Origin of the sequence: Pseudomonas sp. p106 (assembly GCF_003936645.1) — a bacterium.
Classification (GTDB): domain Bacteria; phylum Pseudomonadota; class Gammaproteobacteria; order Pseudomonadales; family Pseudomonadaceae; genus Aquipseudomonas; species Aquipseudomonas putida_E.
Window position 1 is genome coordinate 114,139 of sequence record NZ_RHQR01000012.1, and the last position, 53,913, is coordinate 168,051.

General features: G+C 62.6%; 56 protein-coding genes, 1 tRNA gene and 1 pseudogene (2 of these 58 cut by a window edge). 24 read left to right on the forward strand and 34 right to left on the reverse strand.

From position 1 onward, the window contains the following. On the forward strand, positions 1-392 hold the 3' portion of the coding sequence (locus EGJ09_RS27035; protein ID WP_371928088.1) for a methyl-accepting chemotaxis protein. It extends 472 nt beyond the left edge of the window; only the last 392 of its 864 coding nucleotides appear in the window; its start codon lies off the left edge, out of view; it ends in the stop codon at positions 390-392. A 123-nt stretch (positions 393-515) separates the two neighbouring features. Here the strand turns inward: EGJ09_RS27035 and EGJ09_RS16165 are convergent, their stop codons facing one another. Continuing rightward, a complete protein-coding gene (locus EGJ09_RS16165) occupies positions 516-1,706 on the reverse strand; it encodes a benzoate/H(+) symporter BenE family transporter (protein ID WP_125924357.1) in 1,191 nt (396 codons plus the stop codon). Between the two features lie 144 nt (positions 1,707-1,850). Between EGJ09_RS16165 and EGJ09_RS16170 the strand changes: the two genes are divergently transcribed. Then, positions 1,851-2,453 carry a glutathione S-transferase family protein gene (locus EGJ09_RS16170; RefSeq protein WP_125924358.1) on the forward strand — a complete coding sequence of 201 codons (603 nt, stop codon included), beginning with the start codon at positions 1,851-1,853 and terminating at the stop codon, positions 2,451-2,453. A gap of 533 nt (positions 2,454-2,986) precedes the next feature. On the opposite strand, the gene EGJ09_RS16175 is transcribed toward EGJ09_RS16170, so the two are convergent. From EGJ09_RS16175 to EGJ09_RS16195, 5 genes are all read right to left on the reverse strand, one after another. Continuing rightward, a complete protein-coding gene (locus tag EGJ09_RS16175) occupies positions 2,987-3,358 on the reverse strand; it encodes a glutaredoxin (protein WP_115272898.1) in 372 nt (123 codons plus the stop codon). 57 nt (positions 3,359-3,415) lie between these two features. Continuing rightward, a complete protein-coding gene (folE, locus tag EGJ09_RS16180; RefSeq protein WP_012313343.1) occupies positions 3,416-3,961 on the reverse strand; it encodes a GTP cyclohydrolase I FolE in 546 nt (181 codons plus the stop codon). Between the two features lie 70 nt (positions 3,962-4,031). After that, positions 4,032-4,592, reverse strand: a complete 561-nt coding sequence (locus tag EGJ09_RS16185; RefSeq protein WP_125924359.1) for a Smr/MutS family protein — start codon at positions 4,590-4,592, stop codon at positions 4,032-4,034. 96 nt (positions 4,593-4,688) lie between these two features. Beyond that, a complete protein-coding gene (locus EGJ09_RS16190; RefSeq protein ID WP_115272897.1) occupies positions 4,689-5,009 on the reverse strand; it encodes a hypothetical protein in 321 nt (106 codons plus the stop codon). Positions 5,010-5,098: 89 nt separating this feature from the next. Continuing rightward, entirely contained in the window at positions 5,099-5,689 is a 591-nt protein-coding gene (locus EGJ09_RS16195) for a cysteine hydrolase family protein (RefSeq protein ID WP_046786620.1), read from the reverse strand. A 179-nt stretch (positions 5,690-5,868) separates the two neighbouring features. On the opposite strand from EGJ09_RS16195, the gene prmB reads away from it, so the two are divergent. Next, complete coding sequence (gene prmB, locus EGJ09_RS16200; RefSeq protein WP_046786619.1) at positions 5,869-6,777, forward strand: 50S ribosomal protein L3 N(5)-glutamine methyltransferase; 909 nt, start codon at positions 5,869-5,871, stop codon at positions 6,775-6,777. Between the two features lie 82 nt (positions 6,778-6,859). Here the strand turns inward: prmB and EGJ09_RS16205 are convergent, their stop codons facing one another. Next, positions 6,860-7,648 (reverse strand): hypothetical protein, encoded by a 789-nt coding sequence (locus EGJ09_RS16205; RefSeq protein WP_125924360.1) that lies wholly within the window; start codon positions 7,646-7,648, stop codon positions 6,860-6,862. 81 nt (positions 7,649-7,729) lie between these two features. Continuing rightward, positions 7,730-8,692 carry an alpha/beta hydrolase gene (locus tag EGJ09_RS16210; protein WP_115272895.1) on the reverse strand — a complete coding sequence of 321 codons (963 nt, stop codon included), beginning with the start codon at positions 8,690-8,692 and terminating at the stop codon, positions 7,730-7,732. A gap of 141 nt (positions 8,693-8,833) precedes the next feature. Between EGJ09_RS16210 and aroC the strand changes: the two genes are divergently transcribed. From aroC to EGJ09_RS16225, 3 genes are all read left to right on the forward strand, one after another. Further along, positions 8,834-9,925: a chorismate synthase gene (aroC, locus tag EGJ09_RS16215; protein ID WP_046786616.1), complete on the forward strand. Its 1,092-nt coding sequence runs from the start codon at positions 8,834-8,836 to the stop codon at positions 9,923-9,925. A 149-nt stretch (positions 9,926-10,074) separates the two neighbouring features. Next, a complete protein-coding gene (locus tag EGJ09_RS16220; protein WP_046786615.1) occupies positions 10,075-11,229 on the forward strand; it encodes an MFS transporter in 1,155 nt (384 codons plus the stop codon). Next, positions 11,229-11,765, forward strand: a complete 537-nt coding sequence (locus EGJ09_RS16225; RefSeq protein WP_125924361.1) for an oxidase — start codon at positions 11,229-11,231, stop codon at positions 11,763-11,765. The genes EGJ09_RS16220 and EGJ09_RS16225 overlap by 1 nt, the downstream gene beginning before the upstream one ends. A 117-nt stretch (positions 11,766-11,882) precedes the next feature. Here EGJ09_RS16225 and EGJ09_RS16230 read toward each other — a convergent pair whose 3' ends face one another. Then, positions 11,883-12,155 (reverse strand): DUF3509 domain-containing protein, encoded by a 273-nt coding sequence (locus EGJ09_RS16230; protein ID WP_012313353.1) that lies wholly within the window; start codon positions 12,153-12,155, stop codon positions 11,883-11,885. A gap of 269 nt (positions 12,156-12,424) precedes the next feature. On the opposite strand from EGJ09_RS16230, the gene EGJ09_RS16240 reads away from it, so the two are divergent. Together EGJ09_RS16240 and EGJ09_RS16245 are read left to right on the forward strand one after the other, a co-directional pair. Continuing rightward, entirely contained in the window at positions 12,425-12,949 is a 525-nt protein-coding gene (locus EGJ09_RS16240) for an ankyrin repeat domain-containing protein (RefSeq protein WP_046786613.1), read from the forward strand. A gap of 59 nt (positions 12,950-13,008) precedes the next feature. Then, complete coding sequence (locus tag EGJ09_RS16245) at positions 13,009-13,539, forward strand: hypothetical protein (protein WP_012313355.1); 531 nt, start codon at positions 13,009-13,011, stop codon at positions 13,537-13,539. A 337-nt stretch (positions 13,540-13,876) separates the two neighbouring features. On the opposite strand, the gene EGJ09_RS16250 is transcribed toward EGJ09_RS16245, so the two are convergent. After that, a complete protein-coding gene (locus EGJ09_RS16250) occupies positions 13,877-14,815 on the reverse strand; it encodes a ZIP family metal transporter (RefSeq protein WP_119688487.1) in 939 nt (312 codons plus the stop codon). Positions 14,816-14,941: 126 nt separating this feature from the next. On the opposite strand from EGJ09_RS16250, the gene EGJ09_RS16255 reads away from it, so the two are divergent. The 4 genes from EGJ09_RS16255 to EGJ09_RS16270 all read left to right on the forward strand — a co-directional run bounded on the left by EGJ09_RS16255 (position 14,942) and on the right by EGJ09_RS16270 (position 18,269). After that, positions 14,942-15,136, forward strand: a complete 195-nt coding sequence (locus EGJ09_RS16255; RefSeq protein ID WP_125924363.1) for a PLDc N-terminal domain-containing protein — start codon at positions 14,942-14,944, stop codon at positions 15,134-15,136. A gap of 148 nt (positions 15,137-15,284) precedes the next feature. Next, positions 15,285-17,357 carry an LTA synthase family protein gene (locus EGJ09_RS16260; RefSeq protein WP_125924364.1) on the forward strand — a complete coding sequence of 691 codons (2,073 nt, stop codon included), beginning with the start codon at positions 15,285-15,287 and terminating at the stop codon, positions 17,355-17,357. Between the two features lie 167 nt (positions 17,358-17,524). Continuing rightward, positions 17,525-17,761 carry a hypothetical protein gene (locus EGJ09_RS16265; RefSeq protein ID WP_115272887.1) on the forward strand — a complete coding sequence of 79 codons (237 nt, stop codon included), beginning with the start codon at positions 17,525-17,527 and terminating at the stop codon, positions 17,759-17,761. 175 nt (positions 17,762-17,936) lie between these two features. Next, positions 17,937-18,269, forward strand: a complete 333-nt coding sequence (locus EGJ09_RS16270; protein ID WP_115272886.1) for a ribonuclease E inhibitor RraB — start codon at positions 17,937-17,939, stop codon at positions 18,267-18,269. A 58-nt stretch (positions 18,270-18,327) separates the two neighbouring features. Here EGJ09_RS16270 and EGJ09_RS16275 read toward each other — a convergent pair whose 3' ends face one another. Next, positions 18,328-19,128, reverse strand: coding sequence for a cytochrome c (locus EGJ09_RS16275; protein ID WP_125924365.1), 801 nt, complete (start codon positions 19,126-19,128; stop codon positions 18,328-18,330). A gap of 526 nt (positions 19,129-19,654) precedes the next feature. Between EGJ09_RS16275 and EGJ09_RS16280 the strand changes: the two genes are divergently transcribed. Continuing rightward, complete coding sequence (locus EGJ09_RS16280; protein ID WP_125924366.1) at positions 19,655-20,389, forward strand: amidotransferase; 735 nt, start codon at positions 19,655-19,657, stop codon at positions 20,387-20,389. Between the two features lie 32 nt (positions 20,390-20,421). On the opposite strand, the gene EGJ09_RS16285 is transcribed toward EGJ09_RS16280, so the two are convergent. The 3 genes from EGJ09_RS16285 to EGJ09_RS16295 form a co-directional block, all read right to left on the reverse strand. Continuing rightward, a complete protein-coding gene (locus EGJ09_RS16285) occupies positions 20,422-21,393 on the reverse strand; it encodes a magnesium and cobalt transport protein CorA (protein ID WP_046786610.1) in 972 nt (323 codons plus the stop codon). Between the two features lie 63 nt (positions 21,394-21,456). Then, complete coding sequence (locus EGJ09_RS16290) at positions 21,457-22,176, reverse strand: 1-acyl-sn-glycerol-3-phosphate acyltransferase (RefSeq protein WP_046786609.1); 720 nt, start codon at positions 22,174-22,176, stop codon at positions 21,457-21,459. A gap of 117 nt (positions 22,177-22,293) precedes the next feature. After that, complete coding sequence (locus EGJ09_RS16295) at positions 22,294-22,983, reverse strand: crotonase/enoyl-CoA hydratase family protein (protein WP_046786608.1); 690 nt, start codon at positions 22,981-22,983, stop codon at positions 22,294-22,296. Between the two features lie 289 nt (positions 22,984-23,272). On the opposite strand from EGJ09_RS16295, the gene EGJ09_RS16300 reads away from it, so the two are divergent. Beyond that, positions 23,273-23,362: transfer RNA gene (locus tag EGJ09_RS16300), tRNA-Ser, on the forward strand. A 49-nt stretch (positions 23,363-23,411) separates the two neighbouring features. On the opposite strand, the gene EGJ09_RS16305 is transcribed toward EGJ09_RS16300, so the two are convergent. The 9 genes from EGJ09_RS16305 to EGJ09_RS16345 all read right to left on the reverse strand — a co-directional run bounded on the left by EGJ09_RS16305 (position 23,412) and on the right by EGJ09_RS16345 (position 33,823). Next, complete coding sequence (locus EGJ09_RS16305) at positions 23,412-24,317, reverse strand: DUF1932 domain-containing protein (RefSeq protein ID WP_115272884.1); 906 nt, start codon at positions 24,315-24,317, stop codon at positions 23,412-23,414. 76 nt (positions 24,318-24,393) lie between these two features. Continuing rightward, complete coding sequence (locus tag EGJ09_RS16310) at positions 24,394-25,620, reverse strand: OprD family porin (protein WP_115272883.1); 1,227 nt, start codon at positions 25,618-25,620, stop codon at positions 24,394-24,396. Positions 25,621-25,689: 69 nt separating this feature from the next. Continuing rightward, the gene (locus EGJ09_RS16315; protein WP_125924367.1) at positions 25,690-27,006 is read right to left on the reverse strand and encodes a dicarboxylate/amino acid:cation symporter; all 1,317 of its coding nucleotides are present in this window, start codon (positions 27,004-27,006) and stop codon (positions 25,690-25,692) included. 52 nt (positions 27,007-27,058) lie between these two features. Beyond that, positions 27,059-27,922, reverse strand: a complete 864-nt coding sequence (locus EGJ09_RS16320; protein ID WP_119688490.1) for an amidohydrolase — start codon at positions 27,920-27,922, stop codon at positions 27,059-27,061. An 81-nt stretch (positions 27,923-28,003) separates the two neighbouring features. Continuing rightward, on the reverse strand, positions 28,004-28,912 hold the full coding sequence (locus tag EGJ09_RS16325) for a LysR family transcriptional regulator (RefSeq protein WP_119689129.1): 909 nt from the start codon (positions 28,910-28,912) through the stop codon (positions 28,004-28,006). A gap of 149 nt (positions 28,913-29,061) precedes the next feature. Beyond that, complete coding sequence (locus tag EGJ09_RS16330) at positions 29,062-31,200, reverse strand: TonB-dependent siderophore receptor (RefSeq protein ID WP_125924368.1); 2,139 nt, start codon at positions 31,198-31,200, stop codon at positions 29,062-29,064. A 123-nt stretch (positions 31,201-31,323) separates the two neighbouring features. Next, positions 31,324-31,704, reverse strand: coding sequence for a hypothetical protein (locus EGJ09_RS16335; RefSeq protein WP_046786606.1), 381 nt, complete (start codon positions 31,702-31,704; stop codon positions 31,324-31,326). 95 nt (positions 31,705-31,799) lie between these two features. Beyond that, complete coding sequence (locus tag EGJ09_RS16340) at positions 31,800-32,993, reverse strand: MFS transporter (protein ID WP_115275580.1); 1,194 nt, start codon at positions 32,991-32,993, stop codon at positions 31,800-31,802. Between the two features lie 80 nt (positions 32,994-33,073). Further along, complete coding sequence (locus tag EGJ09_RS16345; RefSeq protein ID WP_115275581.1) at positions 33,074-33,823, reverse strand: 3-oxoacyl-ACP reductase family protein; 750 nt, start codon at positions 33,821-33,823, stop codon at positions 33,074-33,076. 117 nt (positions 33,824-33,940) lie between these two features. On the opposite strand from EGJ09_RS16345, the gene EGJ09_RS16350 reads away from it, so the two are divergent. Next, positions 33,941-34,876: a LysR family transcriptional regulator gene (locus EGJ09_RS16350; RefSeq protein ID WP_042111251.1), complete on the forward strand. Its 936-nt coding sequence runs from the start codon at positions 33,941-33,943 to the stop codon at positions 34,874-34,876. Between the two features lie 329 nt (positions 34,877-35,205). Here EGJ09_RS16350 and EGJ09_RS16355 read toward each other — a convergent pair whose 3' ends face one another. Next, entirely contained in the window at positions 35,206-35,676 is a 471-nt protein-coding gene (locus tag EGJ09_RS16355) for a GreA/GreB family elongation factor (protein WP_115275583.1), read from the reverse strand. 2 nt (positions 35,677-35,678) lie between these two features. Continuing rightward, on the reverse strand, positions 35,679-36,071 hold the full coding sequence (locus EGJ09_RS16360) for a hypothetical protein (protein WP_046786601.1): 393 nt from the start codon (positions 36,069-36,071) through the stop codon (positions 35,679-35,681). Between the two features lie 130 nt (positions 36,072-36,201). Here EGJ09_RS16360 and earP point away from each other — a divergent pair, with 130 nt between their 5' ends. Beyond that, entirely contained in the window at positions 36,202-37,335 is a 1,134-nt protein-coding gene (earP, locus tag EGJ09_RS16365; protein ID WP_125924369.1) for an elongation factor P maturation arginine rhamnosyltransferase EarP, read from the forward strand. 48 nt (positions 37,336-37,383) lie between these two features. After that, a complete protein-coding gene (gene efp, locus EGJ09_RS16370; RefSeq protein WP_012271109.1) occupies positions 37,384-37,953 on the forward strand; it encodes an elongation factor P in 570 nt (189 codons plus the stop codon). 58 nt (positions 37,954-38,011) lie between these two features. Here the strand turns inward: efp and EGJ09_RS16375 are convergent, their stop codons facing one another. From EGJ09_RS16375 to EGJ09_RS16385, 3 genes are all read right to left on the reverse strand, one after another. Further along, positions 38,012-38,440: an organic hydroperoxide resistance protein gene (locus EGJ09_RS16375; protein ID WP_039605055.1), complete on the reverse strand. Its 429-nt coding sequence runs from the start codon at positions 38,438-38,440 to the stop codon at positions 38,012-38,014. Positions 38,441-38,583: 143 nt separating this feature from the next. Next, positions 38,584-39,039: a MarR family winged helix-turn-helix transcriptional regulator gene (locus EGJ09_RS16380; RefSeq protein ID WP_046786599.1), complete on the reverse strand. Its 456-nt coding sequence runs from the start codon at positions 39,037-39,039 to the stop codon at positions 38,584-38,586. Positions 39,040-39,094: 55 nt separating this feature from the next. Continuing rightward, positions 39,095-40,051: a LysR family transcriptional regulator gene (locus EGJ09_RS16385; RefSeq protein ID WP_046786598.1), complete on the reverse strand. Its 957-nt coding sequence runs from the start codon at positions 40,049-40,051 to the stop codon at positions 39,095-39,097. Positions 40,052-40,164: 113 nt separating this feature from the next. On the opposite strand from EGJ09_RS16385, the gene EGJ09_RS16390 reads away from it, so the two are divergent. Then, positions 40,165-40,914 carry a sulfite exporter TauE/SafE family protein gene (locus EGJ09_RS16390; RefSeq protein WP_115275587.1) on the forward strand — a complete coding sequence of 250 codons (750 nt, stop codon included), beginning with the start codon at positions 40,165-40,167 and terminating at the stop codon, positions 40,912-40,914. Positions 40,915-40,936: 22 nt separating this feature from the next. On the opposite strand, the gene EGJ09_RS16395 is transcribed toward EGJ09_RS16390, so the two are convergent. Beyond that, a complete protein-coding gene (locus EGJ09_RS16395) occupies positions 40,937-41,788 on the reverse strand; it encodes a LysR substrate-binding domain-containing protein (RefSeq protein WP_125924370.1) in 852 nt (283 codons plus the stop codon). A gap of 96 nt (positions 41,789-41,884) precedes the next feature. Here EGJ09_RS16395 and EGJ09_RS16400 point away from each other — a divergent pair, with 96 nt between their 5' ends. After that, complete coding sequence (locus EGJ09_RS16400) at positions 41,885-42,103, forward strand: DUF1127 domain-containing protein (RefSeq protein ID WP_012313385.1); 219 nt, start codon at positions 41,885-41,887, stop codon at positions 42,101-42,103. A 69-nt stretch (positions 42,104-42,172) separates the two neighbouring features. On the opposite strand, the gene EGJ09_RS16405 is transcribed toward EGJ09_RS16400, so the two are convergent. Further along, the gene (locus EGJ09_RS16405) at positions 42,173-43,519 is read right to left on the reverse strand and encodes a class II 3-deoxy-7-phosphoheptulonate synthase (RefSeq protein ID WP_039603334.1); all 1,347 of its coding nucleotides are present in this window, start codon (positions 43,517-43,519) and stop codon (positions 42,173-42,175) included. 118 nt (positions 43,520-43,637) lie between these two features. On the opposite strand from EGJ09_RS16405, the gene EGJ09_RS16410 reads away from it, so the two are divergent. Beyond that, positions 43,638-44,393, forward strand: coding sequence for a spermidine synthase (locus EGJ09_RS16410; protein WP_046786595.1), 756 nt, complete (start codon positions 43,638-43,640; stop codon positions 44,391-44,393). A gap of 434 nt (positions 44,394-44,827) precedes the next feature. After that, a pseudogene (locus tag EGJ09_RS16415) lies at positions 44,828-46,541 on the forward strand (DEAD/DEAH box helicase). 113 nt (positions 46,542-46,654) lie between these two features. On the opposite strand, the gene EGJ09_RS16420 reads toward EGJ09_RS16415, so the two are convergent. Next, complete coding sequence (locus tag EGJ09_RS16420; protein WP_125924371.1) at positions 46,655-47,422, reverse strand: class III extradiol ring-cleavage dioxygenase; 768 nt, start codon at positions 47,420-47,422, stop codon at positions 46,655-46,657. 101 nt (positions 47,423-47,523) lie between these two features. On the opposite strand from EGJ09_RS16420, the gene EGJ09_RS16425 reads away from it, so the two are divergent. Then, complete coding sequence (locus tag EGJ09_RS16425) at positions 47,524-48,171, forward strand: thiopurine S-methyltransferase (protein WP_125924372.1); 648 nt, start codon at positions 47,524-47,526, stop codon at positions 48,169-48,171. A 141-nt stretch (positions 48,172-48,312) separates the two neighbouring features. On the opposite strand, the gene htpX is transcribed toward EGJ09_RS16425, so the two are convergent. Continuing rightward, a complete protein-coding gene (gene htpX / locus EGJ09_RS16430; protein ID WP_115275592.1) occupies positions 48,313-49,200 on the reverse strand; it encodes a protease HtpX in 888 nt (295 codons plus the stop codon). Between the two features lie 291 nt (positions 49,201-49,491). Beyond that, positions 49,492-50,703, reverse strand: coding sequence for a pyridoxal phosphate-dependent aminotransferase (locus tag EGJ09_RS16435; RefSeq protein ID WP_060508805.1), 1,212 nt, complete (start codon positions 50,701-50,703; stop codon positions 49,492-49,494). 168 nt (positions 50,704-50,871) lie between these two features. Between EGJ09_RS16435 and msrB the strand changes: the two genes are divergently transcribed. Then, complete coding sequence (gene msrB / locus EGJ09_RS16440) at positions 50,872-51,273, forward strand: peptide-methionine (R)-S-oxide reductase MsrB (RefSeq protein ID WP_125924373.1); 402 nt, start codon at positions 50,872-50,874, stop codon at positions 51,271-51,273. Positions 51,274-51,275: 2 nt separating this feature from the next. After that, on the forward strand, positions 51,276-51,764 hold the full coding sequence (locus EGJ09_RS16445; RefSeq protein WP_046786589.1) for a glutathione peroxidase: 489 nt from the start codon (positions 51,276-51,278) through the stop codon (positions 51,762-51,764). Here EGJ09_RS16445 and EGJ09_RS16450 read toward each other — a convergent pair. Then, a protein-coding gene (locus EGJ09_RS16450; protein ID WP_125924374.1) for a response regulator crosses the window boundary here: on the reverse strand, positions 51,754-53,913 show its 3' portion. Its footprint extends 198 nt past the window's final position; the window shows 2,160 of its 2,358 coding nt (coding positions 199-2,358); the start codon falls outside the window, past its right edge; it ends in the stop codon at positions 51,754-51,756. The genes EGJ09_RS16445 and EGJ09_RS16450 overlap by 11 nt on opposite strands.

Below are 53,913 nucleotides of genomic sequence, written 5' to 3' on the forward strand. Positions count from 1 at the left end.
AGGTGCGGGCGCTGGCCCGGCGTACCCGCCAGTCTACCGAGGAGATCGAGCGGTTGGTTGCCAGCCTGCGCGGCAATGCCCAGCAGTCGGTGGCGCAGATCCGTGGCAGTACCGACCTGGTGCGCCTGGCGGTGGCCGATGCGCTGCAAACCGAAAGTGCCCTGGGCAGTATTGCGGCAGCGGTGTCGTTGATTCAGCAGATGAACCAGCAGATTGCTGCGGCGGCAGAGCAGCAGAGTTCGGTGGCTGAAGAGATCAGCCGCAGTGTCACGCAGATTCGTGGGAGTGCCGATCAGGCGGCATTGGCAATGCAGGGTAATGCGCAGTCGAGTATAGAGCTGGCGCAGTTGGGCAGTGACCTTAAGGGGATGGTGGGGCATTTCCGTTTGTGAACGTCTGTACCGGCCCTATCGCCGGCAAGCCGGCTCCCACTGGTACCCCACAAGCCTTGAAGTCAGTGGGGTGCCTGTAGGAGCCGGCTTGCCGGCGATGGGGCCGGTACGGCACCCCTTCGGTCAGGCCCTGCGCGGGTTGAGAATCAGCAGGGTCACCACCCCCGCCACAATCCCCCAGAATGCAGACCCGATCGAAAACAGGGTCAAGCCCGACGCCGTCACCATGAAGGTAATCAGCGCTGCCTCCCGCTCGCGCGCCACGCTCATGGCCACCGTCAGGCCATTCATGATCGAGCCGAACAGCGCCAATGCCGCAATAGACAGCACCAGCTCCTTGGGCAACGCAGCGAACAACGCCGCCAGCGTGGCGCCGAACACCCCGGCAATGCCGTAGAAAATCCCGCACCACACTGCCGCTGTATAGCGCTTGCTTGGGTCTTCATGGGCATGCGGCCCGGTGCAGATCGCTGCGCTGATGGCCGCCAGGTTGACGCCGTGCGAGCCGAACGGGGCCAGCAGCAGTGAGGCAAAGCCGGTGGTTGAGATCAATGGCGAAGCCGGTACCTGATAACCGTCGGCGCGCAACACGGCAACGCCCGGCATGTTTTGCGAGGTCATGGCCACCACGAACAGTGGAATGCCGATGCTGATGGTCGCGGCCAGCGAGAAGCTGGGCGTGGTCCACACCGGTGTGGCCACTTCCAGCCTGAAGCTGCTGAAGTCCAGCAAACCCAGTGCGCCGGACAGCGCGGTGCCCACCAGTAAAGCTGCCAGCACGCAGTAGCGGGGCGACAGGCGTTTGACCAGCAGGTAACTGAAGAACATGCCCAGCACCAGCAGCGTGCGGTGCTGCGCTGCGACGAAGATTTCGCTGCCGATCTTGAACAGGATGCCAGCCAGCAATGCCGAGGCCAGTGATGCCGGGATGCGTTTGACCAGGCGTTCGAAGCTGCCGGTCAGGCCGCAGATGAGTACCAGCACGGCACAGGTGATATAGGCACCGATCGCTTCGCCGTAGCTGACCCCGCCCAGGCTGGTGATCAACAGCGCAGCCCCGGGCGTCGACCAGGCCACGGTGATCGGCGTGCGGTAGCGCAGCGACAGGCCGATGCTGCAGACCGCCATGCCGATGGACAGGGCCCAGATCCACGACGAGATCTGCGCCGTGGAAAGGCCCGCAGCCTGGCCAGCCTGGAACATCAGCACCAGCGAGCTGGTGTAGCCGGTGAGCATGGCGATGAAGCCGGCGACGACGGCCGACGTTGAGCTGTCTGCCAGGGGCCGCAGGCGTGCGGAGGTGGCATCGGTCATGGGGTAAGTCCTTGTCCATGTGTAAGCAGTTTTTTCAGACTAACGCGCGTCGGGTTGATCCTTGCCATACAGCGGGCATTGCTTTTAGCCGTACAGTCGCCAACTATTGGGCACGAATGCGCAACTGGATGGGAGGGAGGGGCGATGTACAAAGTCTATGGCGACTACCAGTCGGGCAACTGTTACAAGGTCAAGCTGATGCTCAGCCTGCTGGACCGCCCTTATGAATGGCATCCGGTGGATATCCTCAAGGGTGGGACCGAAACGCCGGAATTTCTGGCGATGAACCCCAATGGCAAGGTGCCGGTGCTAAAGCTCGAGGACGGCACTTGCCTGTGGGAGTCCAACGCCATTCTCAATTTCCTGGCCGATGGCAGCGAGTACCTGCCCAGCGAGCCGCGTTTGCGTACCCAGGTGCTGCAGTGGCAGTTCTTCGAGCAGTACAGCCATGAGCCGTACATCGCCGTGGCGCGGTTCATCCAGTTTTACCTGGGTTTGCCTGACGAGCGCGTGGACGAATACCGCAAGCTGCACAAGGGCGGTTACAAGGCATTGAGGGTGATGGAGCGGCAGTTGCAGATGACGCCGTACCTGGTGGGCGAGCAGTATTCGATTGCCGATGTGGCGTTGTATGCCTACACCCATGTGGCGCATCAGGGTGGGTTCGACCTGGCCGAGTACCCGGGTGTGCGAGCCTGGCTGGAGCGGGTGGCCGCGCATCCTCGGCATGTGCCGATGCTGGGCTGAGCAGGCCTCACAGGTTCCGTAGGAGCGGCCTTGTGTCGCGAAAGGGCTGCGTAGCAGCCCCAGGATATCGGTGGCGCCGCTGATATCCTGGGGCCGCTTTGCGGCCCTTCGCGACACAAGGCCGCTCCTACAGGCGTGAACAGCGACCTTGAGCGCTTCCAGTGCCATCACCACCCCGCTTTGTTCAGCGCGGCCACTTGCACCTTGCTGCGGGTAGGAGCGGCCTCGTGTCGCGAAAGGGCTGCGTAGCAGCCCCAGGATATCTGTGGCGCCGCTGATATCCTGGGGCCGCTTTGCGGCCCTTCGCGACACAAGGCCGCTCCTACAGGCGTGAACAGCGACCTTGAGCGCTTCCAGTGTCATCACCACCTGGCTTTGTTCAGCGCGGGCATTTGCACCTTGCTGCGGGTAGGAGCGGCCTTGTGTCGCGAAAGGGCTGCGAAGCGGCCCCAAAACTCAGCTGAGCAACACAAATTGCCGGGGCTGCTGCGCAGCCCTTTCGCGACACAAGGCCGCTCCTACAAAAAACCGCCTCAGATACTCGCGAAGCGCTTGTCCAGGTAGGCAATGATTGCCTTGGACTCATACATCCAGGTCACGTTGCCTTGCTCTTCGATGCGCAAGCACGGCACTTTCACTCGGCCGCCACCTTCGAGCAGCGCCTGGCGGTGCTCTGGGTCGTTCTTGGCATCGCGCAATGCCACTGGCACGTTAAGGCGGTGCAGGGTGCGGCGGGTTTTCACGCAGAACGGGCACGCATGGAACTGGTACAGCGCAAGGCCCTTGGCCTGCTGCTCGACATGCGCCTGGGCCGCGGCATCGCGCTTGCGCTTGGCCGGGCGGCTGATCAGGTCGCCGATCACGATGAGCTGGCCGAGGCCGACCCGCAAGGCTTTGACGATCATCTGCAACTCCTGAAAATAAAAAGCCGACCCACAGGGCCGGCTCGGGTCACGCGCCGATCATTTGATCAGGCCGAGGAACTCCATGCGCGTGGCCGGGTTGTCGCGGAATTCACCGAGCATCACCGAGGTGAGCATGGTCGAGTTCTGCTTCTCCACACCGCGCATCATCATGCACATGTGCTTGGCTTCGATAACCACCGCCACACCCGCAGCGCCGGTCACCTGTTGCACGGCCTCGGCGATCTGGCGGCTGAGGTTTTCCTGGATCTGCAGGCGGCGGGCGAACATGTCGACGATCCGCGCGACCTTGGACAGGCCCAGTACCTTGCCCTTGGGCAGGTAGGCCACGTGCGCCTTGCCGATGAACGGCAGCATGTGGTGTTCGCACATCGAATACAGCTCGATGTCCCGGACCAGCACCATTTCGCTGTTGTCGGAGGTGAACAGCGCGCCGTTGGTCACTTCTTCCAGCGTCTGCTCGTAACCGCGGCAAAGGTATTTCATGGCCTTTGCAGCCCGCTTGGGCGTGTCGAGCAGGCCCTCACGGGAGACGTCCTCGCCGATCTGGCTGAGGATCTCGGTGTAGTTCTGTTCCAGGGACATGTATCTACCTGTGGGAAAAAATCGCAAAAACGAAGGTTACGGCGGCAAAGCCTGCGCTGCAAGCGCGGCGTTACTCGTCGCGGCCTTCCATCATGGTTCGTTTGAGCATTACGTACACGGCACCGGTACCGCCGTGGCGGGCCTGGCAGGAGGCGAAACCGAGCACCTGCGGGTGCTGGCGCAGCCAGGTGTTGACGTGGCTCTTGATCATTGGCCGCTTGCCATCCAGGCGTGCGGCCTTGCCGTGGGTCACGCGCACGCAGCGTACTTCCAGCTTGGTGGCCTCGGCAATGAAGGCCCACAGGGTTTCGCGGGCCTTCTCGACAGTCATGCCGTGCAGGTCGAGGCTGCCCTCGAAGGCGATCTGGCCGAGCTTGAGCTTGCGCAGCTGGGTTTCCTGCACGCCGTCGCGGCGCCACATCAACTCGTCTTCGGCACCCACGTCGATGACGAACTGGTCGGACAGGCCGTCGATCACCAACGTCTGGTCAGTGCGCACGGTCGCCGCCTGGCGCAGGCCGGCCAGCTGCTTGCGGTCAGCCTTGGGTTTGCCGACCTCGGCACGGTCGTGCTTGATCGGCTTGACGCCGCGCACCTCGGCGCTGAACAGGGAAAAATCGTCGTCTTGCATGGTGCCTCCACGTGGGCGGCGTAGTTTACGCGATCAACCCTGTGGCGTCAGCAATGGCCCTGCCGCCGGCAGGGCCAGGGGGCTTCAGCACAGCCTTCAGTCGTGCTTTTTCATCAGGTGCGGCGCCATGTTCAGCTCCCGACCGCGGCGCAGGCGAATGCGGCTGCGCCGCCAGAAGCGCACGCCCAGGTACAGGAGCACCAGCCCGACCACGCTCAGGGTAATCGAAAGCGGGCGGTTGGCATTGAGCTCGGCAAAGGCCGGGTAATTACCGAGCAGCCCGGCGACGCCGGCCATGGCCAGCAGCACACCGAACGTGGCCAGCAGCGCCGACAGGCCTGCGGCCAGGCGGGCGCCCCAGTTGCGTGGCTCGCGCTGGCGCAGGCGTTTGGCGTCGAAACTGCCTTTGAGCTTCATTCCGATTTCCTCTGTGGGCATCAGAAATTCGACCGGCAACCGGCCCCCGGGTTCCGCCCGGCTGCCGGGCGGTGGTCAGCTCGCCAGGCTCAGATCAGGCTGGCGGTGGGGGCGACGCAGGCGAAGTTGTCGGCCATCACGGCCATTTCGCACTCGTGAATCTGCGCAGCGGGAATCACGCGGTCTTTCAAGGCCAGGTCGCGGGTCGCCGAAGCGTCTTGCACCAGGGTGCAACGATAACCATAGTCCTTGGCCCGGCGCACGGTGGTGCTGACGCTGGAATGGCTCATGAAACCGCAGACGATCAGGTCCAGGTGCCCCAGCTCCTGCAGGGTTTCGTGCAGCTTGGTGTTCTTGAACGCGTTGGGCATGCGTTTTTCGATGATTATTTCACCGTCGTGTGGCTCCAGCCCCGGGATAAATTCACCGGCAGGGCCTTGCGGGTCGAAGCGACCGCCGACGGTACCGAGGTGGCGGACGTGGATGATCGGACGGCCGGCCTTGCGGGCGGCGTCGAGCAACCTGGCGATGTTGGCCACGGCCTCGTCCATGCCCGACAGCGCGAGCGGACCACTGAGGTACTCTTTTTGCGCATCGATGACGATCAGGCTGGCTTGGCTCAGCTTGGCCGGCGGGTAATCGCGGCCAGTGAGGCGGAACATCGTGGTTGGAACGGACATCAAGGGCTCCTTGGAAGGGCTTTTGTATACCTATTCTCCCTTGCCTTGGCGCCAATGGGAATGGTTGACATCGAAACCGGCGCAGTTACTGGCCTGTGGCTACCCGCTGGGCGATCCGCAGGAACATTTGTGCGGTGCGGGCTGTTAGACTTTTGTCCAGATCTGAATAGGAGTACCCCGTGATCACATCTCGTCTGCGCACCTTGCGCGACCACATCCGCTGGGCGGTCAGCCGCTTCCACGAGCACGAGCTATTTTTCGGCCACGGTGCCGACAATGCCTGGGATGAAGCCCGCCTGCTGGTGCTGGGCGCCGTGCACCTGCCATGGGAAATCGCCGACAGCTACCTGGATTGCCAGCTCGAGGACGACGAGCGTGTACGCCTGCAGCACCTGCTCAAGCGCCGTATCGAAGACCGTGTACCCACTGCCTACCTGCTGGGTGAGGCGTGGTTCTGCGGCATGTCGTTCATCGTTGACGAGCGTGTGCTGGTACCGCGTTCGCCGATCGGCGAGCTGATCGAAAAACGCTTCGAGCCATGGCTGGCCAACGAGCCTGCGCGCATTCTCGACCTGTGCACGGGCTCCGGTTGCATCGGTATCGTAGCGGCCGAGGTGTTCCCCGAGGCCGAGGTGGTATTGGCCGACCTGTCCTTCGAAGCGCTTGAAGTGGCCAACCAGAACATCGAACGCCATGGCCTGGACGAGCGGGTATTCACGGTACAGGGTGACGGCTTCGCGGGCCTGCCGGGGCAGCGCTTCGACCTGATCCTGTCCAACCCGCCGTATGTCGATGCCGAGGACTTCGGCGACATGCCGGCCGAGTATCACCATGAGCCGGAGATGGGCCTGGCCTGCGGCAACGATGGCCTGGACCTGGTGCGGCGCATGCTGGCCGAGGCGGCCGAGCATCTGACCGAGAAGGGCCTGCTGATTGTCGAGGTGGGCAATAGCCAGGTGCATGTCGAGGCGCTGTACCCGGAGGTCGACTTCGCCTGGCTGGACTTCGAGCGCGGTGGGCATGGGGTGTTCATGCTGACGGCGGAGCAGTGCCGGCAACATCAGGAGCTGTTCAAGGCCCGCGTTTGATTGGGGCTTGATGGGGTGGGGCATGCCTTGCGTTGCACGGTCTCAAAGCCGCTGTAACACCCATGGCATGCGCCCACTTGCTCTAGCGGGTGGCAATCCAGATCAACAACCCAGCCTGGAACACCGCAAACGCCACCAGGCAGGTAATGGTAAAGCGCAGCCCGCTGTCCTCGCGCTGGTACTTGGCCACCCGCTCATCGCGCTCGCGCAGTTGCGCCTCCTTCTCCAGAAGGTTCTGCTCGGCCTGCTGCAGCATCCCGGCCGCCTCGAGCATGGCCACCCGCTGCACCTTCTCACTGTTCCAGCCGCCCTTGAGCTGGCCCACCGTGGCTTCGACCGTGCGGCCTTTGAGGTGCTGCCCGTCGGCGTACTCCACCTCGATGCCGGTCGCGCTCAGGAAGCGGTCACGGCGCAGGCGCGTGTCTTCGTTCAGGGCATCCTTGTTCGGTAGCGCCATGCCTTCGATGTGGTAGTGCGACCACTTGCGCTGCAGCCATTGCACGGCCTGGGCCAGCATGAAACGCCCCAGGCCGCGGTTCAGTGGCTCCAGCTGCAGGCCGCTGTCGCTGCCGATGCTCACCCGCCGCTCAAGGTGGTCAACCCGCACATCCAACTGGTTCTGCTCTTTGCGCACCTTCTGCCCGGGCAGGCGGATTTCCATGCGCAGCAGGCTGTGCGCCTTGTCGTGGCGCTCGGCATGGCCGAACTCGACGAAACGCAGCGGCCGCGCGCCGCTGTTGCGGTCGGTGGGCAGTGGCGCCAGGCGCAGCAACTGAAAGTGTTCTACTGCCAGGTCAGCCCAGGGCAGCGCTGGGCTGTCCGGGGCTTGCGGCTCTTCGGCCGGCTCTACGGCGGCGGGGGCGTCGGTCATCAGGGCGTTCTCACATACAAGCCAATACCGAGCTTATCGGCCGTATCGCCCAGGACCTGAGGCCATTGTGCGGCGATCTCCTCAGGCTGAGGGCAACTGATGAATGAACGTCACCACCCGCTCACCCAGCTCACGGGCCAGCGGCAATTCAGGGTTCAGGTAGCTGTCGCGCTGCTCGCTCATGGCCTTGGGGCTGATGCGCAGCATGTGGTTCATGCCGTCGATCAGTACCAGTTGGGCATCGGGTTTGGCCGCCTTCAGGCGCTGGGCATCGGCCACATCCACCTGCACGTCATTGCGGCCCTGGATGATCAGCGCAGGCATCGGCAGGCGGGCGAAGGCCTTGGCCGGGTCCTGCCGGAACAGTGAGATCAGGTAAGGCTGCACGCTGGGGCGGAATACCTGGCGCAGAGGGGCGGGGACATCCAGGCTGGTCTGCCCGGCCTGCAGGCGGTCGAGCAGGGCGCTGCTGCGGGCCAGTTGCGCGGGCGGCATGCGTTGCGCCAGTTGTTCGCGCAGCACATCGGCGATGGGCCGGCCGCTGCCGGCCAGGGTGATGACGGCGCTGGCGCCGGCCTGCTCGGCGGCCAGGCTGGCAATCAGTGCACCTTCGCTGTGGCCGACCAGTATCAGCGGGCCGAAGCGCGGGTCGGCCTTGAGCTTGCGGCTCCAGGCCACCACGTCGGCGACGTAGCGCTCGACACTGAGGTCGCGCTCATCGGGCGTGGCCGGCAGGCTGGCGGCCACGCCGCGCTTGTCGTAGCGCACACTGGCAATGCGCTCATTGGCCAGCAGCAGCGCCAGGCGTTTGAGGTTGTCGATACGCCCAGAGGCCGGGTTGTTGCCATCGCGGTCGGTAGGGCCGGAGCCGGCGATGATCAACACCACAGGGGGCGGGGTGGCCTGTTGCGGCAACAGCAGGCTGCCATGCAGCACACCCTGGCCGGTGTCCAGGTCGATAGGGCGTTGCAGGACGGTGGGTGAAGCTGCCTGGGCAAGGCCGGTGCACAGCAGGAGGAAGAAAGCGACGAAGCGCGGCATCAGGCGGTACTACATGGGGAGATGAGCGTTTGACCCAATGTTCATGGGAAGGTTCTGCAGCCCCCCGGAGCGGGCAAGCATTCCTTGTGAAATTTTCCGTATACTGCTCCCCTCGTTCACTTCAGGCAGACTCGCGGAGCGTCCATGTCCGGCAATACCTACGGCAAGCTGTTCACTGTCACCACCGCTGGCGAAAGCCATGGCCCGGCGTTGGTCGCCATTGTCGATGGCTGCCCTCCGGGCCTGGAAATCTCCCTCGCCGACCTGCAGCACGACCTCGACCGGCGCAAGCCCGGCACCAGCCGGCACACCACCCAGCGCCAGGAACCGGACGAGGTGGAAATCCTCTCCGGTGTGTTCGAAGGCCGTACCACCGGCTGCTCGATCGGCCTGCTGATCCGCAACACCGACCAGAAGTCCAAAGACTACTCGGCGATCAAGGACCTGTTCCGCCCGGCCCACGCCGACTACACCTACCACCACAAGTACGGCATCCGCGACTACCGCGGCGGTGGCCGCAGCTCGGCCCGCGAAACCGCCATGCGCGTGGCGGCCGGCGCCATCGCGAAGAAGTACCTGGCCACCCAGGGCATCCAGGTGCGCGGCTACATGAGCCAGCTGGGGCCGATCGAAATCCCCTTCAAGACCTGGGATTCGGTGCAGGACAACGCCTTCTTCAGCCCCGACCCGGCCAAGGTGCCGGAGCTTGAGGCCTACATGGACCAGCTGCGCCGCGACCAGGACTCGGTCGGGGCGAAGATCACCGTGGTGGCCGAGGGCGTGATGCCAGGGTTGGGCGAGCCGATCTTCGACCGCCTGGACGCGGAGCTGGCCCATGCGCTGATGAGCATCAACGCGGTCAAGGGTGTTGAAATCGGTGCCGGCTTCGCCAGCATCGCCCAGCGCGGCACCGAGCACCGCGACGAGCTGACCCCCGAAGGCTTCCTCAGCAATAACGCGGGCGGGATCCTGGGCGGTATCAGCTCTGGCCAGCCGATCGTCGCCCACCTGGCGCTCAAGCCGACCTCCAGCATCACCGTGCCGGGCCGCTCCATCGACGTGGACGGCAACCCGGTCGACGTCATCACCAAGGGCCGTCACGACCCGTGCGTTGGCATTCGCGCCACGCCGATCGCCGAAGCGATGATGGCTATCGTGCTGATGGATCACCTGTTGCGTCACCGGGCGCAGAATGCCGAGGTGAAGGTCGCAACGCCGGTTCTGGGCCAGCTCTGATTCGTCTGTACCGGCCCCATCGCCGGCAAGCCGGCTCCCACACGGGCAGCATGGGCGCCGGCTTGAACCGGCTCCACAGGTGCAGTGTAGGAGCCGGCTTGCCGGCGATAGGGCCGGTACAGGCAATACCCCATTCTGGCTGAGCCCTGATGAACCCAATCCCCTACTGGCGACTGTCCAGCTTCTACCTTTTCTACTTCGCTCTGCTGGGTTCGACAGCCCCGTTCCTGGCCCTGTACTTCGACCACCTCGGCTTCCCCCCGGCGCGTATTGGCGAGCTGGTGGCCATCCCCATGCTGATGCGCTGCATCGCCCCCAACCTGTGGGGCTGGCTGGGTGACCGCAGCGGCCAGCGGCTGCTGATCGTGCGCCTAGGCGCGCTGTGTACCCTGGCCACCTTTTCGCTGATCTTCTTCGGCAAGAGCTACGCCTGGCTGGCGCTGGTAATGGCCCTGCACGCGTTCTTCTGGCATGCGGTACTGCCGCAGTTCGAGGTCATCACCCTGGCCCACCTGCACGGGCAGACGGCGCGCTACAGCCAGGTGCGCCTGTGGGGTTCGATCGGTTTCATCCTCACCGTGGTCGGCCTTGGGCGGTTGTTCGAATGGCTGAGCCTGGATATCTACCCGGTCGCCCTGGTGACCATCATGGCGGGCATCGTCGCGGCCAGCCTGTGGGTGCCCAATGCCCAGCCGGTGGAGCAGGGCGAGCGGCGCGACGCGGGCGGCTTTCTGCGCCAGTTGCGGGCGCCCGGGGTGGTTGCCTTCTACCTGTGCGTGGCCTTGATGCAGCTCAGCCACGGGCCTTACTACACCTTCCTCACGTTGCACCTGGAGCACCTGGGCTACAGCCGCGGCGCCATCGGCCTGCTGTGGGCGCTGGGGGTGGTGGCCGAAGTGCTGATCTTCATGGCCATGAGCCGCATCTTCACGCGCTTCAGCGTGCAGCAGGTGCTGCTGGCCAGCTTCCTGTTGGCCGCCCTGCGCTGGCTGCTGCTGGGCAACCTGGCGGGCGAGCCGGGCGTGCTGATCTTCGCCCAGGTGCTGCACGCCGCCACGTTCGGCTGCTTCCATGCTGCCTCCATCGCGTTCGTCCAGGCCAGTTTCGGCGCCCGTCAGCAAGGCCAGGGCCAGGCATTGTATGCGGCGCTGTCGGGCACCGGCGGTGCGCTGGGGGCGTTGTACTCGGGCTACAGCTGGAAGCTGCTGGGCCCCACCTTCACCTTTGGTATGGCCAGCGCCGCAGCGCTCGCGGCAGCCGTTATCATTGCCACTCGTTTGAAATCGACCAGGACCTGCCGCTGATGAGCATCCTCTGTGTATTCCACCCGTCCAGCCCGGCCTTGCCGAACAAGGTACTGACCCACCACGACGACATCACCGCAACGCTGGCAGAGCAGGGCGTGCGTTTTCACCACGCTGCGCTGGCGCTGCGCATACGGCCAGGCAGCAGCCAGGATGAGGTCATGAGCGCCTGCCGCGAACACCTTGACCGGTTGATGACTGCCCAAGGCTGCGCAGCATTCAGTGTGCTCAACCGCGACGGTGCCGACCCGGCACAGGTCGACCTGCGTGATGAGCATGTGCATGACGTTGATGAAGTGTTTGCCGTGGTCACAGGTCGCGCCCAGGTCGGGCTTCGCCTGGGTGACTATGTGTATGCGCTGGTGTGTGAAAAAGGCGACCAGCTGGTGATCCCGGCAGGGTGCCGGCGCTGGGTGGAGCTGGGGGACAACCCGTTCTGCCTGGCGCTGCGACTCTATGCCAATGAGCAGGGTATGCAGCCGCGCTTTACCGGGGATGATACGGCGCGTACTTACGCTGGGATCGACGAGTTCTAGTGTCCGCTCCGGCCCCTCGCGGGCAAGCCTGAGCCTACAGGTACCCCGCCATCCCTAAGGGCAATGCAGTACCTGTGGGCGCAGGTTTACCCGCGAAAGGGCCGGTGCAGACAAAACTCAACGGTAGGTCGGCAGCGCGAAGCGTTGCTGGCTCTGCAGCATCGAGATCACCGGCAGTTCACTGGCTTGCTCGGCCAGGTCGCGGCGAATGGCGCTGATCGCCCAGGACAGCTGTTCGGCGCTGTGCAGTTGCCCGTAGGTCAGCACACGGCGGGTGACCCTGCCATCTGTGGCACGCAGCGTCAGCAGGATGCCGCCATCGGGGCGAGGCTGGGTGGTGACCTGGTAGGCCGAGAACACCGAGACGAACTTTTCCTGAATGAGGTCCATATCAACTCCTGACTGATTTGGTGGGCAGACGTGAGTTGATAGTTGCAGTGAACGTGCCAAAACTTGATTCTAATAAAAAGCCTTTAATTTCAAGGCCTTGAGGTTGCTTCGGGGAGGGTGGTGCCGTGCAGGTTGCATGGTCGTGCATTTTGCACAGTGCATTTTGCACGAGCCGGCCGGTGGCTATCGGCGCTATAGATTCTGAACCTTTGACCTGCCGGGCTTGCCTGACAAACACTTGGGCAATCTTTTCTGCCAGGAGGTTCCAGATGTCTGAACAACAAGCACCCGCCGCCATGACCGATGACGAGACCGCGGCATTTGCCGAGCAGGTCTTCGAGTGTGCCCGCCAGGGGGATGCCACGATGCTCGAGCGTCTTTTGGCCAGTGGCTTGCCAGCCAATCTGCGCAACCACAAAGGCGACACGCTGCTGATGCTGGCCAGCTACCACGGCCACCATGATGCGGTCCGCGTATTGCTGAGCCAGGGTGCTGACCCGCTGGTTGCCAACGACAACGGCCAGCTTCCGATCGCGGGTGCGGCGTTCAAGGGTGACCTGGCGATGATCCGGCTGTTGCTGGAAAACGGCGTGCCGGTCGACGCTGCTGCGCAGGACGGGCGTACTGCACTGATGCTGGCGGCGATGTTCAACCGTGTAGAGATTCTCGACTACCTGCTGGCCCAAGGCGCCGACCCGGCACACCAGGATGCGCGTGGCGCCACCGCGCTGATGGCGGCGCACACCATGGGCGCAGCCGATACCGCAGCGCGCCTGCAGGCGCTGGCCGGCTAACTGCCTGGGGGCATTTGCGGCTATCCTTGGCGACTTTTCACCCGTCGCAGGCCCCCTTCATGAAAAACCAGTTGCTCGAATTCATCAGCCTCATCGGCGCCGGCTGCATGCGCGATGAAGACATCGAGCGCATCGCCGACGAGGCCGCGCAGGCCTACGCCGACCCCGCCGCCTTCCTCGCCGCCAACCCGGACATCAACTACGACGACAGCTTCCCGATCCCGCTGGGCGAGTGGGTGGTGCTTGGCAGCCTGCCGGACACCGTGGTGTTCCAGGCCGACAGCTATCAGGAGTTGTTCCAGCACATCAGCGATTCGTTCGACAAGAGCGTGCCGTTCACCCTCAAGCCCAAGCAGCTGGCGCGTACCGAGCCGTTGACGGCGCTCAACCGCATCCAGGTGCAGATGGCCGCGCTGAACAAAGAGGCCGGTGGTTATGTGCTGCTCAACTTCAGCCAGTTGCTCGATGATGAGTTGCAAGTGGTGATGGTTGGCCAGAACGACCTGGCGCGTGTGCTGGAGCTGGGTGCTGAACTGCGTATCAAGGTAGAGCCGGCCTTAGAGGCGCTCAAGGTGGCCGTTCACAGCTGAATCGCCTGTAGGAGCGGCCTTGTGTCGCGAAGGGCCGCAAAGCGGCCCCAAGATTCAGCAGCGCAACACAAATTGCTGGGTCTGCTGCGCAGCCCTTTCGCGACACGAGGCCGCTCCTACCTGCAGCAAGGTGCAGATGGCCGCATTGAACAAAGCCAGGTGATAATGGCACTGAAAGCGCTCAAGGCAGCTCACACGCCTGTAGGAGCGGCCTTGTGTCGCGAAGGGCCGCAAAGCGGCCCCAAGATTCAGCAGCGCAACACAAATTGCTGGGTCTGCTGCGCAGCCCCTTCGCGACACGAGGCCGCTCCTACAACAGCGGCGTCGGTAAGCCGTTTCAACCCAGCGCAGTATCCAGAAACATCATCACCGCAAACCCGCCCATCACCCCCAGCGTCGCCGCCGTCTGATGCCCATTGCGGTGGGTTTCGGGTATCACCTCGTGGGACACCACGAACAGCATCGCCCCCGCCGCCAGCCCCATGCTGATGGGGTAGGCGAGGGCGAAACCAGTGGAAATCCCCAACCCGATCACCGCGCCCAAGGGCTCCATCAGGCCCGAGCCAATCGCTACCAGCGCGGCCTTGAAGTTGGACAACCCGGTTGCGCGCAAGGCCAGCGCTACGGCCAGGCCTTCGGGTATGTCCTGAATGGCGATGGCGCTGGTCAGCGGCAGGCCTACATTCATGTCGCCATTGGCAAAGCTCACGCCAATGGCCATGCCCTCGGGCAGGTTGTGCAGGGTGATCGCCAGCACGAACAGCCACACCCGGCTGATGCGCTCGGCTTCGGGGCCGCAGGGGCCTGTGCTTTCGTGTTCGTGCGGGGTGAAGCGGTCGAGCCCGAGCATCAGCAGCACACCCAGGCCCATGCCCAGCACCACGGTAAAGGCGGCGGCCGGGCCGTTGCCGGTAATTTCGCGGGCAGCTTCAAGGCCCGGCAATATCAACGAAAACGAGCTGGCAGCCAGCATCATACCGGCCGCAAAACCGAGCATCACGTCCTGGCTGCGTGCGCTGACATCGCGCAGCACAACGGCCAGTACCGCGCCCAAGGCCGTGGCGCCGAAGCCGGACAGGCCACCGAGCAGCGCCAGGTGCAGGCTGTCGGCATGCTCGCCGTTGACGGCGTTCCAGAAACTCGCCGCCAGCAGCACGATGACCGCCAGCAAGCTCACGCCCAGCCCCGCGCTGAGCCACGGGGTATTGACTGCCTGCTGGCGCCAGGCACTCAACAACGAGGGCGAGGCGGGGGTTTGAGTCTGGGCTGGGGGCATGCGAACCTCGGATCTGTGAATGCTTGCAGTCTACCCAGTGACCAGCAGGGCAGGCCAAGGATTCCCTTCTATCGACCTGATAGCTGATTATGCTCAGCCACACTGACTGTCAACGGGGGGGGGGCCATGGGGTCGACGTTCAACGGGCTGGTTGGCCTGATCATTCTGGCGCTGGATATCTGGGCAATCCTCAATGTGATCAAGAGCGGCCGGGAGGTGGGGGTCAAGGTGCTGTGGATACTGCTGATCGCCTTGCTGCCGGTGATCGGCCTGGTGATCTGGGCCATTGCCGGTCCCAGGGGCAATGTGCGGTTTGGATAGGGGCATTTTGCTGGCGCAGACAAAACCAGCAACAGCCCCGTGACAAAATTTTCACATTGGTTTAAACAGAATCCGCACCCGCACAATGCTGCGTTGGTCTAGCGCCGGCGCCATCCCGCAAACACGCAATCCTAGGACCTTCCCATTCATGGCTAACACGGATGCCTTGAAGCAACAGGGCGCGCGAGCCTTCTCGCCGACCTTGAAATCGCACTTGGCCTATACGCTGCTCAGTGCCCTGGTGATCATGCTGATGCTCAGCCTGGTGCGCCTCGCGCTGCTGGTCTACAACAGTGACATGATCGGCGACACCCCTTATTCCACCGTTGCCGAAGGCTTGTTCAACGGTTTGCGCTTCGACCTGCGCGTGGTGGTGTACCTGAGCATCCCGTTGCTGCTGGCAACGCTGAGCCCATGGGCCATGGCCCGGCGTGGCCTGTTCCGCTTCTGGCTGACCATCACCGCGAGCGTGGTGATGTTCCTCGGCCTGATGGAGCTGGACTTCTACCGCGAGTTCCACCAGCGCCTCAACGGCCTGGTCTTCCAGTACATCAAGGAAGACCCGAAAACCGTGATGAGCATGCTCTGGTACGGCTTCCCGGTGGTCCGCTACCTGCTGGCCTGGCTGTTCGGCACCTGGCTGCTGAGCCTGCTGTTCAAGGGCATCGACCGCCTGACCCGTGGTGTGGGTGGCAGTGGCGTTACCGTGCAGCGCAGTGTTGCGCCGTGGTACCACCGCCTGGCCGTGTTCATGGTGATCCTGCTGGTGGCTGTGGTTGCCGCCCGTGGCACCCTGCGCCAGGGCCCGCCCATGCGCTGGGGCGATGCCTTCACCACTGATTCCAACTTCGTCAACCAGCTGGGCCTCAACGGTACCCTGACGCTGATCGACGCTGCCAAGAGCCGTTTCGGCGAGGACCGCGCCAACATCTGGAAGCCGGTGCTGGAGCAGAACCTGGCCACGCAGACCGTGCGTGAACATCTCCTGACCCCTTACGACACGCTGGTCGATGCCGATGAGGCCGCCGTGCGCCGTGACTTCGTGCCGCCGGCCGAAGGTACCTTGCCGGTCAAGAACGTCGTGGTGATCCTCATGGAGAGCTTCGCGGGCCATTCGGTAGGCGCCCTGGGCAGCCCGAACAACATCACCCCGTACTTCGACAAGCTGGCCAAGGAGGGGCTGTTGTTCGACCGCTTCTTCTCCAACGGTACCCATACCCACCAGGGCATGTTCGCTACCATGGCCTGCTTCCCGAACCTGCCGGGCTTCGAATACCTGATGCAGACCCCGGAAGGCGGCCACAAGCTGTCGGGCTTGCCGGCGCTGTTGAGCGCCCGTGACTACGACGACGTGTACGTCTACAACGGTGATTTCGCCTGGGACAACCAGTCCGGTTTCTTCGGCAACCAGGGCATGACCACCTTCATCGGCCGCAACGACTTCGTCGACCCGGTGTTCTCCGACCCAACCTGGGGCGTTTCCGACCAGGACATGTTCGACCGTGGCAACGAGGAGCTGGCCAAGCACGATGGCAAGAAGCCGATCTACGCGCTGCTGCAGACGCTGTCCAACCACACCCCGTATGCCTTGCCCAAGGACCTGCCGGTCGAGAAGGTCACAGGCCAGGGCCGCCTGGACGAGCACCTGACCGCCATGCGCTACTCCGACTGGGCGCTGGGCCAGTTCTTCGAGAAGGCGCGCAAGGAGCCGTACTTCAAGGACACCCTGTTCGTCATCGTTGGCGACCATGGTTTTGGCAACCACCAGCAGGTCACCGAACTGGACCTGGGCCGCTTCAACGTGCCGCTGCTGCTGATCGCGCCGGGCATCCAGGAGAAGTTCGGTGCGCTCAACCACACCGTGGGCACCCAGGTCGACATCGTGCCGACCATCATGGGCCGCCTGGGTGGCCAGGCACGGCACCAGTGCTGGGGCCGCGACCTGCTCAACCTGCCTGAGGGCGACCAGGGCATCGGTATGATCAAGCCGTCGGGCAGCGAGCAGATCGTGGGCCTGGTGCAGGGTGACCGCATCCTCATCGAGTCCAAGGACATGACCCCGCGCCTGTACCGCTACCAGCTGGGCAGCGAGTTCAAGGCCGAGCTGATCGAAAGCCCCGACCAGCCGCAAATGCTCAAGCAGCTTGAAGCGTATATTCAGACCGCGACCAAGAGCCTGCTCGACAACACGGCCGGTGTGGTGCACGGTACACCGAAGTAACTGGCAAACAGGGCCGCTTTGCGGCCCATCGCCGGCAAGCCGGCTCCCACAAGATGGCGCCGGCCTGCGGTCACCAGTGGCTGCAACTGACTGAACAAATCGCCCGGCCCACGGTCAAGCATTAACAGGCATCACCCCCGGTGTTCTCTGCTTGAGAGGGCTATTCAATGAAAGAGTGGGAAGTCATCTTTGCCGACCAGAAAGGCGAGCCAACCACGCTGCTGATGCACGGTGAACTGTGCCCCAGCGAGGAAGAGGCGGCCAAGGCCATTCGTTCGCATCTTTTCCCGGTCATGGATGAGCTGGACCTCAACGACTTCCAGGACCGTGCCCTATCCCCCACGGCACGTTGGCTCAAGGAGCAGAACGGCGTAGTCATCACCCGTATCCAGGAATCTTCCTGACCCGCACGGTTGGCGTGGTGCCGCGCAAGGCACTACGCTAGTGGGAGGTGTTGGCCTGTTCTGCGGGGCTGCACCTGTCAATTCGCGTCTTGCATCAGCTCGAACTGCACGGCAATGCCGGCAGGTGCGTAGTGCACGGAAAGTCTATCCATTGCTTTATTCAGGAGGACGATTCATGAGCAGCCAGAACGACGATATCAGCAGCAATGTCCTGCGTCAGATGAAAGCTGGCGGTTTCGACTTCACCCGTATCCACCCCATCGAGTTCTACGCGGTATTTCCAGATGAAGCCGGCGCGCGACGCGCGGCCGGGCAGTTTCGCGGTGAGTCTCTCAATGCTCAGGTGCGAGAACGGGATGATGGTGTGTGGCACCTGGAACTGAGCAAGATCATGTATGCCACCTATGGTGGTATCGGGGACTTCGAAGAGGCCTTCGAGCAGGTCGTGTCACCCTATGGCGGCGAGGTAGAGGGGTGGGGCGTCAAGCAGGAACGGCCGACAGCCTGAAACCCGCTGGGGCTGCCTTGCGGCCCGATCCAATCGCCGGCCAGCCGGCGATTGGCCTTCAAGGCCTATGCTTGGCCATATGCCCCAGGTAAGCCAGCAAGGCATCCAGTTCTTCTTCACTCAAAACACTTTCGGCAAACCCCGGCATGCGCGCCTGTGGCCACTGCCTCAGGCTTTGCGGGTCACGAATGTACTGGCGCAGGAACCCCGGCTGGAAATACTCGGTCGGGTTGCGCGGCATGTTCAGGTCCGGGCCGAACTGGGCATCCCCCGCACCGTTGAGCCGGTGACAGGCCAGGCAGTTTTGCTGGAACAGGGCAAAGCCCTGGCGCACCGGGTCTTCTGCCGGCAGCTTCGGGTCAGGGAGCAGCGCCGGGAAGCGTTGTTCCACCGTCGCCAGGCGGCGTATCGTGGCAATCTGGAACGGCCATTGCTCGGGGCGGATGCCGCTTGCCTGCGGGGCGGTCCACACCAGGTAGAACGGCCCGGCGCTTGGCTTGCCGTTGCCCAGTGCCGGCCACGGTGCGGCGGGGTCCTCGATGGCCAGCCAAGCGCGCGCCGGGCCCTCCTGCAGCAACGGCGCAGCCGGCATTTCGGCAGCGAAACCGTCCAGCGCCACGGCCTGCAGGTGGTCATCTGCCTTTATGCCTTGCAACAGCGTGGCCAGCGGCACCGCGCGGTAACGCATGGGCCGTTTATAGGACACGTCCTGCTCGATGTTTATTTCGCGTGCTTGCGGCATGCGCAGCAAATCGGCGCTGTCCAGAGTGCGCGACGAGCCGTCGAGTTCCAGGTGCAGTTGGGCCGCCGAAAGGGGCAGGCTCAGAAGAAGGGCTAGCAGGGCAAAACCTAGGCGCATGAGCATTCTCCGACCGTCATGGCCGGCAGGTTACCTGTGCGTTGCCCCTTGAGGCCACTGCCATCGTCATCCGAACAAACGTGTCAGGTTCGGCAAGATCAACAGCAACGTCGTGGCGAATAAAATGAGCCCAGCTTGGCGAAGTTTCGATTGTCTGAACATGGCGGACCGCCTTCTTGTTGTTATTCCTGAATACCCGTTGGCTTCCCTGTCGCACTTCGGGTCGATCACCGCAGCGTGCCTGCACGCCTTACCACTTACCTCTTTGTATCGATATACAACCAACAGTAGGGTGAACGTCATCCATGTTTAAGAACCCTTTGTTCTATCAAAGCTGATAATCGGTTGCTTGATGATATGAGGCAAAAAGCCAGCCATCTGGCACGCTCTGGCTAGACAGTGGCGCAACACCCAGCGCCTACCCGACAAAATGTGACCGTTCGTCAGTGCAGCCTACTTGCTTGTACGTGCCTTTCACGGCAGTCTCTACAGCTGATTCCCACCCACGTCGTTCAGGACTATCCCTATGTCGTTACGCATCTGCATCCTTGAGACCGATGTCCTGCGACCGGAGTTGACCGCGCAGTACCAGGGCTACGGCAGGATGTTCGAGCAGCTCTTCTCGCGGCAGCCGATCGCCGCCGAATTTCGTGTGTACAACGTGATGAACGGCGACTACCCCGCCGACGATGAACGTTTCGATGCCTACCTTGTGACAGGCAGCAAGGCGGACTCGTTCGGTACCGATCCATGGATCCAGACCCTCAGGGCATACCTGCTCAAGCTGTACGAGCGCGGCGAAAAGCTGCTGGGTGTGTGCTTCGGCCATCAGTTGCTGGCGTTGACCCTGGGTGGCAAGGCCGAGCGGGCCGACAAGGGGTGGGGCGTGGGCATCCATCGCTACTCGCTGGCGGCGCATGCGCCGTGGATGGACCCTGAGGTTTCCGAACTGACCCTGCTGATCAGCCACCAGGACCAGGTGACCGAGCTGCCTGAAGGTGCCACGGTGATCGCCTCGAGCGATTTCTGCCCGAATGCGGCGTATCACATTCGCGATCAGGTGCTGTGCTTCCAGGGGCATCCGGAGTTTGTCCACGACTACTCGCGGGCCTTGCTCGATGCACGCCAGGAATACCTGGGGGATGAGGTTTACCACAAGGCAGTGGCTAGCCTGGCCACTGAACACCAAGGCGATCTGGTCGGTGAGTGGATGATGCGCTTCATCCAGCAGCCAGCCAAGGCCAGCGACAGCGCTGCCTGAGCCACAGGGGCTGCAACAGCAGCCCCGACACGCTAAAGCCAGCCGGAGCGCTTGAAGCTGGCGAACAGCCCGGTGCATCCCAGCCCGATCACCCCCAGCACCCCGAAATACCCGTAGTGCCAGCCAAGCTCCGGCATGTTCTGGAAGTTCATCCCGTAGATCCCGGCAATCGCCGTGGGGAAGGCCAGAATCGCCGCCCACGCTGCGAACTTGCGCTGCACGATGCTTTGCCGCCGTGACTCCAGCAGCATGCCGATCTCGATGGTCTGGCTGGCGATGTCGCGGATCCCGACCAAATCCTCCATCTGCCGCGTCACGTGGATCTGCACGTCGCGAAAGTAGGGGCGCATGTTCTTGTCGATGAACGGGAAACTCAGACGCTGCAGTTCCTCGCTTATCTCCACCATCGGTGCCACATAGCGGCGCAGGCGCAGTATGTCGCGGCGCAGGCTGTGCAGGCGGCGAATGTCGTCTTCGAGCAACGAGCCGGTAAGCACGCTTTGCTCCAGCTCTTCGATCTCGCCATGGATGGCTTCGCTGACCGGTTGGTAGTTTTCGGTGACGAAGTCCAGCAGTGCGTAAAGCACGAAATCTTCGCCGTGCTCCAACAGCAAGGGGCGCGCCTCGCAGCGTTGGCGCACCAGGGCATAGGATTTGGAGTGGCCATTGCGGCAGGTGATGATGTAGCCGTTGCCGGCGAAGATGTGGGTTTCGATGAACTCCAGCTTGCCCTCATGGCGCACCGGTGAATAGGTGACGATGAACAGCGCGTCGCCGAAGGTTTCGAGCTTGGGCCGGCTGTGTTTCTCCAGGGCGTCTTCAATGGCCAGTTCGTGCAGGTTGAACTGGCACTGCAGGTTGGCCAGTTCTTCGGCATTGGGCTCTTCCAGGCCGATCCAGACGAAATGCCCGGGCTTGCGCGCCCACTCGCTGCCCTCGTCGATGCTGATGTTGGTGACTTTTCTGCCGGCGCTGTACACCGCCGATGCCACGACTCGACCCATGGTTATCCACTTGTCCGGTTGCACACGGGTTACAGCTTGGGCTGTATGGGCCTTGAGGGCAACCTAGCGTTTGGCCAGCTCGCCTTCCATGTGGTCGATGCACTGCTGCATCTGCCCGCGGCACTGCTCGATCAAGGCCGGGATGTCCTGCTGGGTCAGCCCTTCAGTAGCGATCGGCGGCAGTGAGCGCACGATCACTGTGCGGCGTCGCCAGCTGTTCAGGCCCAGGCGCCGCGCATAGCGGCTGACGCACACCGGCACGATTGGCACGCCCGCTTCGAGGGCCATGTGGAAGGCGCCTTTCTTGAACGCCAGCAACTGGTCTGCGGGGTTGCGCGTGCCTTCCGGGAAAATCCAGATCGAGGTGTCGTCACGCAGGATGCGCGTGGTCACCTGCATGGCCTTGCGCGCCTGGTAAGCGTTCTTGCGGTCCACCAGTACATTGCCGCCCAGCCAGAACAGCTGCCCGAACAGCGGTATCCAGCCGAGGCTTTTCTTGCCGATGGCGACCGTGCGCCGGGGCACCACGTGGCCGAGGATGAACAGGTCGAAGTTGGACTGGTGGTTGGCAATGATCACGCAGCCGGGTGGCTGGTCCCACAGCGGGCCGACTTCGGCCTTGACCTTGATGCGCAGCAGCCAGGTGGCCGGCAAGCTGTAAAGGCGGGCGAAGATGCGGCTGTTGTCGCGGTTGAAGGGGCGCAGCAGGCCGATCAGCAGGCCTAAAACCCCGACCAGCAGGAAGTGCAGCGCCAGCAGGAGCATGCGAAGGCAGTAAAGCATGGTACGACTCACACCAGACAGTCGCGGTGCAGTGTACGGCTGTGCACTGGGTTGGGCAAACCTTGGGTTCGCCGTAATGGCCCTCCGGGCGGCGTACCGGCCAGAGGGCCTGCAGGGTCAACCGATCGGGTTCTGGTCCAGCGCGATTGCCTCATCCAGGGCATCGAGCAGGCCCTTGCGCACCTTCAGCTTGGTGTTCTTGTGCGCCAGCATGTTCAGCTTCTTCAATTCACGCGCAGCGGCCAGCGCGGTGTCGAGCAACTGCTCGGCCGGCACCACCTTGTCGAGGAAGCCCGCTTGCATCGCGCCATGGGGGTCGAAGATTTCGGCATTGTTCACCGAACGCTGGAATGCTGCGCGGCTCAGGCGGTCGCGGGCCAGCTCGATGCCGGCGTGGTGCATGGTCATGCCGATCTGCACTTCGTTCAGGCAGATCTTGTAAGGCCCCTCGACACCGATGCGGTAGTCGGCGGACAACAACAGGAAGGCGCCCTTGGCCACGGCGTTGCCGGGGCAGGCGACAATCACCGGGAACGGGTGAGAGAGCAGGCGCCGGGCCAGGGTGGAGCCGGCGGTGACCAGGCTGATGGCTTCCTTGGGGCCGGCGGTCATCACTTTAAGGTCATAGCCGCCGGACAGGATGCCTGGCTGGCCGGTGATGATCACCACGGCGCGGTCTTCCTTGGCGCGGTCCAGGGCGGCGTTGAAGGCAGTGATGACATCCGGCGAGATGGCGTTGACCTTGCCGTTGTTCAGGGTCAGGGTGGCGATGCCGTCTTCGGCGTGGTAGGTAATCAGCTCGCTCATGACAGAGTCCTTTAGGTGGCGTGGCGATGACGTTACCCAGCGCCGCGGGCCAGGTAAAGCAGCAAGGCTGACCAGCCAGTCAGCGACTGGCCCTCATGCCTTGCGCAATCAGGGCAGGGCGGCCGGGTGCGGTAAAAGCGCTGGCGAGATTGGCGGCTTTGCCTTGGCAGCCTCGGCTTTTCGGTGGCCTGGCTTAAATGCATGAAAAAACTGAAAAAATGCTTGCCAAAGAAAAGGTCTTCTACTAAATTAGCGCGCCTCGACAGGCTGAATGGCTTGAAGAGAAAACGGTGAAGTGTCCGAGTGGTCGAAGGAGCACGCCTGGAAAGTGTGTATACGAGAAATCGTATCAAGGGTTCAAATCCCTTCTTCACCGCCACATTCTACGAAGAGCCCCCAAGCTGAAAGGTTTGGGGGCTTTTTGTTTTTTACGGGCGCTTGGTGGGCGTGGCCTGTAATTGATCGACTACCTGAGCCCAGTCAAAAGGCAGAAGGTCGGCATATACAAGCCCTGCGTTACGGATTGCTTGTGCAAACGCGCGCTGTGTTGCGGCAGTCGCCAAGCTCATATGCGCATCCACGCCAACGTCAGATACCGTTCGCGCTACTTCCTCCATCTCTTCTGCGCGTCTGAAGCCATGTTCGGCGACCCGGCTGATGAGATAGTGCGCAAGTGTTCCGTCCCAGCCTGAGCCAGGAAAGCTTTCATGCAGTGAAGCGAGTACGAAATCCTCGGCGCCATATTGCCGCGCAGTGGCCATGCATTCTGTTGTCAACGCTTCAAGCCCTTTGATCATTATGCTGCGGCACATCTTGATGGAAGACGCCACACCAATGGTGTTTGCTACGGTTTGAACCTTCAAGCCGAGCCCCTTTAGCGCAGTTTCGAGTTCAAGTGCCCGAGGGCCGCCCAATAGCATGGGGGTTTTCAAGCGCTGTGGCGGCAGCGGTGCCATGACTGCCGCATCGACATAGTCCACACCATGGTGCGTTGCGGCTTGGTGCGCTGCTTTTTTTGTTGCTGGCGCCACAGAATTCAGATCCATGAAAACTTGCCCGGACCTGAGCTGTGGCATGAGGTGCAGGGCGACCTCAAGGGCGGCACCGGCGGTCACTGCAGACATGACCAGGTCGGCGCCGTCACTGGCATCGATAGCCGAAGCACAAAGCCTGACTCCACATGCCTGTGCCTTTGTCAACAGGGCGCCGCGACAAGCTTCATCTTGCTGAAGCTTGTCGTATACCTGCACATGGACACCCTGGCGGGCGATATCTTGGGCGAGTATCGCACCGGCCTCGCCAAAACCAATCAACCCTAGCGTTTTGATGTACATCACGGGCTCCTCGTAATCGGTTGCCTGAAAAACGGCAACGTTCTGTTCGCAACGTTTCAGGAGAGAAAGAGGCTGTTTACTTGAATGCAAGCGAGTAGTTGAGGATCAAGCGGTTCTCGTCGATGCCACGGTTGATATCGCTTCGGTAAAGGGCGTTACGCCAGCGAATCGAAAGGCCTTTGAAGTGTGGAATCTCGTAGGTCACATCCACGTCGCGCTCCCACTCGCCGCCGCCGCCTCGCTTGTCCAGATGTGCCCCCTGGATGTAGCTGGTATAAAAGCTCAGCCCGTGCACACCCAGGTGACTGAAGTCATAGCCGTAGCGCAACTGCCAACTGCGCTCACCTGCTTCTGCGAAGTCGTGGTATTGAACGTAGTTGGGCAAATACGGGTTATTGATGTAGGGGAAGCCAGTGTCACCTTCCATATGCTGATAGGTGGCAAGCATGCTGTGGCCATTGTCGAGTGTGTAACTGACCAGGGCGGTGTAAGCCTCGTTGTCAACACGACCGGCCTTGGCATTGCCTGCTTCATGGCTGAAGAAAGCCCGCAGGTCCAACTCGAGCCACCCACGGCCAAGCTTTCGGCGCTGGGTCGCGCCGAGAAAGTGCTGCGCGTAAACGTCCTCGAGGCCACCGTGGTAGTAACTGAACGTCAGTGTTGGGTCGGGTTTGTAGCTCGCGCCAGCGTACCGGAAGTGATCACCCACGCCGGCGGTTGAGTAACGGCCGTTTTTTGCCGCCAGCATGATGTGTTGTTGGTCGGTGGAGTCGGGGCTGGTTGTGCGGTTGAATTGGGCCAGGTTGACGGTCAGCCCGTCAATTTCGCTGGAACTGATCTGCGTCCCTTGGAAGGACTGCGGGAAAAGCCGGCTACCATTGAATTGCAAAACCGGTACCTTGGGGAGCGCGATGCCGTAGCGCAGTTCAGTCCTCGATACTTTGACTTTCGCTGCTAAACCGCCCTTGGAGTACTCTTCAACCGCCTCTCCCGATGCAGTAGTTGGCAGAAGCCCGCTTCCCGTCCGATCTGCACTGGAGTCGAGACGGACGCCGAGATAGCCCAATGCATCCAGGCCAACGCCGATATCTCCTTGGGTAAATCCAGATTCATAGTTGAGCAGAAATCCCTGTGCCCATTCTTCCCGCTTTGATACACCCGTACCGTCGCGAAAGTCTGCGTTGTAATAGAAATTGCGGATATCCAGGCGTACCTTGCTGTCTTCGATAAAGCTGGCGGCCAGCAGGGGTGTGACACACGTCATCCCCGCCAGCGTTACGGCGTAGCGCAGTTTGGAATTCATTATTGTTTTCTCCAGGGCGCAGCAATCCTCGGCCCTGTCGGCAGGGCCGTGGAGGTCAAGCAGTGGGGATCAGTGTTTGGTGGGGTGCAGTTGCTGGTTCAGCTTGTCGCGATCCAGTTCTTTTTCCCAGGCGGATACCACCAGTGCTGCGACACCATTCCCGACGAGGTTGGTCATCGCCAAGCCAGTGCCCATAAAGCGGTGGATGCCCAGGATCAGCACCATTCCCGCAACGGGCACAACGGGCACGACGAGCAAGGTACTGGTCAACATCACGAACGCAGCCCCCGAAACCCCGCTGGCACCTTTTGAACTCAGCATGGCAACAATGATCAAGGTCAGTTGCTGCCCCCACGTAAGTTCAATGTCGAGCGCTTGAGCAATGAACAGAACAGCCATGGTCAAATAGATGTTGGTGCCGTCCAGGTTGAAGGAATAGCCGGTGGGTATCACCAGGCCGACGACCGATTTCGAACAACCGAGTCGTTCCATCTTCTCCATGATTTGGGGGAGCACAACTTCAGATGAGCTGGTGCCCAGTACAATCAGTAGTTCATCCTTGATATACGAGACGAACCGCAGGATGCTGAACCCGCAAAGCCTTGCAACGAAGCCCAACACCAGCACGATGAAGAATATGCAAAGTACGTAGAAGCTTGCGATCAATTTGAGCAGCGGCAGCAGCGATGCGGCGCCATATGTGCCAACGGTAAACGCGATTGCACCAAATGCGCCGACTGCTGAAAACTTGGCGATGATATGGACAATACCGAAGAACACGCCCGAAACGCCTTCGATCATGGTGTACACCGGCTTACCTTTATCCCCCATCGCGGACAAGGCACAGCCAAAAAGTACTGAAATCAGCAGAATGCACAGGATGTTGCCATCTGCCAGCGCTGAGACGAACGTATTCGGGATGATACTCATCAGGAATTCGACGATACCCAGGTGCTGCGCTTTCTCAGCAAAACCTGTCACTGCAGAGGCATCCAGTGAATCAGGGTTTACGTGAAACCCGGCGCCTGGGTTGAACAGGTGGCCGCCGAGTAACCCTATGACCAGCGAGACGGTGGAAATTATCTCGAAGTAAAGCAGTGCCTTGCCTCCCACACGACCGACCTTTTTCAGGTCTTGCATGCCCGCGATGCCGGTCACTACGGTACAGAACACCACAGGGCCGATGATCATCTTGATAAGCTTGATGAACGCATCACCCAATGGTTTTAGTGAGGCGGCGAAATCTGGCCAGAAATGTCCGACGAGCCCACCCAAGACAATCCCCAGCAAAACCTGGAAATACATCGCTTTATAGAAGGGCTGTCGTGTGCGGGCCGCGGGCTTCAGTTGCGCGGCAGGGTGCGTCGCTTCGGTCGAAGTGTTCATATCGATTCCACTACCTGATTGTTTTTGGAGTTGGTGTGGTCGAGCGCTGAAATCAGCGTCCGTAAAGCTTCAGGGGGTTGTCGATCAGTAGCTTCTGACGTGTCGCTGGGTCCGGGCAGAAGCGGTACATCAGATCGACAAGCCCCCCGTCATTGGGCATGTCCTTGCTGATGTTTGGATGAGGCCAGTCAGTACCCCAGAGCACACGCTCCGGCGCCGTCTCGATAAGCGACATGGCGAAGGGGATAGCATCATCAAAGGGTTTGCGCCCCGCTGAGACCCTTTCGGCGCCACAGACCTTCACCCATGCCAGCGGATTGTCCATCAGCTCAAGCAACGTCCGAAACGGCGCTTGATCGAGGCCGTCCTGAGCCTTGATCCGGCCCATGTGGTCTATTACGAACGGCACCTGGATACGTGCCAAGCGATCGGCATAGGTGACGATGTCCTGAGCATCCAGGTGAAGTACCACATGCCAGCCCAAGGGTTGGATACGTTCCAGTGCCTGGTCGAAAATGGCAAGGTCGGGCGCACCGCCCAGGTGAGCGACGAAATTGAACCGTACTCCCCGAACCCCGCAGGCGTCCATCCGCGCCAACGCCTCGTCAGTCTCGCTGCCGTCGATGATTGCTACGCCTCGATAGCGCCCGGCACTGCGGCCAATTGCATCTAGCATCGCGCGGTTGTCTGAGCCGTGGCAGCTGGCCTGAACAATAACGCCGCGTTCGAAGCCAAGGTGGTCATGAAGTTCGACAAGCTGCGCGAATGCAGCGTCTGGTGGGGTGTAGCTGCGGTCTTCGGCGTAGGGGAATTGCGCCGCTGGCCCAAATACATGGCAGTGAGCATCCCACGAACCAACAGGCAGGGCCTCAACAGGCTTGGTGGGGAATAGGTCGGGTGGCAGGCAGCTTTTCATGGCACGTCTCTATTGGCTGTCGTGGGTAAGTTCTCAGCCATCTTGACGCTCAAGGAGCCATGCAACAATCGACAAGTCCCACTAGCAGTTATGTGGTTTTTGCATGGCTTGATCGCGCATTTGATGTTTGACCACGGCCAAGGTCATCGAAGCCAGGCGTGTCAATGGTCTCTGATTGGTTGTGGCGACGAACAGGTGGGTATTGATAGTGGGCTCGACGATTGGGGCCGCTTGCAAGCCTGGGGGCACATAGGAGCCACTGAGTGCCATTCGTGACAGAACGGCAAAGCCGGCGCCCGCGGCGACCAGGTCTATCAAAGAGGGAATGCCGTCTATTTCCATGTGTACGTTGAGTTCTACATGATGCCGTGCAGCTTCCGATTCGATCAGCCGCCTGAGGGAGTGCGGCTGGCTGGGTATGATCAGTGGGTAGTCACCGAGGGTGGCTAGCGGCACCTCTGGCGCGAGGCTTGCCCCGGCAGCACCAATCAACCAAAGGGGTTCGGATTGAAGGGGCTCAAAATGCAGTTGCGCGTTTTGCGCGGGGTTGTACAGCAGCGCAAAATCCAGGCGGCCCAACAGCAGCCACTCCCTCATGGAGTGGGACAAGCCTTCTTTGATGCCCAGCGAGCACCCGGGAAACGCCTTTTGAAACGCTGTGACAATACCAACGGTATGGCGCCGCGCAATACTAGGGGGGAGGCCGATCACCACCTTGCCAGTCAATGAGTCACGCTGTTCTTGCAAATCCTCGCGGGCGACTTGTACTTGACGCAAGATGCCCTGGCCATGCTCGAAAAGCCGGGTGCCAGCAGGGGTAAGGGTGACGCCTCTACCGTTGCGCAGTAACAGGTGTTGCCCAAGCTCCAGCTCCAACTGGCGCACTTGACGGCTTACGACCGACTGGGACAGGTTCAGTGTCGCCGCCGCCCTGGTGAAGCCACCAAATTCAGCGACGCGTACAAAGCACTCCAGTTGCTTGAGATCCACCCGATACGCCCCCGCATCCAAAACATTATTCTGTTGGATTCATCTTGATTTGCGAAGGGCGAATCTGTTGATCAAAGCCATGGGCGGGTGAGCAATGCGTGCTCACCAAGCGGAATATCCCGCTTTCTGACATACGCCGCCAACGGTGTCTAGAAACTCACCGAAGCCGACACCCGTGCCGTCCGCGGCGCGCCCTGGAACAGGTAGTTGTCCCCCAGGTAATCCCCCACATCACGCCAGTAGCGTTTGTCGAACACGTTATCCACGGTCATGCGCAGCACCGTGTCATAGCCGCCGATACGCGTGCGATAGCGGCTACCCACGTCAAACACGGTATAGCCGCCCACCTGTACATTCCCCGCCTGGCTCGCATACTTACTGGCGCTGTAACGTGCCCCGCCCAGCAGGGCCAGGCCCGGCACCGGCAGGCTGTAGTCGGCTTGCAGGGCTGCGCGCAGGCGCGGCACGTTGATCGCCTGATGGTCTTCGTAGGCATCGGTACCGCTGTTCTTCACGCGCGCGCGAATCGCTGCGGCGCTGGCCTGGATTTGCAGGTTCGAGGTCACCCAGCCGCTGGCGCCCAGTTCCAGGCCGATGTTCTTCTGCTGGCCCTGCTGCACGTAGGTGAAGGTGGCGTCGCCTTCAGGGCGGGCGTATTGATAGGCCTGGCGGATCTGGAACAGCGCGGCGCTGAAACTCATGCCCTGCCAGTCGCGTTTGATGCCCAGCTCAAGCTGATGCGACAGGGTAGGGGCGAGGATTTCTGCCGCGTTGCTGGCATACCAGGGCGCGGTACCCCCTGCAGACAGGCCCTTGGAGTAGCTGGCATACACGGTGGTGTCCTGGCGCGGCTTGTAGATCAGCGCGGCATTGGGCAGCAACTGGTATTGCCGGGTATGGCGCCCGGCCAGGCCGGTTTCGTCCCAGGTCTTTTCGTCCAGGCGTACTTCGCGGGCGCCGAGCACGGCCTGCCACTGCTCGCTGAAGGTGATGCGGTCGTTGACGAACAGGCCGTACTGGCGGCTGTCCAGGCGCCGCTCGCTGGCACCGACCGGCAGGTCGGAGGGCGCCACGGCGGGTGCGCCGGTGTAGATGTTGCCGCTACCGACCAGTTGGTTGTAGTAGGGGCGCTGATCCAGCGTGCGGCGTTGTGCGCTGGCACCCACCGTCAGCTCATGGCTCACGCCGAGCGCGTCGAAGTGGCCGTCGAGCATCGCTTGCGCTTCATCGGTGCGGCGGGTGTCGTCAGGGCTGCGGAAGTCGTAGATGTCGTAGTCGCCCTCCGGGCTGAAGTGCGACTGCCAGCCGCCTTCGCTGCCCCAGGCGAACGAGCTGTAGTCATCGATCACCACCTTGCTGCGCGAGGCGCTGAGGGTGCCGCTCCAGGTATCGTTGAAGCGGTACTGGAAGCGCCCGCCCAGGTTCAGTGAATCGGTCTGTACCGGCTTGGCCCAGTGCTGGTAAGCGAGGCGGTCATCCGGATCGATGCCGTGCGGTACTTCGCTGCCGCCAAGCAGTTGATAGCCCGGTACCGAGCGCTGTTCGCGGTGCTGGTACTCGGCATCGAGCTGCAAGGTGGCATTGGGGTTGATCTGCCAGTCGAACGCCAGCGAGGCAAAGTCGCGCTTGCCATCGGCATGGTCGACGTACGAGCGGATATCTTCGTGGGCGAGGTTGGCGCGCAGGCCGAACTGCCGCTCACTGCCAAACCAGCCGCCCAGGTCGGTGGCCAGGTAGCGCTCGCCTTGTTCGTTGGTCGATACCGTTACGCTGCGCACATCCTCGGCGCGCTTGGTCACGTAATTGATCAGCCCGCCAGGCGCCGACACGCCACTGTGCAGGCCCGACAGGCCCTTGAGCAGTTCGACTTGCTGCTTGTTCTCCAGCGCCACGTTCTGCTCGCCGGCGATGGTTTGGCCATTGATGCGGTAGCTGCTGGCGGCATTGAGTTCGAAGCCGCGCACGTTGAAGTTTTCGTAATAGCCGATCGGGGCGTAGCTTTCGCCGACCGAGGCATCGCTTTGCAGCACTTCGCTGAGCTTGCGTACCTGGCGGTCTTCGATCAGTTGCTGGTTGAAAACACTGACTGATGCCGGGGTGTCGAGCAGGGGGGCTGCCTGAAACCCGCCTGCCGCGGCTTCGGTTACCTGATAGCCGTCGTTGCCGTAGGTGTCGGAAACCTCCACTGGGGCGAGCGTGACACTGTCTTGAGCCAAACCGTGGGGGCTGTGCAGGGCCAGGCCCAGGCTGAGCAGGCTCAGGGGCAGGCGGGGGTGTGGCAGGGGCATGCTGGGGTCCTTGAGCGGTGAGCACGCACGGGCCCATTCGCGGGTAAGCCCGCGAATGGGCCCGTGCAGTCAAAAAAACGCTCATGTTATCAGGCGCGTATCACCCCGTACGCCTGAAGTTGTTCAATCCCCTGCAGGCGGGTGCCGATGCTGGCGCCAGCTGTCGTCGATCTTGGACCAGGTCTTGCCATCGGTACTGGCCATCAGCTTGCGGCCGTCCTTGAACGTCGCAAGGAAGGTGGCTTCTTCCTCCTTGCCGCCCAGCCATAGCCCGGCCAGCAAGCCCACCGGGCCGGCCACCAGGGCGCCGGCCATGCCCCAGCCCAGCGCGGTACCCAGGCTGCGATTGGATTCCAGGCTGGCCAGGCGCAGGTCGCTGATGCGGGCAAGGGAAATCCGCTCGCCAGGCGAGGGGCTGCGCGGGGTCTTGAGTGTGAGCGATCCATTGCGATACTCGCCTTCACCTTGCAAGAAATCGCCGGATTGCACCGTGAGCCTTGTCATTGAGTCGTCCTGTCAGTAAAGGGGCTTTGATCAATCCCTACTGAAGCGCTGGCGCGACGGGCAAGTCAACGAGCAGGCGACGGAGGGTTGCGGTGTCATGCCGCACAGGCCTTCACGGCGCGCTTGCGCTTGTGCTCGGCCCAACCCCACACCAGCAGCGCCAGCGCCCCGATCAACAGGCCGGCCGTCACGATGCCCATCCAGCCCTGGTACTGGAACAACTGTGTGCCCAGCAAGGAGCCTAGTGCCCCGCCGATGAAATAACAGGTGATGTAACCGGCATTGAGGCGGGTACGGGCTTCGGGCCGCAAGGCGATGACCGCATTCTGGTTGCTCACATGCACCAGCTGCACGGCCAGGTCCAGCACCAGTACGCCGAGCAGCAAGGCCAGTAGCGAGCTTTCGGCGAAACCCAGCGGTACCCACGACAGCAACAGCGCAACAAGGCCCACTGTGGTGCCCAGCGAGCCTCTGCCGCGGTCAGCCAGGCGGCCGGCCCAGTTGGCCGAAAGTGCACCTGCTGCGCCGGCAAGGCCGAACAGGCCGATAACCGCGTCGGAATAGTGGTAGGGCTCACGCGCCAGCAGAAACGCAAGCGGCGTCCAGAACAGCCCGAACAGGCTGAACGCCAGCAACCCCAGCAGCGAGCGCAGGCGCAGCACTGGCTCCTCAATGAACAGGCGGAATACAGAGCCGATCAGTGCCGGGTATTTCAGCCCGGCATGGCTGTGGTGTTGTGGCAGGCTGCGGTACAGGGCAAAGGCGGTGACAGCCATCAGCACCGCGGCCAACACATAGATGCTGCGCCAGCCACCCAGCTCGGCCATGAAGCCGGCAGCGGTGCGCGCCAGCAGTATGCCCAGCAGCAAGCCGCTCATCAGCGTACCCACCGCGCGCCCGCGCTGATGCGGCTCGCTCAGGGTGGCGGCCATGGGCACGAGGATCTGCGCCACTACTGAGAACAGCCCGGTGAGCGCGGTCCCCAGGATCAGCCAGGGCAGGCTGGGGGCGCAGGCGCTGATCACCAGGCCCAAGGTGGAAATGACCGACATGATCACGATCAGGCGGCGTTGCTCGAACAGGTCGCCCAAAGGCGCCAGCAGCAGAAGGCCCGCGCCATAGCTGAGTTGCGCGGCGATGACGATGCTGCCGGCGCTGGCGGTGCTCAGGCCGAACTGTTCGGCGATGCTGTGCAGCAGTGGCTGCGCGTAGTAGTTGCTGGCCACGGCCAGGCCGGTGGCGGTGGCCATCAGCAGGATCAGGGCGCGGCTCAAGGTTGGGGTGTTCATCAATATCTCGGTGCGGGCAAGGTCAGTGGCGTTCAGTATCTGGGCGGCTCAGGCTGGACGCCAGCGTGCAAACATTTCGATCAGGCTGCAAAGCCGCCGTCGGCGGTAAGGCTCGCTCCGGTGATGTAGCCCGCCTCCGGCCCCGCCAGGTACGCCACGAAGCTGGCAATTTCATCTACCTGCCCATAGCGCCCGATTGCCATCAAGGGGAGCAGGCTTTCGGCAAACTCGCCGCTGGCCGGGTTCATGTCGGTATCCACCGGCCCTGGCTGCACGTTGTTCACGGTGATGCCCTGTGGCCCCAAATCGCGTGCCATGCCTTTGGTAAGGCCGACCAATGCCGACTTGCTCATGGCATACGGTGCGCCGCCAGCAAACGGCATGCGCTCGGCATTGGTGCTGCCGATGTTGATGATGCGCCCGCCCTGGCCCATGTAGCGGGCGGCGGCCTGGCTGGCGACGAACACGCTGCGCACGTTGATGGCCAAGGTGCGGTCGAAGTCTGCCAGGTCGAATTCGGTTAGCGGCGCCACGGCCAGTACGCCTGCATTGTTGACCAGGATATCGAGGCGGCCGAAGGCTTTTACGGTGTCGTCCACTGCCAGTTGCACCGCGGCGGCGTCGGCGCTGTCTGCGCGCAGGGCCAATGCCTGGCCGCCGGCGGCTATGACCTGTGCCACCAGGTCGTTGGCCGGGCCTTCGGAGTTTGCGTAGGTGAAGGCAACCTGGGCGCCATCACGGGCCAGGCGGCGGACGATGGCGGCACCGATGCCGCGTGAACCGCCCTGGACCAGGGCCACTTTGCCTTCGAGGGTAAGTTGCTGGGACATGCTGATCTCCTGCTGCAAGCAAGGCCGAATGCCTTGGATGGGCGTAGTATCGACCGATGATTACCTGCTGATAAGATGGCAATCACTATTGGCAGAGTAAACCTTTGGTTGGTAATCATGGCCATGGAGTCGTTCAACGCCCTTGAATGTTTTATCCGCAGCGCCGAAGTGGGCAGCTTCGCCGAAGCGGCCCGCCGTTTGAGCATTACCCCTGCGGCGGTGGGCAAGCATGTCGCCCAGCTTGAAGCGCGCCTGGGTGTGCGGCTGTTCCAGCGTAGTACCCGCAAGCTGACCTTGACCGAAGCCGGGCAGCGTTTTTTAGGCGAAGTCAGTGACAGCTTTCGTACCATCCAGTACGCCGTGGCCAACCTGGCCAGCGCCGAAGGCCAGCCGGCCGGGCTGTTGCGGGTGAGCATGGGGACGGTATTCGGCAGGCTGTACGTATTGCCGCTGCTGGGTGAATTCTTGCGGCGCTACCCGGCGATCACCCCGGACTGGCATTTCGACAACCGTCAGGTAGACCTGATCGGCCAAGGTTTCGATGCGGCGATCGGCGGCGGGTTCGAGCTACCGCTGGGGGTGGTGGCGCGCCGGCTGACCCCTGCGCATCGGGTGTTGGTGGCAGCCCCAGGGTACTTGAGCCAGCATCCGGTCATTGAAGATCCGCAGGTGCTGGGCCGCCATGCCGGCATCTTGATTCGCTCACCGCAGACCGGCCGTGTGCGGTCGTGGCCGTTGACCAGCCGTTGGCAGGCGCAGCAGCCACTGCTATTGCGCCAGGCAATGACCATGAGCGACTCCGATGCAGCGTGCGCCGTAGCCCAGCAGGGGTTGGGTATTGCATTGGTCAGCCTGCCGTTTGCCGTGCCTTACCTGCAGGCGGGCCAACTGCAAAGGGTGTTGCCGGACTGGTATGTGGATGATGGGCATATCAGCCTGTATTACGCCGAGCACAAGCTTCTGCCGGGCAAGACCCGGGCGTTCATCGAGTTCGTGCAGGAGCAGTTCGCTCATGGCGGGTTGGCGCGCAAATTCGATGCGCTTGCCGGTTAGTCGGTCGCTGGCAGGGCCGGCCTCATCGCCGGCAAGCCGGCTCCCACTGGTTTGCGCTGAGCTTGAGAGCAGCGGGGTACCTGTGGGAGATTCTATGGTTATCAGCAAGCCATTTTCGCGCCTTTGGTGACCTATTCGTCCTGATTTTTCATCAGGGCGAATGCCGCTCGTGCGAACTTTCTAGCCAGGATTACCTTTGCGGGGCTTTCCTTTGAGTCTTGCATCGGATTTACCGGCCCTATCGCCGGCAAGCCGGCTCCCACAGGGAACGCGCAGTTCTTGAGGTCTGCACTGTACTTGTGAGCCGGCTTGCCGGCGATGGGGCCGGTTCAGGCAACCTCGATAATGAAGAACAGCTGAGCCCCAAGGCTAACCTCGTCATCGACTTTTTTACCGATCAGTTGCTGGCCTAGCGGTGAGCGCGGGGTAATGACCGTCACCAGTGCGTCTGCCTCGCCAATCTTCAACCCGGCCGCTTCCGGCCCCAGGAACACCTGCCGCTGAGCCCCCGCTTCATCTTCCAGAATCACCAGGCTGCCGATCTGTATCCCCCGCGCGGGGTCATAGTCGCGCAGCACCAGTTGCTGGTAGATCAGCAGTGCCTGGCGAATCTCGGCCGTGCGCCGTGCCTGGCCGGTGGCCAGGTACGAGGCCTCCAGGCCAAGGGTGTCGTACTTGTTTTCGGCGATGTTTTCTTCGGCGGTGGCGGTTTCGTAGGCGGTTTGCGCGGCGCGGCGCAATACTTCCATGTCGGTTTCCAGGGCTTCAACGATACGCGTGAGCAGGGCGGCCTTGTTCATGATCAGTAACAGAACTCCAGCACGTTGGCCTGGCTCTTTTCGGTCGGCGCAGTGCGGTTCTGCGACAGCCAGAACTGGCACTTGGGGCTGTTGAGGTTGCGTGGGTTGCCTTGCGCGGCCTCGGCCGCCTGCTGCAGCTCCTGCTTGTGCAGGATGGCCTTGTAGCGCTCGAACATCTCGTTTTGCGCATCCGCCGGTTGCGCCGGCGGGGCCGCGGGCCGGGCAAGGGCGGGGGCGACGGCTTGGGCCACCGGCTGTACCTGCTCGGGCCACAGGTGTACGGCCAGCCACAGGCTCAGCGCGATGGCCACGGCACCGAGCCACAGGCCCAATGCCACACACAGGGTCAGTTGCACCGGCTTGAGGGTTATTTGCAGTTCACGGTGGCGGGGCATGGTGGCCTCCTGGCAGGCGTTATGTCGGCCATTGTCGCATGGCATCGGGCGGTTTTTCAGCGTTGGTGCTTTTGTCGGCGACAATTTAACCGCAGAATCCGTGATTTTGCGCAGGGCGAGGGCAGGGCACATGAACGTCACCTGGGACATTTTCTGCAGTGTCGTCGACAACTACGGTGATATCGGCGTGACCTGGCGCCTGGCCCGGCAGCTGGTGGCCGAGCACGGGCTGGCGGTGCGCCTGTGGGTGGACGACCTGGAGGCTTTCGTGCCCCTGTGCCCAGGCGCCGACGCCGGCGCCGCGCGGCAATGGCAGCAGGGCGTCGAGGTGCGCGCCTGGCCTGGCCAGTGGCAGCCGGTCGAGCCCGCCGATGTGGTGATTGGTGCCTTTGCCTGCCAGTTGCCCGCGCAGTACGTCGAAGCGATGCGTGCCCGTTCCACGCCGGTCCTTTGGCTTAACCTCGACTACCTCAGTGCCGAAGACTGGGTGGAGGGCTGCCACGGCTTGCCGTCGCCGCAGCCCAATGGCCTGCGCAAGGTGTTTTTCTTCCCGGGCTTTACCGAGAAGACTGGCGGGTTGCTGCGCGAGGCTTCGTTGCTGGCGCAGCGGCAGGCTTTCGAGCAATCTGCACAGGCGCGAGCCGCCTTCCTGCACGGGCTGGGTGTAGACGTGCAGGCCGAGGCGCAACTGGTCTCGCTGTTCGCCTATGAAAACCCGCAACTGGGCAGCTGGCTCGACGCATTGGCCACCGACACCTGCGCCACCCATCTGCTGGTGCCGCAAGGCCGTATTCTCCCGGACCTGGCCAATTGGCTGGGCGAGCCGGGGCTCAAGGTCGGCGACGTGTTCCAGCGGGGGGCGCTGAGGGTGCAGATCTTGCCGTTCGTCAGCCAGGACGACTATGACCGCCTGCTGTGGAGCTGCGATTTCAATGCGGTGCGCGGCGAAGACTCGTTCGTGCGTGCGCAGTGGGCTGGCCGGCCGATGCTCTGGCACATCTACGTGCAAGAGGAAAACGCCCACTGGGAAAAGCTCGATGCGTTCCTGCACCTTTATCGACAGGGCCTGTCGGACGCTGCCGGCGAGGCAATGGTGGCATTGTGGCGCGCCTGGAACATGAACCACGATATGCACCAGGCCTGGCGAGGGGCCCGTAAACACTGGCCGGAACTGCAGCAGCATGCCCGTGAGTGGGCGGCGCGCCAAGCCGCTCGGCCGGACCTCGCCAAGGCGCTGGTACAGTTTTACCGAAATTGGCTATGATATGCGGCCTCGATTTTTATAAATCCATCCAGATTCGGATACTTCGTAATGAAAACTGGTAAAGAACTGAAACCCGGTACCGTACTGCGGATCGACAACGACCCGTGGCTGGTTCAGAAAGCCGAGTTCACCAAATCGGGTCGCAACAGCGCGATCATGAAGACCAAGCTGAAAAACCTGCTGACCGGCTACAAGACCGAAACCGTTTACGGTGCGGACGACAAGCTGGACGACGTGATCCTGGATCGCAAAGAAGCGACCCTGTCGTTCATCAGCGGTGACTCGTACACCTTCATGGACACCACCGACTACACCATGTACGAACTGAACGCCGAAGACATCGACGCCGTTCTGCCGTACATCGAAGAAGGCATGGAAGACATCTGCGAAGCCGTCTTCTTCGAAGGCCGTCTGGTATCGGTCGAGCTGCCGACCACCATCAGCCGTCAGGTTGTCTACACCGAGAACGCTGCGCGTGGCGACACCTCGGGCAAGGTCATGAAGCCTGCCAAGCTGAAGAACGGTACCGAGATCCAGGTTGCCGACTTCATCCAGATCGACGAGTGGATCGACATCGACACTCGCGACAACAGCTTCAAGGGCCGTTCCAAGAAGTAATTCTTCTTGTGATGTGCACAAAAAACCCGGCCTCGGCCGGGTTTTTTTGTGCCTGTGTTCAGACCGTTACATGCAGCCTTACATCCACATTGCCGCGGGTAGCGTTGGAATAAGGGCACACCTGGTGCGCCTTCTCCACCAGCCCTTCGGCTTCGGCCTGGGCCAGGCCCGGCAGGTTGATGTGCAGGTCGATATCCAGGCCGAAGCCACCGGGGATCTGGCCAATGCCCACCTTGGCGGTGATCGAAGCGTCGCCAGGCAGTTGCTTTTTCTCCTGGCCGGCGACGAATTTCAGTGCGCCGATGAAGCAGGCCGAATAGCCGGCAGCGAACATTTGCTCAGGGTTGGTGCCGTCACCGCCCGCGCCGCCCAGTTCCTTGGGGGTGCTCAGCTTGACTTCCAGCTTGCCGTCGCTGGAGCGGGATTTACCGTCGCGACCGCCAGTGGAGGTGGCTTCTGCGATGTACAGCGGAGTGACCTTGTGCATATTGAGCCTCGCTAGTGTGCTGTGCGCCCCGTGTGTATGCCGGGTGCATCGGGTGGGTACGGGATTTAAGTTAGCGCGCAATTAGTTAGCGCGCAAGATAAATCTTCACCGCTCGTCCGAACGGGCATTGCACAGCATAGCCGTCAGAGGTTCTTTTGCAGGCTGTCGCGCAACTCCAGCAGGTCTGCCTGTAGTTGTTGCAGGCGCTCCAGGCTGCGGCCGCTGGCCTTGAGAATGCACGGCGGCACCTCTTTGGCCTGCTGCTGAAGGGCGCGCCCCTTGTCGGTCAGTTGCACCAGCACCACCCGTTCATCCTCGCGGCTACGGGTTCGCTTGAGCAGGCCTTCGCTTTCCAGGCGCTTGAGCAATGGCGTGAGTGAGCCGGGGTCGGTGAGCAGGTGCTGGCTGATCTCGCCCACGGTCAGGCCGTCCTGTTCCCACAGCACGAGCATGGCCAGGTACTGCGGGTAAGTCAGGCCCAGCGCCTGCAGCAGTGGCTTGTAGACTTTGGTCATCAGCAACGAGGTGGAGTGCAGGGCGAAGCAGACCTGGTTGTCCAGCAGCAGCTCGTCGCAAGAAGCTTGGGTGTCGGCGTTCATGCAGGTCCTTGAATGTGATCAATGGGGAAATCTAGCACGCTGAAGGTTTGCGCGCTCATTGCCATCGCAGCTCACTTCGCAGTGCCAGGTCCCACGGGGGGATCGGGCTGAAGCGGCTCTTGAGGAATTCGAGCAGCAAGCGGCTGCGAGAGTTCGTTTCATGTGCCAGGCGCAGCGCATAAATACCGCTGGTCTCTGCCGCGGGCAGGCCGTTGTCGCAAAAAAGCGGCACCAGTTCGCCACGCAGCAGGTACTCGCTGACCAGCCAGGTCGGTAGGTGGGCAATGCCCAGGCCGGCAAGCGCGCCGAACAGCAGCGTTTCAGCATTGTTGGCGGCCATGCGCATCCGCGAGGGCCGATACAGCCGTGATTGCCCATCGACGTTGAAGCGCCAGGCGAACGGCGGTGCCAGGCCGTCCCAGTCCAGCCCGTCGTGGTCGGGCAATTCGCTGGGGCAGGCGGGTATGCCGCGGCTGGCCAGGTAGGCGGGGCTGGCGCAGGCGACGCGGACCATGTAGGCCAGCGGTGTGGCGACCAGGCGGGTATCGGCCAGAGGGCCTGCACGCAGCACCAGGTCGACTTCGCCCAGGTGGCTGCCGTGCAGGTCGACGAAGCTGTCGATCAGGCGCAGGTGCACATCAAGGCCTGGGTAGGCCACCAGGAAGTCGGCAATGGCCGGCGCCAGGTGGCGGCGGCCGAAGGCGGCAGGGGCGTCGATACGGATCAAGCCCTCCGGCGCACTGCTCAGGGACACGGCCTCGGCGCGGGCCAGGCGCAGTTCCTCGATGATGCGCCGGGCGCGCTCGGCGAAAGCGTTGCCTGCAGGCGTGGCGCGCACCGCATGGGTGCTGCGGGTGAACAGGCGGCTGCCCACGGCGCTCTCGAGGTTGTCGATGCGCCGGGCGACGGCGGAGGGGGTGAGTGGATGGCGCCGGGCGGCAGCGGAAAAACTGCCGGTCTCCAGCACATCGAGGAACAGGCTCAGTTGATCGGTCAGGGTGTCAGGGCTCATGGCTGCCTTGCTTTTGCATGAATCGCACAGCCATTGTGCGTTGCTGTGCGTTTCCCCGCCAGAGGGTAATCGTTAGCATGCTCGCATTGTTAACGCAGGCGGATGAGGCCCTGATGATCGAGTGGTTGTTGTATATCGTGCTGGGCGCAGCCTTGGGCACCATGGGTGGGTTGTTCGGCATTGGCGGCGGGTTGATCGCCATCCCGGCGCTGGGTGTGCTGTTCGGGCTCGATCAGCAATTGGCCCAAGGCACAGCCTTGGTGATGGTGGTGCCGAACGTGTTGCTGGCGCTGTGGCGCTATCACCAGCGTAACCGCATCGAGTTGCGCCATGCCTTGCCGTTGTCGGTGTGCAGCTTGGTGTTCGCCTGGTTGGGCTCGATCTGGGCAGTGGGTGTCGATGCGCAGGCCATGCGCCTGGGCTTCGTCGGCTTTCTGGTGGCGCTGGCCCTGTGGAACGTGGCGCGTCTGTTTATCAAGGCTGCTCCGGCAAGCCCGGAGCTGCGCCATCCCTGGCCCTGGCTGGGAGTGCTGGGTTGCTTCAGTGGAACCATGGGCGGTTTGTTCGGGGTGGGCGGCGCGGTGGTGGCCACGCCGATCCTGACCAGCGTGTTCGGCGCCACGCAGGTGGTGGCGCAAGGGCTGTCGCTGGCGCTGGCGGCGCCGAGCACCATGGTGACCTTGCTGACCTATGGCGTGCACCACAGTGTCGACTGGGGTGTGGGGATACCGTTGGCGGTAGGCGGCCTGCTGAGTATCAGCTGGGGAGTGCGGCTGGCCCATGCGCTGCCGGAGAAGGTACTGCGCGGCATGTTTTGTGTGTTTTTGGTGGTGTGCGCGGTGATGCTGGGCTTTGAGCTTTAGGGTGTGGCGTATGGCACAGCCATTACTGGAAGCCTTCGATGATGTAGTCGGCCATGCAGTCGATGATCGGTGACTGGCTTTGTGCATTGCGCAGCAGCATCACATTGGCCACCGGCAGCTCTGGCAAGCCGTCCTGCTCGCCCAGGATGCGGATATTGCCGCCAATCAGGCTCTGCAACTGCGCCGTCACTGCCAGCCCTGCCGTGACGATGGCGAAGATCGCCGCCAGGCTCGGGCTGGTGTAGGCGATGCGGTAGTCGATGCCTTGGGCCTCCAGGGCATTGCAGGTCCAGGCGCGGCAGAAGCAGTCGGTATTGAACAGTGCGAGCGGCATGGGCCGTTGCTCCTGTGGGCAAAAGCTTTCGGCGGCGGCCCACACCAGGCGTTCCTGGCGCAGCAACTGGCCAACCTCGTTGCCGGGCTCGCGGGTGACGATGGTCAGGTCCAGGTCCTGGCGCAGCATCAGGTGTTTCGACGAATCACAGTGCACCTCCACCTGCACCAGCGGGTAGGCCTGGGCGAAACTCGACAGGATGGTCGGCAAGAACCGCATGGCGTAGTCGTCCGGTGTGCCGATGCGCACCAGGCCGACCATGTGCGGCATGCGCAAGGTGTTGAACACTTCGCCATGCAGCTTGAGGATGCGCCGTGCGTAGCCCAGCAGTACCTGGCCCTCGGCGGTCAGGCGCACCTGGCGGCCGTCGCGCTCGAACAGTTGGCGCTGCAGGACGTCTTCCTCCAGGCGTTTCATCTGCATGCTGACGGCCGACTGGGTGCGGTTGACCACTTCGCCGGCGCGGGTGAACCCACCTTGCTCGGCAATGGCGACAAAGGTGCGCAGCACGTCGGCATCGAGGCTTTGGTAGTGGGACATTGCATCAATCTCCTAGATGCATGGCATAAGAAACATTCGTTGGATTGATCTTAAGCCCGGCGCGAGACTGAAGCCATCAACACGGAGGGCTTCACGATGAAAGGTCATGTCAGCAGCATTCAGCACCCAGCCTTTTCCCTTAACCACCTGTGGCATGCGGCCTTGCAGCGCCCGGCTCGCTGGTTGGAGCTGTACCGCCAGCGTCGGGAGCTGGCCAGTCTCAGCGATGCGACGTTGCAGGATCTGGGGTTGAGCCGGGCAGATATCCAGCAGGAGGCAGAGCGGCCATTCTGGGATGATCCGCTGCGTAAGTGAGGGGCACGATGCGCCGCGGGGGCGGCGCTCGGTCTTGAGAACGCTGAAGGGCTGCGACAGGCAGTTACCTCAACGGCGTACCTGCTTGAGCGTTTCGGCAATCAAAAACGCCAGCTCCAGCGACTGGTCGGCGTTCATGCGGGGGTCGCAGTGAGTATGGTAGCGATCCGACAGCCCATCTTCGGTAATCGGCCGTGCGCCACCGATGCACTCGGTAACGTTCTGCCCGGTCATCTCGATGTGAATGCCGCCCGCATGGCTGCCTTCGGCCTGGTGCACCTGGAAGAACTGCTTCACCTCATCGAGAATCTGCGCGAAGTCACGGGTCTTGTAGCCGCTGCTGGCCTTGATGGTATTGCCGTGCATCGGGTCCGAGCTCCACAGCACCTTGCGCCCCTCGCGCTCGACGGTGCGGATCAGCCCTGGCAGGTGCTCACCGACCTTGCCGGCGCCCATGCGCACGATGAGGTTGAGGCGCCCAGGGTCGTTGGCCGGGTTGAGCGTATCGATCAGGCGGATCAGCTCTTCAGGGTTCATGCTCGGGCCGACCTTGACCCCGATCGGGTTGTGCACCCCGCGCAGGAACTCCACATGTGCGCCATCGAGCTGGCGGGTGCGGTCGCCGATCCACAGCATGTGTGCCGAGCAGTCGTAGTAGTCGCCGGTCAGGCTGTCCTGGCGCACGAAGGCTTCTTCGTAGTTCAGCAGCAGTGCCTCGTGGGCGGTGAAAAAGCTGGTTTCGCGCAATTGCGGGGCGCTGTCCAGGCCGCAGGCGCGCATGAAGGCCAGGGTCTCGTCGATGCGGTTGGCCAACTGGTGGTATTTGTCGGCCAGCGCCGAATTGGCGATGAAGTCCAGGTTCCACTTGTGCACCTGGTGCAGGTCGGCGAAACCGCCTTGGGCGAAGGCGCGCAGCAGGTTGAGGCTGGCGGTGGCCTGGTGGTAGGCCTGCAGCAGGCGGTCCGGGTCCGGTACGCGGCTTTTTTCGTCGAAGCCGATCCCGTTGACGATGTCGCCGCGGTAGGCCGGCAACGTGACGTTGCCGATGGTTTCGTCACCCGATGAGCGTGGCTTGGCGAACTGGCCGGCCATGCGCCCGACCTTGACCACCGGGCAGCCGGCGGCGAAGGTCATGACGATGGCCATCTGCAGCAACACCTTGAAGGTGTCGCGGATCTTCGCCGCAGAGAACTCGGCGAAGCTTTCGGCGCAGTCGCCGCCCTGCAGCAGGAAGGCGCGGCCTTCGGTGACCTCGGCGAACTGCCGGCGCAGCTCGCGCGCTTCCCCGGCGAACACCAGCGGCGGGTAGCTGGCCAAGGTCTGCTCGACCTTGAGCAGGTGCGCGGCATCGGGGTAGGTCGGTTGCTGCTGGATCGGCAGGGCACGCCAGCTGTCAGGGCTCCACGGTTGGTTCATCACAGGCTCGGTCTTGTCGGTTATAGGCTGTCTGCCATGGTAACAGTTGGCGCTGAGCTTGTTGCATCGGGGGCGTTGGCGGACAATGCGCGTTTTTGCGCGGGCGGGTGGCAGGTTCATGGCGACGGAGCGGGAAGAACGGCTGTTGGCTCGGGTCGAGGATGCCTTTGGGGTCATCAGCGTGTATGAAGTGGATGATTACCGCTTCCTCGAATTTGGCGATGCCATCGAGCAGAGCTGCGTGTTCACGGCCGACCCTAGCTGGCTGGAGTACGACTATACCCGCGCCATGCTGGTCGGTGCGCTGTGCCACGAACAGCCTGAAAGCGCACTGTTTCTTGGCTTGGGCGCCGGCACCCTGACCCAGGCCTGCATGAAGTTCCTGCCGCTGGAAGACATCGAGGCCATCGAGCTGCGCCCGGATGTACCGCGCCTGGCCATGGAGTACCTGGGCCTGGACGACGACCCGCGGCTGTATGTGCGGGTTGGCGATGCCCTTGAGCTGCTGCCCACGGCGGAGAAAACCGACCTGTTGTTCGTCGACCTGTATACCGACCACGGCCCGGGTGTCGGGCATCTGGCCTGGACCTTTCTGGAAAATTGCCAGAAGCAGCTCAACCCCGGTGGCTGGCTGGTGATCAACCAGTGGGCCGGTGATGACGGCAGGCCGCTGGGCGCGGCGCTGTTGCGCGGGTTGTACCACCGGCATTACTGGGAACTGCCGGTGAAGGAGGGCAATGTGATCCTGCTGGTGCCGGCGGACCTGGAGCAAACGTTGGACCTGGATGGGCTCAAGGGCAGGGCTGAAGCCTTGGCGCCACAGCTGGGGTACAGCCTTGAGGGGTTGATCAAGGAAATCCGCCCCGCAACGTGAAGGCCTGGCGCGGTCCCCCGGTAGGAGCGGCCTTGCGTCGCGAAAGGGTGCGAAGCGCCCTCGGGATTTTAGCGTCGCCGCATACATTGCCGGGTCCGCTTTGCGGCCCTTTCGCGACGCAAGGCCGCTCCTACCGGGGCCGTGCCAGGCTTTGAGAGATAATCGTTTCAGCTATCGGCCATTGATGGCCTCGTACTGGCCCCAGGCCCGTGAAAATTTTCCACACTTCCCGCTATTAATTCGGGTATAGTACGCGCCGGTCTTTTAGCGGACCTCAAAATCAGGTGGTGCAAATCCTCCGAGTCCAGCTTCGGCTGCACGTCCGCTAGGCGGACCTTCCCAAGTTTTTCTTTTTCAATCGTTTTCGCAAATCCCCGCCGCCAGAGCTGCCTGGGTGACCATTTGGTCTTTCAAGGCATGTGCAGCTTTGGAGCATGGGTCTTTGCGGATGCACATAGAGGCAGACCCATGACCCAGGAAACCGGCGGATTCGCCGCTCTCGATCTCAATCCGAATATCGTTGCTGCTGTTCTGGCCACCGGCTACGAAGAGCCTTCGGCTATTCAGCATCAATCGATCCCGATCATCCTCGCCGGTCACGACATGATCGGCCAGGCGCAGACTGGCACCGGCAAGACCGCTGCCTTCGCCCTGCCGATCCTCAACAAGATCGACGTGAGCAAGCGCGAACCGCAAGCCCTGATCCTGGCGCCAACCCGTGAGTTGGCGCTGCAAGTAGCCACCGCTTTCGAAACCTACGCCAAGCAGATGCCGGGCGTTAACGTGGTGGCTGTATACGGTGGTGCCCCGATGGGCCCACAGCTGCGTGCCATTCGCAACGGCGCGCAAATCGTCGTGGCCACCCCGGGCCGTCTGTGCGACCACCTGCGTCGCGACGAGAAAGTCCTGTCCACCGTGCAGTACCTGGTGCTGGACGAAGCCGACGAAATGCTCAAGCTGGGCTTCATGGATGACCTCGAAGTGATCTTCGATGCCATTCCGGCCAGCCGTCAGACCGTACTGTTCTCCGCTACCCTGCCGTCGTCGATCCGCTCGATCGCCGAACGTCACCTGCGTGAACCCAAGCACGTCAAGATCCAGAGCAAGACCCAGACCGTCACCGCGATCGACCAGGCTCACCTGATGGTGCACGCCGACCAGAAGATCCCGGCTGTTCTGCGTTTGCTGGAAGTGGAAGAGTTCGACGCGCTGATCGCCTTCGTGCGTACCAAGCAAGCCACCCTGGACCTGGCCGCCGCCCTGGAAGCCAAAGGCTACAAGGCTGCTGCGCTGAACGGCGACATCGCCCAGAACCAGCGTGAGCGCGTCATCGACTCGCTCAAGGATGGCCGCCTGGACATCGTCGTCGCCACTGACGTCGCTGCCCGTGGTCTGGACGTACCGCGCATCACCCACGTGTTCAACGTGGACATGCCGTACGACCCGGAGTCCTACGTGCACCGTATCGGCCGTACCGGCCGTGCCGGTCGCGAAGGCCGTGCACTGCTGCTGGTCACCCCGCGTGAGCGCCGCATGCTGCAGGTCATCGAGCGCGTTACCGGGCAGAAGGTTGCCGAAGCGCGCCTGCCGAACGCTCAGGCCGTGCTGGATGCGCGCATCAAGAAGCTGACCTCGAGCCTGGCGCCGCTGGTGGCCGAAGCAGAAGCCACCCACGGTGAACTGTTCGACCGCCTGACCGACGCCCTGGGTTGCAGCCCGCGTGCCCTGTCTGCAGCACTGCTGCGCAAGGCCACCAATGGCCAGGCGCTGGACCTGGCAGCGGTAGAGCGCGAGCAGCCGCTGGTACCAAGCTTTGCACCGCGCGGTGAGCGCCCGGAGCGTGGTGACCGTGCCGAGCGTAGCGACCGTGGTGAGCGCGAGCGTCGTGCGCCACTGCCGCTGGCCGAAGGCCGCGTGCGTTGCCGTACCGCGCTGGGTGCCCGTGACGGTATCGCCGCCAAGAACCTGCTGGGTGCGATCCTCAACGAAGGTGGCCTGGCCCGTGATGCGATCGGTCGCATCCAGGTGCGTGACAGCTTCAGCCTGGTTGAGTTGCCGGAAGACGGCCTCGAGCGCCTGCTGACCAAGCTCAAGGACACCCGCGTGGCTGGCAAGCAGCTGAAGCTGCGTCGCTACCGCGAAGATTGATCCTGGTGTAATGAAAAAATCCCCGGCTTAGGTCGGGGATTTTTTTTGCCTGCAGTTTTTTGGGGCTGCCATGCAGCCCTTCGCGACGCAAGGCCGCTCCTACGGGCGATTCTTCAGTCGAAGCGATAGATGTCCATACCCAGCGCCCCCAGGGTAAACCCTTGGTGCACGATGCCAAATCTGCCCCCGGCCCCAAGGGCAAAGAACAACGGCAAGAAATGCTCATCACTGGGATGGTTATGCAGCGCAAACGGCGCTTGTTGCTTGAAGTCCAGCAGCGCGGCCTGATCGTCCTCGCTCAGCTTCTCCACCACCCAGTCACGAAACGCCAGTGCCCAAGGCGCGATCACGTCCGGCCCGGCATGCCAGTCTAGCTCGCCCAGGTTATGGGTGATGCTCCCGGACCCCACCAGCAACACACCCTCGCTGCGCAGCCCGGCCAATGCCTGGCCGACCTTGATTTGCAGCGCCGGCCCCATGTGGCTCGGTAGCGACACCTGAATCAGCGCAATGTTTGCGTCGGGATACATCAACGACATCGGCACCCAGGCCCCATGGTCGAATGGCCGCTGGGCATCCAGGCGAGCCGGCAGGCCGGCGGCGTTCAGCCGCTCGCTGACGTTTGCGGCCAGTTGCGCATGGCCAGGCGCAGGGTATTGGACGGCATACAGCGCTGCAGGAAAGCCGTAGAAGTCATGCCAGGTTTCTGGGTGCGGGTTGCCGGTAACCAGCAGCTCTTGGCTTTCCCAGTGCGCCGAAACCACCACGACCGCCTTCGGGCGTGGCAGGGCATTGGCCAGCCGGGCCAGTGCCGGTCCGCTGGCGCCGGGTTGCAGGGCGAGCATGGGGGAGCCGTGGGAAATGAACAGGCTGGGCAGCATGGTAGGGTCCTGAGGGGTAAGATGCAGTCATCTTCAATCAGTCACCGATCGATATCCAATATAAGATTTTTGCGCAACCGATCTAAAAACCAGGAGGAACTATGGAGCCGGCGTTCTGGCACCGAAAGTGGGCCGATAACCAGATCGGTTTTCACCAGGCTCAAGCCAACCCCTATCTGCAACGCTATTGGCCGGGGCTCGGCCTGGCTGCCGGTAGCCGGGTGCTGGTGCCGCTGTGTGGCAAGAGCCTGGACCTGGCCTGGCTGGCGGGGCAGGGCTATCGCGTGCGGGGTATCGAACTGTCGCGCCGGGCGGTGGAGGATTTTTTCCAGGAGCAGGGGCTGCAGGCGCAGGTCCGGCAACAGGGGGCGTTCGAGGTCTGGTGCAGTGGTGAGGTGGAGCTGTGGTGTGGCGATTTCTTCGCCTTGCGCGCCGAGGATGTGGCCGATTGCGTGGGGCTGTATGACCGGGCTGCCTTGATTGCCCTGCCACCGCAAATGCGTGAGCGTTACATGGGCTTGCTTTCGCGAATGCTGCCTGGGGGTAGTGGGCTTCTGGTGACCCTGGACTACGAGCAGAAACTGTTGGAGGGGCCGCCGTTTTCGGTCGCCGACGAGGAAGTGCGGCGTGGGTTTGCCGGGCGGCAGGTGGAGGAGGTGGAGACGCGAGACGTGATAGGGGAAAGCCCTAAGTTCTTGCAGGCGGGGGTCAAGCGCCTGGTGGAGCGGGTGTATCGCATACGGTTCTGATTTGGGTTTGCCGGTGCCGGCCCTATCGCCGGCAAGCCGGCCCACAGATACCCCCGCAGTTCTGAGGATTTGTGGCTTACATGTGCGGGCCGGCTGCATGAGAAAGGGCGACCGAAGTCGCCCTTGCTTGTTGGCAGAGAATCAGCCGCGGCGGCGCAGCGCCTCGATGCGCTCTTCCAGCGGCGGGTGGCTCATCAGCAGGCCGGCCAGGCCGTGCTTGAGGCCGCCATTGATGCCGAAAGCCTTCATGGTGTCGGGCATGTGCACCGGCAGGCCTTGCTCGACGCGCAGGCGCTGCAGGGCGCCGATCATCGCGGCGGTGCCGGCCAGTTGCGCTCCGGCTTCGTCGGCGCGGTATTCGCGGCGGCGCGAGAACCACATAACGATCATGCTGGCGAGGATGCCCAGGACCAGCTCGGCGACGATGGTCGCCACGTAGTAGGCAATACCCTGGCCTTCTTCGTTCTTGAAGATCACCTTGTCGACGAAGTTGCCGATGATGCGGGCGAAGAACATCACGAAGGTGTTCACCACGCCCTGCACCAGCGCCAGGGTGACCATGTCACCGTTGGCCACGTGGCCGATCTCGTGGGCCAGCACGGCGCGCACTTCATCAGGCGAGAAGCGCTCCAGCAGGCCCTGGGACACAGCTACCAAAGCGTCGTTGCGGTTCCAGCCGGTGGCGAAGGCGTTGGCCTCGTAGGCCGGGAAGATACCCACTTCGGGCATCTTGATGCCGGCTTCGCGGGACAGCTCTTCGACCGTCTGCAGCAGCCACTGCTCGTGGCGGGTACGCGGCTGGGAGATGATCTGGGTGCCGGTGCTCATCTTCGCCATCCACTTGGAGATGAACAGCGAAACGAGGGAGCCGGCGAAGCCGAACACGGCGCAGAAGACCAGCAGGCTGCTGAGGTTGAGGTCAACCCCGTTGGCGGCCATGAACCCGTCGAAGCCGAACAGGCTCAGGGTAATGCTTGCAACCAGCACCACCGCAAGGTTGGTGGCTACAAACAACAGAATGCGCATCATGGTTGTTACGTTCTCCTGACGGATGAGTGTGTTGCGTATGCGGGGTATATAAGGGGCCGGACGCGCTGATTCAATCGGGGGACTATTTCAAACTGTGTACGGCGGAGTATGGCAGAGGATCTGGCGGGGGCATTGAGCTAGAGCGTTGCAGGATGTAAGAAAGGTTATGTGGGGTTGTAGGGGGCTGCTTTGCAGCCCAATCGCCGGCAAGCCGGCTCCCACAGGTACACCACAGTTCTGAGGACTTGTGCTGTTCTGTGGGAGCCGGCTTGCCGGCGATGAGGCCGGTACTTACTGCGAATACGTGCGCAGGAAGTTGCCAATCCGGCCAATCGCCGCTTCCAGGTCATCCACCCGCGGCAAGGTCACCACGCGGAAGTGGTCCGGCCACGGCCAGTTGAACGCCGTGCCCTGGACGATCAGCAGTTTTTCCGACAGCAGCAGGTCCAGCGCGAACTTCTCGTCGTTGAGGATCGGGCAGACTTTAGGGTCGATCCGCGGGAAGGCATACAGCGCACCCATCGGCTTGACGCAGCTCACCCCTGGGATGTCATTGAGCAGCTCATAGGTGCGGTTGCGCTGCTCCAGCAGCCGGCCCGGCGGCAGCACCAGGTCATTGATGCTCTGATAGCCGCCCAGCGCAGTCTGGATGGCGTGCTGGGCCGGCACGTTGGCGCACAGGCGCATGTTGGCCAGCATGTCGATGCCTTCGATGTAGCTCTGGGCGTGGTGCTTGGGCCCGGAGATGATCAGCCAGCCGGAGCGGAAGCCCGCCACCCGGTACGACTTGGACAGGCCGTTGAAGGTCAGGCACAGCAGGTCCGGGGCCAGCGACGCGGTGCTGATGTGCACGGCCTCGTCATAGAGGATCTTGTCGTAGATCTCGTCGGAGAACACCACCAGGTTGTGCTGGCGTGCCAGCTCCAGCATGCCCAGCAGCAACGCTTTGGAGTAGACGGCGCCGGTCGGGTTGTTCGGGTTGATGATGACCAGGGCCTTGGTGTTCGGGGTGATCTTGGCCTTGATGTCTTCAAGGTCAGGGAACCAGTCGGCCTGCTCGTCGCACAGGTAATGCACCGGCTTGCCGCCAGCCAGGCTCACCGCGGCGGTCCACAGCGGGTAGTCGGGGGCCGGGATCAGCACTTCGTCGCCGTTGTTGAGCAGTGCCTGCATCGACATGACGATCAGCTCGGACACACCATTGCCCAGGTAGATGTCCTCGATGGTGACGCCTTCGATTTCCTTCTGCTGGCAGTACTGCATCACCGCCTTGCGCGCGCTGAACAGGCCTTTGGAGTCGCTGTAGCCTTGGGCGGTGGGCAGGTTGCGGATCACATCCTGGAGGATTTCGTCCGGCGCTTCGAAGCCAAACGGCGCCGGGTTGCCGATGTTCAGCTTGAGGATGCGGTGGCCTTCCTCTTCCAGGCGTTTGGCGTGCTTGAGCACCGGGCCGCGAATGTCGTAGCAGACATTGGCGAGCTTGTTCGATTTGCTGAACTGCATGATGTGATCCCGATTGAGAATACGCGGTGCGCCGCCGTCGAAAGGTTTGAAAGGGCGGGGCGCGGGTGCCAGACTTGAGGCCTTGCACACGAAGCCAACTAATATACGTGCCACCCGCGCTACGGAAAAGACGGCGCGAGGTGAAATTCAGCCTGCCGAGGTCCCTACATGCAAAAGATCGACAAAACCCTTGAACAATGGCGTGCGATGCTCGACCCGGAGCAGTACCAGGTGTGCCGCCTCAAAGGTACCGAGCGGCCGTTTACCGGCAAGTACAACAGCGAAAAGCGTGCAGGTACCTACCATTGCATCTGCTGCGACCTGCCGCTGTTCGATTCGAACACGAAATTCGACTCTGGCTGTGGCTGGCCGAGTTTTTACGCGCCGATCGAAGACAGCGCGATGATCGAGACGCGCGACACCTCCCACGGCATGATGCGCACCGAGGTGACCTGCGCGCAATGTGACGCCCACCTGGGCCATGTGTTCCCCGACGGCCCGCCACCGACCGGCCTGCGTTACTGCATCAACTCGGTGTGCCTGGACTTCAAACCGCGTGACGGAGCCTGACCATGGCTGAATCGATGCTGGACATCCCCTGCGTGACCTTGGCCGGTGAGCGCAAGGTGCTGGGCGACTTTGCAGGCAAGGCGCTGCTGGTGGTCAATACCGCCAGCCAGTGCGGCTTCACCCCGCAGTACAAGGGGCTGGAGCACCTGTGGCAGCTTTACCGCGAGCGTGGCCTGGTGGTGCTGGGTTTCCCGTGCAACCAGTTCGGCAAGCAGGAGCCGGGGGAGGCGCGGGAGATCGCGCAGTTCTGCGAGCGCAATTTCGGCGTGAGTTTCCCGCTGTTTCGCAAGGTGGAGGTCAACGGCCCGGGGGCCCACCCGCTGTTCGTCGAGCTCAAGCAGCGTGCGCCAGGCCTGCTCGGGTCGCAGAAGATCAAGTGGAATTTCACCAAGTTTCTGTTCGAACCGGCCAGCGGCAAGGTCACGCGCTATGCGCCAACCACCAAGCCGCAGGCACTCGAGGCCGATATCGAGCGCCTGCTCAGCCGCTGAGCGGCACCCAGTGGTCGATCAGCGCCAGTAGTTCTTCACGCCGGAACGGCTTGGCCAGGTAGTCGTTCATGCCCGCCGCCCGGCAGCGCTCGCGCTCTTCGGGCATGGCGTTGGCGGTCAGGGCAACGATCGGCAGTGCTGGCCAGCGGCCGCTCTGGCGGATGCGTCGGCTGGCCTCGTAGCCGTCCATCACCGGCATGTTGCAGTCCATCAACACCAGGTCGAAGTCTTCCTGCTCGAGCCATTCCAGCGCCTCGACGCCCTGGGTGGCCACCTGCACCAGGCAGCCGAGCTTGGCCAGCATGCCCTTGGCCACCAGTTGGTTCACCGGGTTGTCCTCCACCAGCAGAATGCGCGCCCGGCCGTCGGTAGCGGTGAGTGCGGGGATGGCCAGCGGGTGTTCGGGTGCATGGCCCTGCAGGGTGCGGCGCAGCGTCTGATACAAGGCATTGCGTGCCAGGGGGCGGGCCAGCTGATGCAACGGGGCCAGTTGCGCTGCCTGTTCTGGCGACAGGAAATTGCCGTAGGCCGTCACCAGCAGGATCGGTGCTGTCAGCGCAGGGCGCAGCTGGAACAAGTGGTCCAGGTCGTCGGTGATCAACAGGTCGATGGTACCGCCCGCCAGTGCCTGGGCACTGTCATGCCTTGAGTAGCTCAGGCCCCAGCGCGGCAGCACGTCCTGCAGCAGTTCGCCAAGGCCGCTGGCGGCGTTGCTCAGCGCCACCACGCGGCCCTCCAGCGGCGCAGGTGCAATGGCCTCGGTGTGGGTGGTCAGCGGTAATTCGGCGCTGAAGCAGCTGCCCAAACCTGGTTCGGAGCGGATGTGCAGGTGGCCCTGCATGGCTTTGCACAGGTTGCGGGTCAGTGCCAGGCCCAGGCCCGTGCCGCCGTATTGGCGGGTAATGCCGGCGCCGGCCTGTGTGAACGGCTGGAAGATGCGTGCCTGTGCATCTTCGGCAATGCCGATGCCGGTGTCGCGCACTGCCAGGCGCACGCCGCCGACGATGGTGGTCAGGCACACGTCGACGCGGCCGAACCGGGTGAACTTGAGGGCATTGGACAGCAAATTGCTCACTACCTGGCGTACCCGGGTCGGGTCGCCCAGTACCGAACTTGGGAAGTCACTGGCGATCAGGCAAGTCAGCTCGACGCTTTGCGCGGCGTTCTGCGATAACAGGTTGGCGGTGTCCTCCACCATCGCGCCCAGGTCGAAGGGGATGCGTTCGAGTTCAAGCTGCCCGGCATCGAACTTGGACAGGTCGAGAATATCGTTGAGCAGTTCCACCAGCACCTTGCCCGAGTCGTGGGCAATCGACAGCTGCTGGCGCTGCTCACTCTCCAGCGGGCTGTCCAGGGCCAGGGCGATCATGCCGAGCATGCCGTTGAGTGGGGTGCGAATTTCATGGCTCATGTTGGCCAGGAACGCCGCTCGGGCCTGGGCCATGTCCAGGGCGCGCTGACGGGCTTGCTCCAGCTCCTGGTTGGACTGGCTGAGGCGGCTGTTGCTGGCCTTGAGCTCTTCGGTGCGGGCCGAAACGATGTCTTCCAGCTCGTTGAGGTACTGCGTCAGGCGGTTTTCGGCGGTGCGCCGTTGCTGGATTTCTGTAGCCATGCTGACCAGTTGCTGGTTGGCGACCTTTACCAGCACGCCGATTTCATCGAGTTCGTGGCCGGGAGGGCAATCAAGGCGGGTTTGCCCGGGGTGGCGGGGGTCGCGGCCGCTGAGTGCGCCGATCACTTTCACCAAGGGTTTGGTCAGCATCATGTAGAACAGTGCCAGGAGGATGCCGGTGAGCACCAGGCTGCGGGCAAAGCCGTTGAGCAGCGTGACCCCGGCGCGGTCCAGGAAGCGGCTGCCGAAGGCGAAGGTGTCGACGTCCAGGTACAGCGTGCCGAGGTACTCTTCGGGCATATGGGTTAGGAACAGGCGCTCCTGGAACTGGCGCTGTTCGCCGAACAGAAAATCGCTCAAGGGCCGGTAGCTGTCCTGCAGCCGGACGCGTTCGACATCGGCCAGTACGGTTTCGTTGTTGTCGATCAAGCGCGCGCGGAACACGGCCGGTGACTGCAGCAGGCCCCGGGTCAGCTCCAGGGCCAGTTCCGAGTCGATGTTATAGGCGATGCGCGAGGCCGGGTTGTGGCTGATTTG

Coding starts and splice junctions, on each gene's coding strand:
- EGJ09_RS16165 (WP_125924357.1), bottom strand. CDS start 1,706: ATGACCGATGCCACCTCCGCACGCCTGCGGCCCCTGGCAGACAGCTCA.
- EGJ09_RS16170 (WP_125924358.1), top strand. CDS start 1,851: ATGTACAAAGTCTATGGCGACTACCAGTCGGGCAACTGTTACAAGGTC.
- EGJ09_RS16175 (WP_115272898.1), bottom strand. CDS start 3,358: ATGATCGTCAAAGCCTTGCGGGTCGGCCTCGGCCAGCTCATCGTGATC.
- folE (WP_012313343.1), bottom strand. CDS start 3,961: ATGTCCCTGGAACAGAACTACACCGAGATCCTCAGCCAGATCGGCGAG.
- EGJ09_RS16185 (WP_125924359.1), bottom strand. CDS start 4,592: ATGCAAGACGACGATTTTTCCCTGTTCAGCGCCGAGGTGCGCGGCGTC.
- EGJ09_RS16190 (WP_115272897.1), bottom strand. CDS start 5,009: ATGAAGCTCAAAGGCAGTTTCGACGCCAAACGCCTGCGCCAGCGCGAG.
- EGJ09_RS16195 (WP_046786620.1), bottom strand. CDS start 5,689: ATGTCCGTTCCAACCACGATGTTCCGCCTCACTGGCCGCGATTACCCG.
- EGJ09_RS16205 (WP_125924360.1), bottom strand. CDS start 7,648: ATGACCGACGCCCCCGCCGCCGTAGAGCCGGCCGAAGAGCCGCAAGCC.
- aroC (WP_046786616.1), top strand. CDS start 8,834: ATGTCCGGCAATACCTACGGCAAGCTGTTCACTGTCACCACCGCTGGC.
- EGJ09_RS16220 (WP_046786615.1), top strand. CDS start 10,075: ATGAACCCAATCCCCTACTGGCGACTGTCCAGCTTCTACCTTTTCTAC.
- EGJ09_RS16225 (WP_125924361.1), top strand. CDS start 11,229: ATGAGCATCCTCTGTGTATTCCACCCGTCCAGCCCGGCCTTGCCGAAC.
- EGJ09_RS16230 (WP_012313353.1), bottom strand. CDS start 12,155: ATGGACCTCATTCAGGAAAAGTTCGTCTCGGTGTTCTCGGCCTACCAG.
- EGJ09_RS16240 (WP_046786613.1), top strand. CDS start 12,425: ATGTCTGAACAACAAGCACCCGCCGCCATGACCGATGACGAGACCGCG.
- EGJ09_RS16245 (WP_012313355.1), top strand. CDS start 13,009: ATGAAAAACCAGTTGCTCGAATTCATCAGCCTCATCGGCGCCGGCTGC.
- EGJ09_RS16250 (WP_119688487.1), bottom strand. CDS start 14,815: ATGCCCCCAGCCCAGACTCAAACCCCCGCCTCGCCCTCGTTGTTGAGT.
- EGJ09_RS16255 (WP_125924363.1), top strand. CDS start 14,942: ATGGGGTCGACGTTCAACGGGCTGGTTGGCCTGATCATTCTGGCGCTG.
- EGJ09_RS16260 (WP_125924364.1), top strand. CDS start 15,285: ATGGCTAACACGGATGCCTTGAAGCAACAGGGCGCGCGAGCCTTCTCG.
- EGJ09_RS16265 (WP_115272887.1), top strand. CDS start 17,525: ATGAAAGAGTGGGAAGTCATCTTTGCCGACCAGAAAGGCGAGCCAACC.
- EGJ09_RS16270 (WP_115272886.1), top strand. CDS start 17,937: ATGAGCAGCCAGAACGACGATATCAGCAGCAATGTCCTGCGTCAGATG.
- EGJ09_RS16275 (WP_125924365.1), bottom strand. CDS start 19,128: ATGCGCCTAGGTTTTGCCCTGCTAGCCCTTCTTCTGAGCCTGCCCCTT.
- EGJ09_RS16280 (WP_125924366.1), top strand. CDS start 19,655: ATGTCGTTACGCATCTGCATCCTTGAGACCGATGTCCTGCGACCGGAG.
- EGJ09_RS16285 (WP_046786610.1), bottom strand. CDS start 21,393: ATGGGTCGAGTCGTGGCATCGGCGGTGTACAGCGCCGGCAGAAAAGTC.
- EGJ09_RS16290 (WP_046786609.1), bottom strand. CDS start 22,176: ATGCTTTACTGCCTTCGCATGCTCCTGCTGGCGCTGCACTTCCTGCTG.
- EGJ09_RS16295 (WP_046786608.1), bottom strand. CDS start 22,983: ATGAGCGAGCTGATTACCTACCACGCCGAAGACGGCATCGCCACCCTG.
- EGJ09_RS16305 (WP_115272884.1), bottom strand. CDS start 24,317: ATGTACATCAAAACGCTAGGGTTGATTGGTTTTGGCGAGGCCGGTGCG.
- EGJ09_RS16310 (WP_115272883.1), bottom strand. CDS start 25,620: ATGAATTCCAAACTGCGCTACGCCGTAACGCTGGCGGGGATGACGTGT.
- EGJ09_RS16315 (WP_125924367.1), bottom strand. CDS start 27,006: ATGAACACTTCGACCGAAGCGACGCACCCTGCCGCGCAACTGAAGCCC.
- EGJ09_RS16320 (WP_119688490.1), bottom strand. CDS start 27,922: ATGAAAAGCTGCCTGCCACCCGACCTATTCCCCACCAAGCCTGTTGAG.
- EGJ09_RS16330 (WP_125924368.1), bottom strand. CDS start 31,200: ATGCCCCTGCCACACCCCCGCCTGCCCCTGAGCCTGCTCAGCCTGGGC.
- EGJ09_RS16335 (WP_046786606.1), bottom strand. CDS start 31,704: ATGACAAGGCTCACGGTGCAATCCGGCGATTTCTTGCAAGGTGAAGGC.
- EGJ09_RS16340 (WP_115275580.1), bottom strand. CDS start 32,993: ATGAACACCCCAACCTTGAGCCGCGCCCTGATCCTGCTGATGGCCACC.
- EGJ09_RS16345 (WP_115275581.1), bottom strand. CDS start 33,823: ATGTCCCAGCAACTTACCCTCGAAGGCAAAGTGGCCCTGGTCCAGGGC.
- EGJ09_RS16350 (WP_042111251.1), top strand. CDS start 33,941: ATGGCCATGGAGTCGTTCAACGCCCTTGAATGTTTTATCCGCAGCGCC.
- EGJ09_RS16355 (WP_115275583.1), bottom strand. CDS start 35,676: ATGAACAAGGCCGCCCTGCTCACGCGTATCGTTGAAGCCCTGGAAACC.
- EGJ09_RS16360 (WP_046786601.1), bottom strand. CDS start 36,071: ATGCCCCGCCACCGTGAACTGCAAATAACCCTCAAGCCGGTGCAACTG.
- earP (WP_125924369.1), top strand. CDS start 36,202: ATGAACGTCACCTGGGACATTTTCTGCAGTGTCGTCGACAACTACGGT.
- efp (WP_012271109.1), top strand. CDS start 37,384: ATGAAAACTGGTAAAGAACTGAAACCCGGTACCGTACTGCGGATCGAC.
- EGJ09_RS16375 (WP_039605055.1), bottom strand. CDS start 38,440: ATGCACAAGGTCACTCCGCTGTACATCGCAGAAGCCACCTCCACTGGC.
- EGJ09_RS16380 (WP_046786599.1), bottom strand. CDS start 39,039: ATGAACGCCGACACCCAAGCTTCTTGCGACGAGCTGCTGCTGGACAAC.
- EGJ09_RS16385 (WP_046786598.1), bottom strand. CDS start 40,051: ATGAGCCCTGACACCCTGACCGATCAACTGAGCCTGTTCCTCGATGTG.
- EGJ09_RS16390 (WP_115275587.1), top strand. CDS start 40,165: ATGATCGAGTGGTTGTTGTATATCGTGCTGGGCGCAGCCTTGGGCACC.
- EGJ09_RS16395 (WP_125924370.1), bottom strand. CDS start 41,788: ATGTCCCACTACCAAAGCCTCGATGCCGACGTGCTGCGCACCTTTGTC.
- EGJ09_RS16400 (WP_012313385.1), top strand. CDS start 41,885: ATGAAAGGTCATGTCAGCAGCATTCAGCACCCAGCCTTTTCCCTTAAC.
- EGJ09_RS16405 (WP_039603334.1), bottom strand. CDS start 43,519: ATGAACCAACCGTGGAGCCCTGACAGCTGGCGTGCCCTGCCGATCCAG.
- EGJ09_RS16410 (WP_046786595.1), top strand. CDS start 43,638: ATGGCGACGGAGCGGGAAGAACGGCTGTTGGCTCGGGTCGAGGATGCC.
- EGJ09_RS16420 (WP_125924371.1), bottom strand. CDS start 47,422: ATGCTGCCCAGCCTGTTCATTTCCCACGGCTCCCCCATGCTCGCCCTG.
- EGJ09_RS16425 (WP_125924372.1), top strand. CDS start 47,524: ATGGAGCCGGCGTTCTGGCACCGAAAGTGGGCCGATAACCAGATCGGT.
- htpX (WP_115275592.1), bottom strand. CDS start 49,200: ATGATGCGCATTCTGTTGTTTGTAGCCACCAACCTTGCGGTGGTGCTG.
- EGJ09_RS16435 (WP_060508805.1), bottom strand. CDS start 50,703: ATGCAGTTCAGCAAATCGAACAAGCTCGCCAATGTCTGCTACGACATT.
- msrB (WP_125924373.1), top strand. CDS start 50,872: ATGCAAAAGATCGACAAAACCCTTGAACAATGGCGTGCGATGCTCGAC.
- EGJ09_RS16445 (WP_046786589.1), top strand. CDS start 51,276: ATGGCTGAATCGATGCTGGACATCCCCTGCGTGACCTTGGCCGGTGAG.